Annotated in this window: 57 protein-coding genes and 1 pseudogene (1 of these 58 only partly in view); 42 read left to right on the forward strand and 16 right to left on the reverse strand. The window is 66.8% G+C overall.

The window, feature by feature from the left end; genetic code table 11:
- The 5 genes from C5F44_RS08375 to C5F44_RS08395 all read left to right on the forward strand — a co-directional run.
- On the forward strand, window positions 1-2,030 hold the 3' portion of the coding sequence (locus tag C5F44_RS08375) for a caspase family protein (RefSeq protein WP_181318224.1). The gene continues 1,327 nt to the left of window position 1, outside the view; 2,030 of the gene's 3,357 nt are visible here — the last part of the coding sequence; the start codon falls outside the window, past its left edge; the stop codon is at window positions 2,028-2,030.
- Between the two features lie 72 nt (window positions 2,031-2,102).
- Window positions 2,103-2,774 (forward strand): hypothetical protein, encoded by a 672-nt coding sequence (locus C5F44_RS08380; protein ID WP_107673060.1) that lies wholly within the window; start codon window positions 2,103-2,105, stop codon window positions 2,772-2,774.
- Window positions 2,775-2,824: 50 nt separating this feature from the next.
- The gene (locus tag C5F44_RS08385; protein ID WP_107673061.1) at window positions 2,825-4,210 is read left to right on the forward strand and encodes an outer membrane protein assembly factor BamB family protein; all 1,386 of its coding nucleotides are present in this window, start codon (window positions 2,825-2,827) and stop codon (window positions 4,208-4,210) included.
- Window positions 4,211-4,253: 43 nt separating this feature from the next.
- Window positions 4,254-5,729, forward strand: coding sequence for a ribosome biogenesis GTPase Der (gene der, locus C5F44_RS08390; RefSeq protein ID WP_107673062.1), 1,476 nt, complete (start codon window positions 4,254-4,256; stop codon window positions 5,727-5,729).
- A gap of 15 nt (window positions 5,730-5,744) precedes the next feature.
- Window positions 5,745-6,719 (forward strand): glycosyltransferase family 8 protein, encoded by a 975-nt coding sequence (locus C5F44_RS08395; RefSeq protein ID WP_107673063.1) that lies wholly within the window; start codon window positions 5,745-5,747, stop codon window positions 6,717-6,719.
- Between the two features lie 8 nt (window positions 6,720-6,727).
- Here C5F44_RS08395 and C5F44_RS08400 read toward each other — a convergent pair whose 3' ends face one another.
- Together C5F44_RS08400 and serS are read right to left on the reverse strand one after the other, a co-directional pair.
- A complete protein-coding gene (locus C5F44_RS08400) occupies window positions 6,728-7,477 on the reverse strand; it encodes a glycosyltransferase family 25 protein (protein ID WP_181318225.1) in 750 nt (249 codons plus the stop codon).
- Between the two features lie 66 nt (window positions 7,478-7,543).
- Window positions 7,544-8,833: a serine--tRNA ligase gene (gene serS, locus C5F44_RS08405; RefSeq protein WP_107673065.1), complete on the reverse strand. Its 1,290-nt coding sequence runs from the start codon at window positions 8,831-8,833 to the stop codon at window positions 7,544-7,546.
- A 259-nt stretch (window positions 8,834-9,092) separates the two neighbouring features.
- On the opposite strand from serS, the gene yajC reads away from it, so the two are divergent.
- From yajC to C5F44_RS08425, 4 genes are read left to right on the forward strand one after another with little or no spacing between them, the layout of a single operon-like run.
- Window positions 9,093-9,422: a preprotein translocase subunit YajC gene (gene yajC, locus C5F44_RS08410; protein WP_107673066.1), complete on the forward strand. Its 330-nt coding sequence runs from the start codon at window positions 9,093-9,095 to the stop codon at window positions 9,420-9,422.
- A gap of 10 nt (window positions 9,423-9,432) precedes the next feature.
- Window positions 9,433-11,100, forward strand: coding sequence for a protein translocase subunit SecD (secD, locus tag C5F44_RS08415; RefSeq protein WP_107673067.1), 1,668 nt, complete (start codon window positions 9,433-9,435; stop codon window positions 11,098-11,100).
- Window positions 11,101-11,113: 13 nt separating this feature from the next.
- Complete coding sequence (gene secF / locus C5F44_RS08420; protein WP_107673068.1) at window positions 11,114-12,085, forward strand: protein translocase subunit SecF; 972 nt, start codon at window positions 11,114-11,116, stop codon at window positions 12,083-12,085.
- 34 nt (window positions 12,086-12,119) lie between these two features.
- Window positions 12,120-12,476, forward strand: coding sequence for an Mth938-like domain-containing protein (locus C5F44_RS08425; protein ID WP_107673131.1), 357 nt, complete (start codon window positions 12,120-12,122; stop codon window positions 12,474-12,476).
- A 75-nt stretch (window positions 12,477-12,551) separates the two neighbouring features.
- Here C5F44_RS08425 and C5F44_RS08430 read toward each other — a convergent pair whose 3' ends face one another.
- Entirely contained in the window at window positions 12,552-13,538 is a 987-nt protein-coding gene (locus C5F44_RS08430) for an aldo/keto reductase (protein WP_107673069.1), read from the reverse strand.
- Between the two features lie 109 nt (window positions 13,539-13,647).
- On the opposite strand from C5F44_RS08430, the gene ccmA reads away from it, so the two are divergent.
- The 5 genes from ccmA to C5F44_RS08455 are packed head-to-tail and all read left to right on the forward strand — an operon-like array spanning window position 13,648 to window position 16,404.
- Window positions 13,648-14,280, forward strand: coding sequence for a heme ABC exporter ATP-binding protein CcmA (gene ccmA / locus C5F44_RS08435; RefSeq protein ID WP_107673070.1), 633 nt, complete (start codon window positions 13,648-13,650; stop codon window positions 14,278-14,280).
- On the forward strand, window positions 14,277-14,933 hold the full coding sequence (gene ccmB / locus C5F44_RS08440; RefSeq protein WP_107673071.1) for a heme exporter protein CcmB: 657 nt from the start codon (window positions 14,277-14,279) through the stop codon (window positions 14,931-14,933). Before ccmA ends, ccmB begins: the two co-directional genes overlap by 4 nt.
- Window positions 14,934-14,988: 55 nt before the next feature.
- A complete protein-coding gene (locus C5F44_RS08445; RefSeq protein WP_107673072.1) occupies window positions 14,989-15,720 on the forward strand; it encodes a heme ABC transporter permease in 732 nt (243 codons plus the stop codon).
- Window positions 15,720-15,881, forward strand: coding sequence for a heme exporter protein CcmD (gene ccmD / locus C5F44_RS08450; protein ID WP_412917535.1), 162 nt, complete (start codon window positions 15,720-15,722; stop codon window positions 15,879-15,881). The genes C5F44_RS08445 and ccmD overlap by 1 nt, the downstream gene beginning before the upstream one ends.
- The gene (locus C5F44_RS08455) at window positions 15,874-16,404 is read left to right on the forward strand and encodes a DsbE family thiol:disulfide interchange protein (RefSeq protein WP_235822571.1); all 531 of its coding nucleotides are present in this window, start codon (window positions 15,874-15,876) and stop codon (window positions 16,402-16,404) included. Before ccmD ends, C5F44_RS08455 begins: the two co-directional genes overlap by 8 nt.
- Before the next feature lie 90 nt (window positions 16,405-16,494).
- Here C5F44_RS08455 and acnA read toward each other — a convergent pair whose 3' ends face one another.
- Window positions 16,495-19,263 (reverse strand): aconitate hydratase AcnA, encoded by a 2,769-nt coding sequence (gene acnA / locus C5F44_RS08460; protein WP_107673073.1) that lies wholly within the window; start codon window positions 19,261-19,263, stop codon window positions 16,495-16,497.
- A 280-nt stretch (window positions 19,264-19,543) separates the two neighbouring features.
- On the opposite strand from acnA, the pseudogene C5F44_RS08465 reads away from it, so the two are divergent.
- A pseudogene (locus tag C5F44_RS08465) lies at window positions 19,544-20,191 on the forward strand (DUF1223 domain-containing protein); the annotation flags it as partial.
- A gap of 174 nt (window positions 20,192-20,365) precedes the next feature.
- Here C5F44_RS08465 and C5F44_RS08470 read toward each other — a convergent pair.
- From C5F44_RS08470 to C5F44_RS17975, 4 genes are all read right to left on the reverse strand, one after another.
- Window positions 20,366-21,259, reverse strand: coding sequence for a lysophospholipid acyltransferase family protein (locus C5F44_RS08470; RefSeq protein ID WP_107673074.1), 894 nt, complete (start codon window positions 21,257-21,259; stop codon window positions 20,366-20,368).
- Window positions 21,256-22,146, reverse strand: a complete 891-nt coding sequence (locus C5F44_RS08475; RefSeq protein ID WP_107673075.1) for a DMT family transporter — start codon at window positions 22,144-22,146, stop codon at window positions 21,256-21,258. The genes C5F44_RS08470 and C5F44_RS08475 overlap by 4 nt, the downstream gene beginning before the upstream one ends.
- Before the next feature lie 86 nt (window positions 22,147-22,232).
- Window positions 22,233-23,309 (reverse strand): flagellar motor switch protein FliG, encoded by a 1,077-nt coding sequence (locus C5F44_RS08480; protein WP_107673076.1) that lies wholly within the window; start codon window positions 23,307-23,309, stop codon window positions 22,233-22,235.
- Between the two features lie 65 nt (window positions 23,310-23,374).
- The gene (locus C5F44_RS17975; protein WP_181318226.1) at window positions 23,375-23,542 is read right to left on the reverse strand and encodes a hypothetical protein; all 168 of its coding nucleotides are present in this window, start codon (window positions 23,540-23,542) and stop codon (window positions 23,375-23,377) included.
- Window positions 23,543-23,772: 230 nt separating this feature from the next.
- On the opposite strand from C5F44_RS17975, the gene C5F44_RS08485 reads away from it, so the two are divergent.
- The 24 genes from C5F44_RS08485 (at window position 23,773) to C5F44_RS08600 (ending at window position 44,614) form a co-directional block, all read left to right on the forward strand.
- Window positions 23,773-24,720, forward strand: a complete 948-nt coding sequence (locus C5F44_RS08485) for an arginase family protein (RefSeq protein ID WP_107673077.1) — start codon at window positions 23,773-23,775, stop codon at window positions 24,718-24,720.
- Window positions 24,721-24,925: 205 nt separating this feature from the next.
- Window positions 24,926-26,185, forward strand: coding sequence for a beta-ketoacyl-ACP synthase II (gene fabF, locus C5F44_RS08490; protein WP_107673078.1), 1,260 nt, complete (start codon window positions 24,926-24,928; stop codon window positions 26,183-26,185).
- Between the two features lie 3 nt (window positions 26,186-26,188).
- On the forward strand, window positions 26,189-27,370 hold the full coding sequence (gene mltG / locus C5F44_RS08495; RefSeq protein WP_107673079.1) for an endolytic transglycosylase MltG: 1,182 nt from the start codon (window positions 26,189-26,191) through the stop codon (window positions 27,368-27,370).
- A gap of 206 nt (window positions 27,371-27,576) precedes the next feature.
- Complete coding sequence (locus C5F44_RS08500; protein ID WP_107673080.1) at window positions 27,577-27,903, forward strand: hypothetical protein; 327 nt, start codon at window positions 27,577-27,579, stop codon at window positions 27,901-27,903.
- The gene (locus C5F44_RS08505) at window positions 27,854-29,197 is read left to right on the forward strand and encodes a DNA-packaging protein (RefSeq protein WP_181318227.1); all 1,344 of its coding nucleotides are present in this window, start codon (window positions 27,854-27,856) and stop codon (window positions 29,195-29,197) included. Before C5F44_RS08500 ends, C5F44_RS08505 begins: the two co-directional genes overlap by 50 nt.
- A 177-nt stretch (window positions 29,198-29,374) precedes the next feature.
- Window positions 29,375-30,514 (forward strand): phage portal protein, encoded by a 1,140-nt coding sequence (locus tag C5F44_RS08510; RefSeq protein WP_235822575.1) that lies wholly within the window; start codon window positions 29,375-29,377, stop codon window positions 30,512-30,514.
- Window positions 30,511-30,756, forward strand: a complete 246-nt coding sequence (locus tag C5F44_RS08515; protein ID WP_107673082.1) for a GTA head formation protein, RCAP_rcc01685 family — start codon at window positions 30,511-30,513, stop codon at window positions 30,754-30,756. The genes C5F44_RS08510 and C5F44_RS08515 overlap by 4 nt, the downstream gene beginning before the upstream one ends.
- A gap of 4 nt (window positions 30,757-30,760) precedes the next feature.
- Entirely contained in the window at window positions 30,761-31,315 is a 555-nt protein-coding gene (locus tag C5F44_RS08520) for an HK97 family phage prohead protease (RefSeq protein WP_107673083.1), read from the forward strand.
- Window positions 31,316-31,354: 39 nt separating this feature from the next.
- Window positions 31,355-32,551, forward strand: a complete 1,197-nt coding sequence (locus C5F44_RS08525) for a phage major capsid protein (protein ID WP_107673084.1) — start codon at window positions 31,355-31,357, stop codon at window positions 32,549-32,551.
- Between the two features lie 81 nt (window positions 32,552-32,632).
- The gene (locus tag C5F44_RS08530; protein WP_107673085.1) at window positions 32,633-33,235 is read left to right on the forward strand and encodes a head-tail connector protein; all 603 of its coding nucleotides are present in this window, start codon (window positions 32,633-32,635) and stop codon (window positions 33,233-33,235) included.
- Entirely contained in the window at window positions 33,232-33,570 is a 339-nt protein-coding gene (locus C5F44_RS08535; protein WP_107673086.1) for a head-tail adaptor protein, read from the forward strand. The genes C5F44_RS08530 and C5F44_RS08535 overlap by 4 nt, the downstream gene beginning before the upstream one ends.
- Window positions 33,567-33,962 (forward strand): DUF3168 domain-containing protein, encoded by a 396-nt coding sequence (locus C5F44_RS08540; RefSeq protein WP_107673087.1) that lies wholly within the window; start codon window positions 33,567-33,569, stop codon window positions 33,960-33,962. The genes C5F44_RS08535 and C5F44_RS08540 overlap by 4 nt, the downstream gene beginning before the upstream one ends.
- A gap of 40 nt (window positions 33,963-34,002) precedes the next feature.
- On the forward strand, window positions 34,003-34,416 hold the full coding sequence (locus tag C5F44_RS08545; RefSeq protein ID WP_107673136.1) for a phage major tail protein, TP901-1 family: 414 nt from the start codon (window positions 34,003-34,005) through the stop codon (window positions 34,414-34,416).
- On the forward strand, window positions 34,416-34,736 hold the full coding sequence (locus C5F44_RS08550; protein WP_107673088.1) for a gene transfer agent family protein: 321 nt from the start codon (window positions 34,416-34,418) through the stop codon (window positions 34,734-34,736). The genes C5F44_RS08545 and C5F44_RS08550 overlap by 1 nt, the downstream gene beginning before the upstream one ends.
- Window positions 34,736-34,945, forward strand: a complete 210-nt coding sequence (locus C5F44_RS08555; RefSeq protein ID WP_107673137.1) for a rcc01693 family protein — start codon at window positions 34,736-34,738, stop codon at window positions 34,943-34,945. Before C5F44_RS08550 ends, C5F44_RS08555 begins: the two co-directional genes overlap by 1 nt.
- Window positions 34,932-35,585: a phage tail tape measure protein gene (locus C5F44_RS08560; protein ID WP_107673089.1), complete on the forward strand. Its 654-nt coding sequence runs from the start codon at window positions 34,932-34,934 to the stop codon at window positions 35,583-35,585. The genes C5F44_RS08555 and C5F44_RS08560 overlap by 14 nt, the downstream gene beginning before the upstream one ends.
- Before the next feature lie 5 nt (window positions 35,586-35,590).
- A complete protein-coding gene (locus tag C5F44_RS08565) occupies window positions 35,591-36,223 on the forward strand; it encodes a DUF2460 domain-containing protein (RefSeq protein ID WP_107673090.1) in 633 nt (210 codons plus the stop codon).
- A complete protein-coding gene (locus C5F44_RS08570; RefSeq protein WP_107673091.1) occupies window positions 36,220-37,134 on the forward strand; it encodes a DUF2163 domain-containing protein in 915 nt (304 codons plus the stop codon). The genes C5F44_RS08565 and C5F44_RS08570 overlap by 4 nt, the downstream gene beginning before the upstream one ends.
- Entirely contained in the window at window positions 37,131-37,574 is a 444-nt protein-coding gene (locus C5F44_RS08575) for a C40 family peptidase (RefSeq protein ID WP_107673092.1), read from the forward strand. The genes C5F44_RS08570 and C5F44_RS08575 overlap by 4 nt, the downstream gene beginning before the upstream one ends.
- 2 nt (window positions 37,575-37,576) lie before the next feature.
- A complete protein-coding gene (locus C5F44_RS08580; RefSeq protein ID WP_107673093.1) occupies window positions 37,577-41,461 on the forward strand; it encodes a baseplate multidomain protein megatron in 3,885 nt (1,294 codons plus the stop codon).
- 92 nt (window positions 41,462-41,553) lie between these two features.
- Window positions 41,554-42,360 (forward strand): serine O-acetyltransferase, encoded by an 807-nt coding sequence (gene cysE / locus C5F44_RS08585; protein WP_107673094.1) that lies wholly within the window; start codon window positions 41,554-41,556, stop codon window positions 42,358-42,360.
- Window positions 42,361-42,369: 9 nt separating this feature from the next.
- Complete coding sequence (locus C5F44_RS08590) at window positions 42,370-43,032, forward strand: lysophospholipid acyltransferase family protein (protein ID WP_107673095.1); 663 nt, start codon at window positions 42,370-42,372, stop codon at window positions 43,030-43,032.
- Between the two features lie 74 nt (window positions 43,033-43,106).
- Window positions 43,107-43,988 (forward strand): phosphatidate cytidylyltransferase, encoded by an 882-nt coding sequence (locus C5F44_RS08595; RefSeq protein ID WP_107673138.1) that lies wholly within the window; start codon window positions 43,107-43,109, stop codon window positions 43,986-43,988.
- Window positions 43,985-44,614 (forward strand): CDP-alcohol phosphatidyltransferase family protein, encoded by a 630-nt coding sequence (locus C5F44_RS08600; protein ID WP_181318228.1) that lies wholly within the window; start codon window positions 43,985-43,987, stop codon window positions 44,612-44,614. The genes C5F44_RS08595 and C5F44_RS08600 overlap by 4 nt, the downstream gene beginning before the upstream one ends.
- Before the next feature lie 87 nt (window positions 44,615-44,701).
- On the opposite strand, the gene C5F44_RS08605 is transcribed toward C5F44_RS08600, so the two are convergent.
- From C5F44_RS08605 to C5F44_RS08630, 6 genes are all read right to left on the reverse strand, one after another.
- A complete protein-coding gene (locus C5F44_RS08605; RefSeq protein WP_107673097.1) occupies window positions 44,702-46,006 on the reverse strand; it encodes a pyruvate dehydrogenase complex dihydrolipoamide acetyltransferase in 1,305 nt (434 codons plus the stop codon).
- A 13-nt stretch (window positions 46,007-46,019) separates the two neighbouring features.
- A complete protein-coding gene (locus C5F44_RS08610) occupies window positions 46,020-47,396 on the reverse strand; it encodes a pyruvate dehydrogenase complex E1 component subunit beta (protein WP_107673098.1) in 1,377 nt (458 codons plus the stop codon).
- Window positions 47,397-47,410: 14 nt separating this feature from the next.
- On the reverse strand, window positions 47,411-48,397 hold the full coding sequence (gene pdhA / locus C5F44_RS08615) for a pyruvate dehydrogenase (acetyl-transferring) E1 component subunit alpha (RefSeq protein WP_107673099.1): 987 nt from the start codon (window positions 48,395-48,397) through the stop codon (window positions 47,411-47,413).
- Between the two features lie 183 nt (window positions 48,398-48,580).
- Window positions 48,581-48,883 carry an FtsB family cell division protein gene (locus tag C5F44_RS08620; RefSeq protein WP_107673100.1) on the reverse strand — a complete coding sequence of 101 codons (303 nt, stop codon included), beginning with the start codon at window positions 48,881-48,883 and terminating at the stop codon, window positions 48,581-48,583.
- A gap of 111 nt (window positions 48,884-48,994) precedes the next feature.
- Complete coding sequence (locus tag C5F44_RS08625) at window positions 48,995-49,888, reverse strand: fructose bisphosphate aldolase (protein WP_107673101.1); 894 nt, start codon at window positions 49,886-49,888, stop codon at window positions 48,995-48,997.
- Between the two features lie 142 nt (window positions 49,889-50,030).
- Window positions 50,031-51,221, reverse strand: coding sequence for a phosphoglycerate kinase (locus tag C5F44_RS08630; RefSeq protein ID WP_107673102.1), 1,191 nt, complete (start codon window positions 51,219-51,221; stop codon window positions 50,031-50,033).
- 136 nt (window positions 51,222-51,357) lie between these two features.
- Between C5F44_RS08630 and C5F44_RS08635 the strand changes: the two genes are divergently transcribed.
- Together C5F44_RS08635 and C5F44_RS08640 are read left to right on the forward strand one after the other, a co-directional pair.
- Window positions 51,358-51,867, forward strand: a complete 510-nt coding sequence (locus tag C5F44_RS08635) for a peptidylprolyl isomerase (RefSeq protein ID WP_107673103.1) — start codon at window positions 51,358-51,360, stop codon at window positions 51,865-51,867.
- Entirely contained in the window at window positions 51,857-52,414 is a 558-nt protein-coding gene (locus C5F44_RS08640; protein ID WP_107673104.1) for a peptidylprolyl isomerase, read from the forward strand. Before C5F44_RS08635 ends, C5F44_RS08640 begins: the two co-directional genes overlap by 11 nt.
- 28 nt (window positions 52,415-52,442) lie before the next feature.
- On the opposite strand, the gene C5F44_RS08645 is transcribed toward C5F44_RS08640, so the two are convergent.
- Entirely contained in the window at window positions 52,443-52,949 is a 507-nt protein-coding gene (locus tag C5F44_RS08645) for a hypothetical protein (RefSeq protein WP_107673105.1), read from the reverse strand.
- 2 nt (window positions 52,950-52,951) lie between these two features.
- Window positions 52,952-54,205, reverse strand: coding sequence for a tyrosine--tRNA ligase (tyrS, locus tag C5F44_RS08650; RefSeq protein ID WP_107673106.1), 1,254 nt, complete (start codon window positions 54,203-54,205; stop codon window positions 52,952-52,954).
- A 57-nt stretch (window positions 54,206-54,262) separates the two neighbouring features.
- Between tyrS and C5F44_RS08655 the strand changes: the two genes are divergently transcribed.
- Window positions 54,263-54,839, forward strand: a 577-nt coding sequence (locus C5F44_RS08655) for an anhydro-N-acetylmuramic acid kinase (protein WP_181318229.1), incomplete at its 3' end; no start/stop codon positions are given.

A 54,839-nucleotide genomic window follows, 5' to 3' on the forward strand; every position in this document is an offset into this window, starting at 1 on the left:
TGCTGGCGCTGCAGGATCTGGGCGATCTTTACATGATTGCCGGCAACAGCTTCGGGGCGCTGGGCGCGCAGATGACGCGGTCTGAATTCGCGCAAAGTCAGGCCAAGGCCGATCCGCTGGATCTGGGCTGGACGCGCGAGGTGATCTTTTCGCTGAATGCGGTCGGCACGGTGCTGCAACAGCAGGGCTATCTGCGCGAGGCGGAAGAGGCCATCGTGCGCGGGCTGGAACTGACCCGGCTGCAAACCGACCGCAACCCCGACGACGTGGACCTGATGCGCGACCTTGAGGTGATGCGCAACAAGCTGGGCGAGGTGCGCTATGCGCTGGCCGATTACCCCGGCGCGCTGGAAGCCTATACCGAGGCGCTGGCGATTGCGGAGCGGCTGCTGGAGACCGATCCGACGCTGATCCTGTACATGCGCGATGTGAGCTTCACGCAGGAGCGCATCGGTGATGTCTATTCCGCGCTGGGCGACAATGCCCGCGCCCGCGATGCCTTTGACGTGTCGATGCGGATTTCGCAGCAGCTTGCCAACGAATTTCCCGACGACACGGATTTCGCCTTCAGCCTGTCGGTCGGCTATGAGCGGCTGGGCGACATGATGTCGGCCGAGGGGGATTACGATTCGGCGCTGGCGATCTTTTTCGAATCGCTGAAGATCCGCGAGGATCTGGCGCAGAAAGACCCCAACAACCTGATGCGGCAGCGCGATATGTCCGTGACCTATGAACGGATCGGCGACATTCATGCCGCGATGGGCGATGTGGGATCGGCGCTGATGTCACATCAGCAGGCGCTGGACACCCGCGAGCGGCTTTATGCCATCGACCCGTCGAACAGCGGCTGGGCGCGCGACCTGTCGGTGGCCTATATCCGCGTGGGCGAGTTGCACCAGCGCGAGGGCGACATCGACGGCGCGCTGCAATCCTATGAGAAGGCGCGCGATCTGCGGGCGTCGATCGTGGCGCTGGACCCGTCGAACCTGCCGCGGCAAAGCGATCTGGCCTATGGGATCGAGAAATCGGCGCTGGCGCTGTGGGCCAAGGCCGATGGCCCCGGGGCGCTGGCGCTGCTGGGCGAAACGCTGGACCTGCGGCGCCGGATCAGCGCGGCCGATCCTTCGGTGCTGCAATACCGCCGTGATCTGGGGCTGACGCTGCTGAACATCTCGGACATCCAGTTCGCGCAGGGCGATCCCGAGGCGGCGCATGGGGTGCTGACCGAGGCGGTGCAGATCGCCGAGGCGCTGGTGGCCGAGGCGCCCGAGGACATTGCCTTCCTGCGCGACCTGACGATTGCGGAAAACCAGTTGGTCAGCGCGCTGCTGAAACTGGGGCGGGCCCCCGAAGCGGTGCCGGTGGCGCAGGCGTCGCTGGCGGTGACCGACCGGCTGCTGGCGATGCGGCCCGATGATACGCTTTTCCTGCGTGACAGGCTGGTCGCGGCGAACCGGCTGGGCGATGCCTTCGTGGCGGTCAATGACCAGGCCTCGGCGGTTGAGGCGTTCCGGGCGATGGCGGATGTGGGCTATCGGCTGACCAAGGCGGACCCCTACAACACCGGCTATGCCAATGATTACGCGCTCGCGCTGGAACGGTCGGGCGAGGCCAAGACCGCCTTGCAGGACCATGCCGGCGCCCGACCCGATTTCGAGGCGGCGGTGGCGCTGCGGCAATGGCTGGCCGGGCAGGCGCCGGGATCGGTCATCGACCAGCGGGCGCTGGGCTATGCGTTGCAGAAGCTGGCCGACAGCTATTACTACCAGAACGCGCTGGACTCTGGCCGCCCCTATGAGGAACAGGCGCTGGCGATCCTGGCCTGGGTCCGCGATGCCGAGACCGGCAATGTCTGGAATGTGATCGACCTGGCCACCGCACATGCCCGCCTGTCGGGCTATCAGGCCGACCCCAAGCCGCAGATCGCCGAGGCGCTGGCGCTGCTGGAAGGCCTGCAGGCGCAGGGCCAGTTGCCCGAAGGCTATGAGGAAACCATCCAGTCTTACCGCGATGCGCTGGCCCAGCCCTAAGCGCGGGGCGGGGCTTGGCAACCTTGGGCCTTTGCCTGTAAGACGAGGGTCAAAGACGACAAGAGGCCCGCGTTGAGCAATAACGATAGCTTCATTGATGAAGTGACCGAAGAGGTCCGGCGGGACCGTCTGTTCCGGGTCTACAAACGCTATGGCTGGATCGGCGGCGTGCTGATCCTGGTGGTTGTCGTCGGTTCGGGCGTGATCGAGTGGCGCAAGTCGCAGGCCGAATCCTCGGCCCGGGGCTTTGGCGATGGCGTGATCGACGCGCTGGACATGAGCAGCCCCGAGGAACGCCGCGCCGCCCTGGCCGGCCTTTCGGTCAGCGCCGATCAGGCGCGGCTGCGCGATCTGATCCTGGCTTCGGACCCCACGGAAGACAAGGCGGGCGCCTTGGCGGCGCTGGATGCGGTGATCGCGGATGGCAAGACGCCGGCGGTCTGGCGCGATCTGGCGGTGTTGCGCCGGGTGGCCGTGGCGGGGGCCGATCAGCCGCTGGCCGAGCGGCGCAGCGCGCTGGAGGCGATTGCCGCGCCGGGGCGGCCCTATCGGGCGCTGGCGGCCGAACAACTGGCCCATCTTCTGATCGAAGAGGGCAAGGCGGATGAGGCCATCGCGGCGCTGAACACGCTGGCACAGGATCAGGATTCGTCGGGGGCCCTGCGGGCCCGCGCGGCACAGGTGGTGACGGCCCTGGGCGGAACGCCCGTGGCCGCAGGGAACGCCGCCCCGGCGGGCGGCTGAAGTCGGCCCGCAAGGGTGGCAGTAAAAACAGAAGGGGCGCGGGCGTGATCATGCGTCGGAACAGCTTGAACTCCACCGTCGCCCCCAAGGCGCGTGCCGCGGCCCTGGTGGCAACCGCGATGGCCCTTGTGCTGACCGGCTGCGCCCCGCGTGAGGTGATCCTTTCGGGGGAACGCTTCCCGGTCCGCGCGCCGCTGGAGGACAGCATCCCGGTGCAGGGCCAGCCGGCCCCGCGGGCACCGTCGTCGCAGCCCGCTTCGGTGAGCAAGCCGATTTCGCTGCCGAAGGTGCAGGTCAATGGCGATTGGGCGCAGCGCGGCGGCAATTCCCGCCATGCCGCCCCCCATGCGGCGCTGTCGGCCAGCCCGGTGCTGACCTTTGCGGTGAACATCGGCCAGGGGTCCAGCAAGCGGTCGCGGATTTCGGCGGCGCCGGTCGTGTCGGGCGGGCGTGTGTTCACCATGGATGCAGGTTCGGTCGTGTCGGCGGTGTCCACGGGCGGCGGTCTGCTGTGGCAGGCTGACCTTGCGGCGGCCTTCGACCGCGGCGCCGGGGTGTCCGGCGGCGGGCTGGCCGCGGCGGGCAACCGGCTGTTCGTGACCACCGCCTATGGCGAGGTTGTCGCGCTGGACAGCGCCAGCGGCGGTGTGGTCTGGCGCCAGCGCGTCGATGCGCCGGTGATCGGCGCCCCGGCGGTCGAGGATGGCACGGTCTATGTCTCGGGCCGCGACGGCAGCGCCTGGGCGATTGCGGCGGACAGCGGCAAGGTGGTCTGGCAGGTGTTCGGCACCCCGGGCAAGACCGGCTATCTGGGCAGCGCGGCCCCCACGGTGGGCGACCGTTCGGTGATCTTCCCGCAGGCCTCGGGCGAGTTGCTGGCGGTTCTCAAGGTGGGCGGTGGCACGCGGGTCTGGCAGGCCTCGGTCGCGGGCAAGCGGATCGGCCGCGCCTTCGCCATCACGCCCGATGTGACCGGCGACGGTGTGCTGGTCGGCGGCACGCTTTATGCGGGCACCGGATCGGGTCGGACGGTGGCGATTGACGCGGGCAATGGCGAAACGCTGTGGTCGGCGGGTGAGGGGGCCATGGGCCCGCTGGTCGTGGCGGGCGGGTCGGTCTTCCTGGTGAATGACGAGGCGCGCCTGGTGCGGCTGGATGCGGCCACCGGCGACAGCATCTGGTCGGTCGAGATGCCCTATTTCGACACCGACAAGGTGAAGAAGCGCAAGGCCATCTATGCCCATTACGGGCCGGTTCTGGCGGGCGGGCGGCTTTGGGTCGCCTCGTCCGACGGTATCCTGCGCGGCTTCAGCCCGACCGACGGCCAGCTTGTGGCCAGCGCGCAGATTCCCGGCGGGGCAGCCACCCAGCCGGCCGTTGCGGGCGGCACGCTGTACGTTGTTTCGGGCAGCGGGCAACTTCTGGCTTTCCGCTGACGCGGCCACGGTGTAAGGGGGCGGCTTTCAAAGGGCGCATCCCATGAGCTTCACGCTTGCCATCGTCGGGCGGCCCAATGTGGGCAAGTCCACCCTGTTCAACCGGCTGGTCGGCCGCAAGCTGGCGCTGGTCGATGACCAGCCGGGCGTCACGCGCGATCTGCGCGAAGGTGACGCGCGGCTGTTCGATCTGCGCTTCACCGTGATCGACACGGCGGGGCTTGAGGAAATCACCGACGACAGCCTGCAGGGCCGGATGCGCCGCCTGACCGAGCGCGCGGTGGAAATGGCCGATGTCTGCCTGTTCCTGATCGACGGGCGGGTGGGGGTGACCCCCAGCGACGAGACCTTTGCCGACATCCTGCGCAAGAAGAACGCCCGCGTTCTGGTGGGGGTGAACAAGTCCGAGGGCAAGGCCGGGGATTCCGGCGCGCTGGAGGCCTGGTCGCTGGGTCTGGGCGATCCGATCCGCCTGTCCGCCGAACATGGCGAGGGGATGGACGATCTTTATCACGCGCTGCGCCCCTTCGAGGCGGAATTCGCCCCGCGCGAGGCCGAGATCCTGCCCGAGACCGAGGTGGACATCTCGGAGGAGGAGGCGGAGCTGGAGGTGGACGAATTCGCCCACCGGCCCACGCTGAAGAAGCCGTTGCAGATTGCCGTCATCGGCCGCCCGAACGCGGGCAAGTCCACGCTGGTCAACCGCATCCTGGGCGAGGACCGCATGCTGACCGGCCCCGAGGCCGGCATCACCCGCGACGCCATTTCCATCCGCAGCGACTGGATGGGAACGCCGGTGCGGATCTGGGATACGGCGGGGATGCGCAAGAAGGCCCGCATCACCGAAAAGCTGGAAAAGCTGTCGGTGGCCGATGGCCTGCGCGCCGTGCGCTTTGCCGAGGTGGTGGTTGTCCTGCTGGACAACGAGATTCCCTTCGAGACGCAGGATCTGCGCATTGCCGATTTCGCGGAGACCGAGGGCCGCGCCGTGGTGGTGGCGGTGAACAAATGGGATCTGGAGACCGAGCGGCAGGAAAAGCTGGCCGATCTGAAAGAGATGTTCGAACGGCTGCTGCCGCAGCTTCGCGGGGCGCCGCTGGTCACCATCAGCGGCAAGACCGGGCGCGGCATGGACCGCCTGCACGAGGCCATTCTCAAGGCGCATGACACCTGGAACCGCCGCATCCCGACCAACCGGCTGAACACCTGGCTGGGCGCCATGACCGAGGCGCATCCGCCGCCCGCGCCGGGCGGGCACCGGATCAAGCTGCGCTACATCACCCAGGCCAAGACCCGGCCGCCGGGCTTTGTCATCAAGTGTTCGCGCCCCGATGAGCTGCCCGAAAGCTACAAGCGCTATCTGGTGAACGGGTTGCGCGACCATTTCGACATGCCGGGCACGCCGATCCGGCTGTATTTCCGCAGCCAGGGCGACGCGAACCCGTGGAAGGAACGCAAGTTCCATACCCCCAGCCGGTTGCGCAAGCATACCGACAAACCCAAGCTTGACAGGAAGTAGCAGACAGGCAGGCACATGCATATTGTGACCGGAAGTGACGAGAATTACGTCACGGGTGTCGCGGTTCTGATTGCCTCGGTGGCGCGTTTCGATCCCGGCACCGAATTTACCGTTCTAGATCATGGAATCTCGCCACGCGGGCGCGACATGCTTCAGGCCGTGGCCCGGCGCATCGGCTGCCCGGTCACGGTTCTGCCGGTTGATCCGGCGCGGCTGAGCGGGCTGTCGCGACCTGACGGCACGCATGTGACGCCCGCGGGATACCTGCGCCTGCTGATCCCCGAGATGCTGCCGCATCTGTCGCGGGTGATCTATATGGATTGCGACATGGTGGCCGTCCGCTCGATCGCCGGGCTTTGGGCGACCGATCTTGAGGGCAGGCCGGTCGGCGCGGTGCGGGATGCGGGGGTTGTGCGGTCCAAGCCCGAAGAGCTGATCGCGATGGACCTGCCGGCGGAGGCCTATTTCAATTCTGGCCTGCTGGTGATGGATCTTGATCTCTGGCGGTCCGAGGGGATTGCGGGCGCCTGTCTGGACTGGGCGCAGCGCCCTGACCGCCAGAGCCATTTTGCCGACCAGAGCGCGCTGAACCATGTGCTGCGGGGCCGGGTGACCTGGCTGGACGACCACTGGAACGTGCTGGCGCAGACGATTGAGCACGACATGTTCGACGGACAGGACTTGCCCGAGGATCTGGTGCCGGGGGTGCTGCATTACTGCGGCAAGCTGAAACCCTGGCGGGCGCCGGTGTTCCTGGGCAAGATCTGGCAGGCCCATGCCGCGCCGCTGGCGGACCTGATCCCGCCTGACACCTTGCCCCGGCTGACGCTGCGCGACAGGCTGCATCTGCTGGAGCGCCGCCGCCGCCGGCTGTTCGGCCTTGCGTTGCGGCGCCGCAAATATGTGAAGCTGCGGCAGATCGAACGCAGGGTCGAGGCGCGGATCGTTCGCCCCGCGCTGGACAGATTGGCGCAAGCCGCCCCGTTCTGAGCGGCCGCTCAGGACACCCGGCGCATCATCCGCTTGCGGGCCCACCGCCGCCAGTAGGCCGCGCTGAGGAACCGCTTTGCGGGCGGGCGGCGGGTGGCTCTGGGGGTGGCGGCCTGCTCTGCCTCGATCACCGTTCCGGCCCGTTCGGCCTCAAGCTGAGAGCCCTGGACCTGCGGTGAGGTGACCAGCATCGGCAGCGTGACCGCCGCGCCCAGCACCGCCACGTCGCAGGGCCAGTCGGCAACGCCGGCCAGCGGTGTGGATTCGCGCAGGACATGGGCGGCGGCGTCGCGGCTGATGCTGTAGGCCGAGGTCATGCAGGCATTGTGGCAAAGCAGCGCCAGCCGGACCCCGGGCAGATCGGGGTGCAAAAGGCGCGGGCGGGGCCAGCGCCAGACATCGGCGAACAGGTGTTCAAGCTGGATGATCGGGGCCGCGTCGTGGCAGCGGTTGCGCAGGAAGGCGGCAAAACCCGGGGTCAGGGTCGCGTCATCTTCCAGCACCACGGCGCCGGGCAGGCCTTCGGCGATGATCCGGCGATAGATCGCCTGATGCGACAGGGCGCAGGCGAATTCGCCATCGGTCATGCGCCGCCCCATGCGCAGGCGGGCGGCGGCGCGGTCGATCTGCGGCTCGTGTTCGGGCGGCAGGCCGCGGCGACCGTCGATCCCGTCATGGAAACGGAACGCCAGCCCCAGTGCCGCAAGCTGCGCCGAAATCCGGTGCCGCCGGTCGGTGGCATCGGGCAGGGAGAGCACGAAGATCGGCCAGGGCGATCTGTCCGGGGCAGGCGACCAAGGGGGGCTGGCACGCATACCGGGGTGTCAGATCAGCTCGCCGCTGGCCGAGATGCGGGTCTTGCCGCCCAGATAGGGGTGCAGCACCGTCGGCAGATCGACCGAGCCGTCGGCCTGCTGGCCGTTTTCCAGCACGGCAATCAGGCAACGCCCGACCGCCAGACCCGAGCCGTTCAGCGTGGCCACGAAATCCGGCTTGCCGCCGGCGGGACGGAAGCGCGCATTCATCCGCCGCGCCTGGAAGGTGCCGCAGGTGGAGACGCTGGAGATTTCGCGGAACCGATTCTGTCCCGGCAGCCAGGCTTCAAGATCATGGGTCTTCTGTGCGCCGAACCCCATGTCGCCAGTGCAGAGCACGATGGTGCGATAGGGGATGCCCAGCTTTTCCAGAATGGCCTCGGCGCAGCGCGTCATGCGGTCATGTTCGGCCAGCGCGGTGTCGGGGGTGCAGATCGTCACCATCTCGACCTTTTCGAACTGGTGCTGGCGCAACATCCCCGTGGTATCCTTGCCGGCGCTGCCGGCTTCCGAGCGGAAGCACTGGGTATGGGCGGTCATGCGGATCGGCAGACGGGCTTCGTCCAGAATGTCGCCCGCGACCGAGTTGGTCAGCGTCACCTCGGCGGTGGGGATCAGCCACCAGCCGTTGGTGGTCTGGTAGCTGTCTTCGGCGAATTTGGGCAGTTGGTTGGTGCCATACATCGCCTCGTCCTTGACCAGGACGGGGGTCCAGGTCTCTTGCAGGTCGTGGTCTTCGATATGGGTGTCCAGCATGAACTGGGCCAGCGCGCGGTGGACGCGGATCACCGCGCCCTTCAGCACCACGAAGCGCGCGCCCGACAGTTTCGCCGCCGTCTCGAAATCCATTCCCGGTTTCACGCCCGGAATTTCGAAATGTTCCAAGGGCTTGAAGTCGAAGCTGCGCGGGGTGCCCCAGCGGCGGATTTCCACGTTGTCGTCTTCATCGGCGCCATCGGGCACCTCGTCCAGCGGCAGGTTGGGCAGGCGCATCAAGAGGTCGCGCAGGCGCGCGTCTTCCTCGGCCGCCTCGGCGGTGAGGCGGGAGATTTCGGCCTTCTTCTCGGCCACCAGGGCGCGCAGGCGTTCGAATTCGGCATCATCGCCGCGCGCCTTGGCGGCGCCCACCTCTTTCGAGGCGCGGTTCTGATCCGCCGTTGCAGTTTCGGCGGCCAGAATTTTGGCGCGGCGGTCGGCATCCAGCGCCAGCAGTTCGGGCGAGGCGGGGGGCAGGCCGCGGCGGGCAAGGGCCGCATCGAAGGCGGCGGGGTTTTCGCGGATCTGGCGGATGTCGTGCATGGCGTTGGTCTTTCGGCCCGATGGGATCGGGGCGGGTTATGCCAGAAGGGCCGGGTCTGGGAAAGGGCGGTTGTCCGGGGCCGGCGTGGCGCGGCGGGGCTGCGTTCACGCGCTGTTCAGGGGGCGGCGGGCCGGGGCAGGGGGCTTGCACGGCCCTGCCTCTGGCATCGGGCGCGAAAACACCTTACATGGGCGCAAACCGACCCGGCCCGCAGCCCTGCCAAGGGGGAGGCGCCCGTGTCCGCCAGAGAGGTGATCCATGTTCGCAACCCCCGCCTTCGCCCAGGCCGCCGGCGCCCCCGGTGCCGCTTCCGCCCTGACCAGCTTCATGCCGCTGATCCTGATCTTCGGGATCATGTATTTCCTGCTGATCCGTCCGCAGCAAAAGAAGCTGAAAGAGCACAAGGCCATGGTCGATGCGCTGCGCCGGGGCGACCAGATCGTCACCCAGGGCGGTATCCTGGGCAAGGTGGTGAAGGTGCAGGAAGACGGCATCGTCGAGGTGGAAATCGCCGATGGCGTGAAGGTCAAGGTGATGCGCCACACCATCGCGACCGTGCTGAACAAGACCGAACCCGCCGCAAGCTGAGGCACGCACCATGACCCCGACCGCGCTGTGGAAGCGCCTTCTGATCCTTGCGGTCTGCCTTTGGGGCGCGATTGCCGCAATGCCCAATGCCTTCTACGGCCGGGTCGAAACGCATAATGACGCCGCCGCCGCCATCGAAAAGGCCGGCGGCGTGGCGACGCCCGAGCAGAACGCTGCGCTGGCCGAATGGCCTTCGTTCCTGCCGTCCTCGCTGATGCCGCTGGGGCTGGACCTGCGGGGCGGGGCGCACCTGCTGGCGCGGGTCGAGGTGCAGGATGTCTACAAGGCGCGGATCGACGGGCTGTGGCCCGAGGCCCGCGATGCGCTGCGCAATCTGCGCGACCAGGTCGGCGCCGTGCGCCGCGCGCCGTCGCCTGAGGACGAGCTGCGCATCACGATTTCCAACCCGGCCGGGATGGAGGCCGCGCTGGCCGCCGTGAAGGCGCTGGCGACGCCGGTCTATACGCTGACCGGCGTGGGCGCGAACGACATCGACGTGACGGCGGAAGGCAGCGACATTCTGGTGAAGCTGTCCGAGGCCGAACGGACCGCCTCGGACGACCGCACGGTGCAGCAAAGCCTTGAGATCATCCGCAACCGGGTGGACGAGGTGGGCACGCGCGAACCGACGATCCTGCGTCAGGGCAGCGACCGCATCCTGATTCAGGTGCCGGGCATCGGATCGGCGGCCGAGCTGAAAAGCCTGATCGGCACCACGGCCAAGCTGACCTTCAACCCGGTGATCCGCACCACCACGGATGCCGGTGCCGACCCCGGCCCGCGCAACCTGCTGCTGCCGGCGCGCGAACAGCCCGGGCTTTACTACATTGTCGAGGAAACGCCGGTGGTGACCGGCGAGCAGCTTGTCGATGCCCAGCCGTCGTTCGACCAGAACGGCCGCCCGGCGGTCAGCTTCCGGTTTGACGGGGCAGGCGCGCGCAAGTTCGGCGACTATACCGCCGCAAATATCGGCGCGCCTTTCGCCATTGTGCTGGACCAGCAGGTCATTTCGGCCCCGGTGATCCAGAGCCACATTCCCGGCGGCAACGGCATCATCACCGGGAATTTCAATGTCGAGGAATCGACCGAACTGGCGGTGCTGCTGCGCGCGGGCGCCCTGCCGGCCAGCCTGACCTTCCTGGAAGAACGCACCATCGGCCCGGAACTGGGCGCCGATTCGGTGGCCGCCGGCAAGACCGCCGCGATCATCGGCATGGTGGCGGTGGTGGCCTATATGGTGGCCTCCTATGGCCTGTTCGGCTGGTTCGCCAATGTGGCGCTGGCGGTGAACGTGTTGCTTCTGGTGGCGATCCTGTCGTCGATCGGGGCCACGCTGACGCTGCCCGGCATCGCCGGCATCGTGCTGACCATGGGCATGGCGGTTGACGCCAACGTGCTGATCTTCGAGCGCGTGCGCGAGGAACTGCGCGCCGGGCTGAGCCCGCCACGGGCCATTCAGGCCGGGTTCGAACGGGCCTTCTCGGCCATCATGGACGCCAACCTGACGGGGCTGCTGATCGGGGGCATCATGTTCTGGATCGGATCGGGCCCGGTGCGCGGCTTTGCCGTGACCATGACGCTGGGGATCATCACCTCGATGTTCACCGCCGTCTATGTGACCCGGCTGGTGATCGAGATCTATATCAACCGCAAGCGTCCGAAGACGATTGTGGTCTGAGGGAGAAAAGCACATGGCCTGGCGTCTGAAACTTGTTCCCGAAAAGACCAGCATCGACTTTTTCCGCTGGCAGTGGCTGACCTTCGGCCTGTCGATCTTCCTGATGGTGGCCTCGCTGGGCATCGTCGCGGTGAAGGGGCTGAACTTTGGCGTCGATTTCCTGGGCGGCACCACGATCCGCACGGAATCGACCACGCCGGTGGATGTCGGCGCCTATCGGACGGCGCTGGCGGCGCTGGATGTGGGCGATGTCACCATCACCGAGGTGACCGACCCCAGCTTCCGCGATGACCAGCATGTTGCCCAGGTGCGCCTTGGCGCGCGCGAGGGTGAAGAGGCGGTCACGCCGGAAGTGATTTCCGAGGTTGAGGCCGCGCTGAAGGCGCATGATCCGAACGTGATCTTCGCGTCCGTGGAATCGGTTGGCCCCAAGGTCAGCCAGGAGCTGATCTGGAAGGCGCTGCTTGCCGTGGCGGCCGGGTCTTTTGGCATCATGCTTTATGTCTGGATGCGGTTCGAATGGCAGTTCGCCGTGGGCACCGTGGCATCGCTTCTGCATGACGTGGTGGTGACGGTCGGGATCTTCTCGCTGTTCCAGCTCAAGTTCGACCTGTCCATCGTGGCGGCGCTGCTGACCATTCTTGGCTATTCGGTCAACGATACCGTGGTGATCTTCGACCGGCTGCGCGAGAATCTGGCCAAGTACAAGACCATGCCGCTGCGCGAGATGATGAACCTGACGGCCAACGAAACGCTGAGCCGGACGATCATGACCTCGACCACGACGCTGATCGCGCTGATCGTGCTGCTGATCTTTGGTGGCGACGTGATCCGGGGCTTTGTCTTCGCCATGGTTCTGGGGGTGTTCCTGGGCACCTATTCCACGCTCTACATGGCCAAGAACATCGTGCTGATGCTGGGTGTCGATCGCGGCGACAAGCCGAAGAAGAAAGACAACAGCGAATTCGCCAACGTCGATGCCTGAAGTTGGGCCTGAACCGGGGCCTGAACCGGGGGGCCTGCGCCTGACCGAGGTCAGCTATGGCTCGGCCCTGCCCATCGAGGGGTACGGGCCGGGCTTTTTCCGGGTTGGGCCGCATGTGCTGCGCGGGGCCTGCCTGATTACGCCCTGGGATGCCGGGCCGTGGGCGGGGCTTGAGGATACCGCCACGCCGCTGGCGCTGGCGGGGCGGATCGACGTGCTGTTGCTGGGCATGGGCGCGCAGATCGCCCACCCGCCGCGCGCCTTCCGAGAGGCGCTGGAGGCGGCGGACATCGGGGTTGAGGTCATGGCCTCACCCGCCGCGTGCCGCACCTACAACGTGCTGCTGGGCGAAGGCCGCCGCATCGCCGCCGCGCTGCTGCCGGTGGGGTGAACGCCCGGAGGTTTCAAGAACTCCGGCCCGGACCCATGGAAGGGTCCGGGCCGATTTCCTTGAAGAAACCGGATCTTACCACAGGTGGTGGACGTGCGGTGCCACCAGCCGGTCATAGACCGCGCGTGCGGCTTGCAGGGTTTCGGCCGGCAGGGGGGCCAGCGCATCGGCCGCCGCATTTGCCTGGGCCTGCGCGGCGGATTTCGCGCCCGGAATGACCACGGTCACCGCCTGTTCCATCAGAATCCAGCGCAGCGCGAAGGCGGCCATGCTGGCGCCCTGCGGCACCAGCGGGCGCAGTTCCTCGACCGCTTCCAGCGCTACGTCGAAGGGCACGCCCGAGAAGGTTTCGCCCTTGTCGAAGGCCTGACCGTCGCGGTTGAAGCTGCGGTGGTCATCGGCGGCGAAGGTGCTGGCCGCGGTCATCTTGCCGGTCAGCAGCCCCGAGGCCAGCGGCACCCGCGCGATGACGGCCACGTTCGCGGCCTGCGCCTCGCGGAAGAACACCTCGGCGGGGCGGGGGCGGAACAGGTTGTAGATGATCTGCACCGACACCACGCCGGGGTGGTGCAGGGCCTGACGTGCCTCGTCCACGGTTTCGACCGAGACGCCGTAATCGGCGATCCAGCCGCGCGATTTCAACTCATCCAGCGCATCGAAGGCGCGGGACGAGAAATAGACCGGCGTCGGCGGGCAATGCAGTTGCACCAGATCCAGCCGGTCCATTTGCAGGTTGTGGCGCGAGCGGTCCACGAAGGCGGCCAGATGGTCCAGATCGTAGCCTTCGGCCACATGCGGCGACAGCCGGCGCCCGGCCTTGGTGGCCACGAAGGGCCGTGCGCCACCGCGTTCGGCCAGCACCTTGGCGATGATCCGTTCCGACCGGCCGTCGCCATAGACATCGGCGGTGTCGATGAAGGTCATGCCCGCATCAAGCGCGGCATGGAGCGCGGCGCGCGCCGCATCCGGCGACACTTCGCCCCAGGTGCCGCCGATGGCCCAGGCGCCAAAGCCGATGCGGGTGACGGTCCGCCCCGTGCGGCCAAAGGAATTGCTGTGCATCGCGGGTCTCCTCACGTTCCTGCTGGCGGCAGAGATAGCGGTAACGGGCGGGGCTTTCCATGGGGCAGGGGGTTTTGTGCCGGGCCGCTTTGCGATACGGCTGTGCCCCATGGATTTCGTGGTTTCCGATCTGGCGGTGGCGCGCGGCGGGCTGGTCGTGCTGCAGGGCGTGGGCTTCCGGTTGCAGCCGGGGCGGGCGCTGGTGCTGCGGGGGCCGAACGGCGTGGGCAAGACCACGCTGCTGCGCACGCTGGCGGGGCTGCAACCCGCCGTGGCGGGCACGATTTCGGCGCCGCCGGAAAGCCTGGCCTATGCCAGCCATGCCGACGGGTTGAAGGCCGTGCTGACGGTTGCGGAGAACCTGGCCTTCTGGGCGGCGGTCTATGGCACCGGCGCGGCGGCGGTGGCGCAGGCCTTGCAGCGGATGAACCTTGCCGCGCTGGCCGACCGCCGCGCCGCCAACCTGTCGGCAGGGCAGAAGCGCCGGCTGGGCCTTGCGCGGCTTCTGGTGACGGGCCGCCCGATCTGGGTGCTGGATGAGCCGACCGTTTCGCTGGATGCGGCCTCGGTCGCGCTGTTTGCCGATGTGATCCGCGCGCATCTGGCCGGTGGCGGGGCGGCGCTGATGGCCACCCATATCGACCTTGGCCTGCCCGAGGCCGAGGTGCTGGACCTGTCGCCGTTCCGGTCGGACGGCGCGGCGCCCGCCGTGGCCGGCGGCTTTGACGAGGCTTTCGCATGATCGCGCTGCTGGTCCGCGATCTGCGCCTTGCCTTCCGTGCCGGGGGTGGCTTTGGCCTTGGGCTGGCCTTCTTCCTGCTGGTCGCGGTGCTGGTGCCGCTGGGGGTGGGGCCGGAGGGCGGCACGCTGGCCACCATTGCCCCCGGCATCCTGTGGGTGGGGGCGCTGCTGGCCTGCCTGCTGAGCCTTGACCGCATCTTCGCGCTGGATTTCGAGGATGGGTCGCTGGACCTGCTGGCCACCGCGCCGCTGCCGCTGGAAGGGGCGGTGGCCGTGAAGGCCGCGGCGCATTGGCTGGTGACGGGCCTGCCGCTGACGCTGGTTTCGCCGGTGCTGGGGCTGCTGCTGTTCCTGCCGGCCGATGGCTATTTCTGGCTGGTCGTCTCGCTGGGGCTGGGCACGCCGGCGCTGAGCATCATCGGCGCCTTCGGGGCCGCGCTGACCGTGGGGCTGAAGCGCGGCGGGCTGCTTCTCAGCCTGCTGGTGCTGCCGCTTTATGTGCCGACGCTGATCTTCGGGGCCGAGGTGGTGAAGCGCGGCGCGATGGGCATGGACCCTGGCACCCCGCTGGCGCTGCTGGCCGCGATCACCGCCGGATCGGCCGCCTTGCTGCCCTTTGCCGCAGCCGCGGCGATCCGCGTCAATTTGCGGTAGCCCGCGCACATGTTATTGAGTTGAGCCCGCCCCTTTCGCCAAGTAACGGAACATCATGTCGATCTGGGAATACGCCAACCCGAAGAAGTTCATGCAGACCTCGGCCTGGGCCTTGCCCTGGGTGACGGGGCTGACCGTGCTGTGCCTGGGCGTCGGGCTGGTCTGGGGCTTTTTCTTCACGCCGGACGATTACAAGCAGGGATCAACCGTCAAGATCATGTTCCTGCATGTGCCCGCCGCGATGATGGCGATCAATGCCTGGGTGATGATGCTGGTGACCAGCCTGATCTGGGTGATCCGCCGCCACCATGTCAGCGCGCTGGCGGCCAAGGCGGCGGCGCCGGTGGGCCTGACCTTCACGCTGATCGCGCTGGCGACCGGCGCGCTGTGGGGCCAGCCGATGTGGGGCACCTGGTGGGCCTGGGACCCGCGGCTGACCAGCTTCCTGATTCTTGCGCTGTTCTATCTGGGCTATATCGCGCTGTGGAACGCGGTCGAGAACCCCGATACCGCCGCCGACCTGACCTCGGTCCTGTGCGTTGTGGGATCGGTCTTCGCGCTGTTGTCGCGCTATGCGGTCAAGTTCTGGAACCAGGGGCTGCATCAGGATTCGACCATCCTCAAGGTGGGCGAGAAAGACCCGCTGGACCCGGCCTTCTATCAGCCGCTGGTGGTCTGCATCTTCGGCTTCATCTTCCTGTTCCTGGCGCTGGTGCTGCTGCGCACCCGCACCGAAATTCGCGCCCGCCGCCTGTCGGCGCTGGTGTCGCGGGAAAGGCTGGCCTGATGCCCGAGCTTGGGAAATACGCCTTCGCGGTGCTGACCTCTTACGGGGTGACGATCGCGCTGCTGGCTGGGGTGGTGCTGCTGTCGCTGTGGCAGGGCGCCCGGATGCGGCGTGCCCTGGCCGAGGTTGAGGCGCGGGCGTCGGAGGCTGTCGATGGCTAGGTGGATGATGGCGCTGCCGCCGGTGATCTTTGCCGGGCTGGCAGCCATGTTCTATGTGGGGATGCAGCGTGAAAACCCCGGCGAGCTGCACAGCGTCTTTATCGGCAAGCCCGCCCCGGTGCTGCCGGGGACCGGCCTGCCGGGGGTGACGCAATTGACCGATGCCGATCTGCGCAAGGGCGAGGTGACGGTTGTCAATTTCTGGGCCTCGTGGTGCCCGCCCTGCCGGGCCGAGCATCCGGTGCTGAAGGCGATGGCCGAAAAGGGCATCCGCGTCGCGGGCGTGAACATGATGGACAAGGAGGCCGACGCCACGGCCTATCTGGCCGAGGAGGGCAATCCGTTCTTCGCGCTGGCCACCGATCCGAACGGGCGCAACCGGGTGGAATGGGGTGTGACCAACCCGCCGGAGACCTTCATCGTCGATGGCGACGGGACGATCCTGTTCAAGTTCGTGGGCCCGCTGGTTGGCACCGATTACGAAAAGCGGTTCGTTCCCGCGCTGGAAGACGCGCTGAAATAGCCGCCGTTCCGCGCTACGGGCAGGGCAAGAGAAAAGGCCGGGGTTTCCCCCGGCCTTTCGTTTTCGTCCGCGCCTTGGCGGGGCAGCCTCTTACGAGGCCGCCAGATCGCGCAGCACATAATGCAGCACGCCGCCGTTTTCGACGTATTCGATCTCGATCGCGGTATCTATGCGGCACTTGATCTGGATGGTCTTGGTGGTGCCATCGGCATAGCGGATGGTGCAGGGCACCAGGCTGAGCGGTTTCAGATCGCCGTCCAGACCTTCGATGCTGATCACCTCGTCGCCCTTCAGGCCAAGGCTCTTGCGGGTCATGCCTTCGGTGAATTCGAAGGGGATGACGCCCATGCCGACGAGGTTGGAGCGGTGAATTCGTTCGAACGACTCGGCGATCACGGCCTTGACGCCCAGAAGGGCCGTGCCCTTGGCCGCCCAGTCGCGCGAGGAGCCGGCGCCGTATTCGATGCCGCCGAAGATCACCAGCGGAGTGCCGGCTGCCTGATAGGCCATCGAGGCATCGTAGATCGAGGTCTGCTGCCCGTCCGGCCCAAGGGTGTAGCCGCCTTCGACGCCATCCAGCATCTCGTTCTTGATGCGGATATTGGCGAAGGTGCCGCGCATCATCACCTCATGGTTGCCGCGACGCGAACCGTAGGAGTTGAACTCGCTGACGGGCACCTGACGTTCGGTCAGGTATTTGCCGGCCGGCGTGGTGGGCTTGAACGACCCGGCCGGGCTGATGTGGTCGGTGGTGATCATGTCGCCCAGAAGCGCCAGAACGCGGGCGCCTTCGATGTTCCTGATAACGCCCGGCGTCTTGGACATGCCGCGGAAATAGGGCGGGTTCTGGATGTAGGTCGAGGAGGCCGGCCAGTCATAGGTTTCCGAGTCGGTCACCTTGACGCCCTGCCACTTGGCATCGCCCTTGAACACGTCGGCGTATTTCTTCTGGAACGCCTCGCGCGTGACCACCGCATGAACGATGTCGGCGATTTCCTTGTTCGTGGGCCAGATGTCGCGCAGATAGACCGGCTTGCCATCCTTGCCGGTGCCAAGCGGGTCTTTCGTCAGGTCGATGTTCATGTCGCCGGCCAGGGCATAGGCCACCACCAGCGGCGGGCTGGCCAGATAGTTGGCGCGCACGTCGGGGCTGATGCGGCCTTCGAAGTTGCGGTTGCCCGACAGGACGGCGGCGGCGACCAGATCGCCTTCGTTGATCGCCTTGGAAATCTCGGGCTGGAGGGGGCCCGAGTTGCCGATGCAGGTGGTGCAGCCGTAACCCACCAGGTTGAAGCCCACGGCATCCAAGTCTTCCTGAAGGCCGGCGGCTTCAAGATATTCGGACACGACCTGCGATCCGGGCGCCAGCGAGGTTTTCACCCAGGGCTTGCGGTCCAGCCCGAGAGCGCGCGCCTTGCGCGCCACAAGGCCCGCGCCGACCAGCACATAGGGGTTCGATGTGTTGGTGCAGGAGGTGATCGAGGCGATCACGACCGATCCGTCGCGCAGCTTGTAATCCTGGCCTTCGACGGCGGCCGAGGACAGGCCGAAGTGATCGCCGGGCAGATCGGCCGGGGCAGGGTGGCCGCCTTCGGACACCATTTCGGCCTTTTCCAGCTTGGGCGCTTCGGGGGCCTTGCGGATACCGCGGATATAGTCACCGAAGGCGGACGCGGCGCCGGAGAGCGGCAGGTAATCCTGCGGGCGCTTCGGACCCGAGATCGCCGGAACGATGCTGCCCATGTCGAGATGCAGGGTGCTGGTGTAGATCGGTTCGTAATCCGCGCCGCGCCACATGCCGTTGGCCTTGGCATAGGCCTCGACCAGAGCGATCCGCGATTCGTCGCGGCCCGTCATGTGCAGGTAGCGCAGGGTTTCATCGTCGATCGGGAAGAAGCCGCAGGTGGCGCCGTATTCCGGGGCCATGTTGGCGATGGTTGCCCGGTCGGCCAGCGGCAGGCGGTCAAGGCCGTCGCCGTAGAATTCGACGAACTTGTTGACCACGCCATGCTTGCGCAGCATCTGCACGACCTTGAGCACCAGGTCGGTGGCGGTGGTGCCTTCCACCATCTGGCCGGTCAGCTTGAAGCCGACGACTTCGGGGATCAGCATGGAAACAGGCTGCCCCAGCATCGCCGCCTCGGCCTCGATCCCGCCGACGCCCCAGCCCAGGACGGCCAGGCCGTTGACCATGGTCGTATGCGAGTCGGTGCCGACCAGCGTGTCGGGGTAGGCCACCAGGTTGCCGTCCTGGTCGGTGTCGGTCCAGACCGTCTGCGCCAGGTATTCCAGGTTGACCTGGTGGCAGATGCCGGTGCCTGGGGGCACCACGCGGAAGTTGTTGAAGGCGTTCTGGCCCCATTTCAGGAACACGTAGCGTTCCATGTTCCGCTCATACTCGCGGTCGACGTTCATCTGGAAGGCGCGGGGGTGGCCGAATTCGTCGATCATCACCGAATGGTCGATGACCAGATCGACCGGGTTCAGCGGGTTGATCTTCTGCGCATTGCCGCCCAGGGCCTTGATGCCATCGCGCATCGCGGCCAGGTCGACCACCGCGGGGACGCCGGTGAAATCCTGCATCAGCACGCGGGCGGGGCGATAGGCGATCTCGATCGGGTTCTGGCCGCCCTTCTTGCCCCAGTCGGAGAAGGCCTTGATGTCGTCCACGGTGACGGTCTTGCCGTCTTCGAAGCGCAGCATGTTTTCCAGCACCACCTTGAGGCTGGCCGGCAGCCGGGAAAACTCGCCCAGACCGGCGGCTTCGGCGGCGGGGATCGAGTAATAGGAAACAGTCTGTCCGCCTGCGGTCAGCGTCTTGCGGGTTTTCTTGCTGTCGTGTCCGACGGTGACGGTCATCTATCTGGCTCCGTGGCTGGGGGCGTCTGGAATATTCGCTGCGTTTCCGGGGTGATCCGGTCGAGTCCCGATCATTGTATACAAATGTATGCCAAAAATCCAGACCCGATTCAATGCCCGCTGCGGGCCGATTCGCAGCAGGACGTGATGTCTTCACGCCTAACACTCGCAAAACCTTGATTGGAAGGGCAGGCTGGCCTTTCCTATAAGCAATCAACTGGATCAGGGGACCGGTAAGACTATGATGCGACAATTGGTCAGCGCCGCCTGCGGCCTGTGGATGGCTGCGGCTGCCACGGCACAAGCGGAAAATGTCGTCATCGTCGAGCTTTACACCTCGCAAGGGTGCTCGTCCTGTCCGCCTGCCGATGATTTCGTGGCAGAGCTTGCCGCCCAGCCCGGCGTTCTGCCGCTGTCGCTGCATGTCGATTACTGGGATTACATCGGCTGGGAAGACAAGTTCGCCCAGCCGCGCTTTACCGACCGGCAGAAGGCCTATGCCCGGGCCGTGGGGTCGCGCACCATCTATACGCCGCAGTTCATTGTCGGCGGGCTGGACCGGGTGGAAGGCTATGACCCGGACGAGACGGTGGAACGTCTGGGGCGGCACAGGGCGCTGGTCAGCCCGGTGACGCTGCATGTGGAACGGCAGGGGGAGCGGCTGGTGATCCGGGCCGAGGCCAGCCCGGCGCTGACCACCCCGGTGCGGGTGCAACTGGTGCGCTACATGCCGGAAGAGACGGTGACGATCGAACGCGGTGAAAACGCCGGCCGCACCATCACCTATCGCAATGTGGTGACCAGTTGGGAACTGCTGGGCGAATGGGCGGGGACCGGCCCGCTGGATGTGATGGCCGATGCGCCGGGCAGCGAACCGGCGGTGGTGATCCTGCAAAGCGAAGGCCCGTCGCTGATTCTGGCCGCCGCGCGGCCGGACCCGGTGCAGAAATCCGAAAGCGACGCCGCCACCAAGGCGATTGTCAGTGCGAAGGATGCCCCACCCAGCATGGAGGCGGGCTTTGTCGGGGCGCCGGACCGTGCCCCCGAGGCGGATCTTTCGACATCGGGCGGCGCTGCCCCGTCCGAGTAAGCCCGGCGGCTGTCAGCCGGTCGGGGCGCCTTTCCAGCGCTTGTGAATCCAGAACCATTGCCCCGGGTGGGCCCGCACGCGCTGTTCAAGCGAGGCCGTGATCGCCTGTGTCATGGTCAGCGGGTCTGACGGTGGCACGGGGGCATCGAGTTCGATGCGGAAGCTCAGCCCGTCAGGCTGGCGGGTGGCGAAGAAGGGGATCAGGTCCGCCCCCAGCCGCAGCGCCAGTTCGGCCGCCGAAAGGGCGGTGCGGGCGGGGCGTCCGAGGAAGGGGATCAGCTCGCCCGAGGGCACGTCCTGATCGAACAGCAGCACCAGTTGCCCGCCCGCCCGCAGGTGGCGGACGAAGCCCGCCGTGCCGGCCCGGCCCTGCGGGAAGACCGGGCCCCCGAAGGCCTGCATGGTGCGGACGTAATGTTCGTTGAAATAGGGGTTCGACAGGTTGCGGTAGAGGCCGCCGATCTGGAACCCGCGCGCCACCAGCGCGGCCCGGGCGGCTTCGTAATTGCCGAAATGGCCCGAGACCAGGATCGCGGGGCGCCCCGCCGCGCGGGCGGCTTCAAGTGCGGCGAAACCGGGGCCTTCGGGCACCAGCTTGGCGGCGCGGGCGGTGAATTCGGCGGTGGAGTAGTTCTCGATCACCGTGCGCCCGGCATTGTCGAGCGACTGGTCGGCCAGGGCGCGGCGTTCGGCTTCGGGCAGGTCGGGCCAGATGGCGGCCAGATTGTCCAGCGCCCGCGCGCGGTAGCCCGCCAGCGGCCCGATCACCCGCCGCATCAGCCAGCCCAGAAACCACACCCGCAACCGATAGGGAAACAGCAGCGCCAGCCGGATCAGCCCGCGCACCGCAAGGTTGGTAAGGTAATGGTCGGGCCGGAACGGCCGGGGCTCTTCGGTCTGGCTCATCTGCGGTCCTGGGCCGCACGCTCCTGTCGGGCGGCGTTGGTTTCGCGGTGCCAGACATAAAGACCCGCCCCCACGATCACAAGCGCCCCGATCACCGTCCACTGGTCGGGCAGTTCGCCATAGAAGAGGCCGCCCCAGAAGGTGGCGAAGACGATTCCCAGATAGGCGAAGGGCGCCACGACGCCTGCCTCGGCAATCGAGAAGCTGCGGATCAGGCACAGTTGCGCCGCGGTGCCCAGCATCCCGATCAGCGCGAAGATCGCCAGATCCGCCGGGGCGACCGGCGTCCAGACGAAGGGCAGGGCCAGGGCCGCGACAAGGGTTCCGAAGCCCGCCGCCCAGATCATCGAGGTCCAGGGCGATTCCGACGGCCCCAGCCGCCGCGTCAGGATGGCGTTGCCGGTATAGGACAGCGCCGCCCCCAGCGGCAGCAGCGCCCAGGGCGTGAAGACACCGGCACCGGGGCGGATGATGATCATCGCGCCCACCAGCGCCGCCACCACCCCGGCAATCCGCCGGGGCCCCAGCTTTTCGCCCAGGAACAGCGCCGCGCCCAGCGTGATCAGCACCGGGTTCAGGTCGGTCAGCGCGGTGGCCTCGGCCAGGCCGATATGCGTCAGCGACAGGAAGAAGAAGGCGGTCGCGCCCATCTGGAACAGGCAGCGCCACAGGTGCAGCACTGGATGGCGCGTGCGCACCAGCACCGGCACGCGCCGGTTCAGAACCAGCGCCACGATCAGGAACTGCCCGGCAAACCGCGCCCAGACCACCTGCGGCGCCGGATAACGCTGGATCAGCCCTTTCGCTGCAGCATCCATCGCGGTGAACAGAAGGATCGCCAGGATCATCAGGGCGATCCCGCGGGCAGGGTTCTGGGCATGTGTCATGGGGGCGGACCCTAGGCCGCAGCGCCGCCGGCGGCAAGGGCTGGGGGGGGCGGCGCCAGCGGAAAGGGTTTTCACCCGCTGGCGGATCAGTCCTCTTCGGGCTGGATCATCACCACCTCGCCCGAGGCTTCCAGCGTGCGGATCGCGCCAATGATCGCGTTCATCGCCTCTTCGCCGTCCTTTTCCTTGATGCGGCCGCGCGTGGCGACCTCTTCCCGGATGCCTTGCGCCATGCGTTGCGAGATGTTGGTCAGGATGAATTCCCCCGTCGCCTCGAACTCGGGCCGCCCTTGGGCGAAGGCGATGGCGGTCACCAGTTGCGCCTGATCGACGATGCGGATGATCTTGGGGATGTCGCGCGGCGAAATCCGCGCCGGGACATGCGGCCAGGTGAAGATGGCCCGCCGCACCTGTTCGGCAAAGCCGGCATCCGCATCCTCAAGCCCCTGCAAGACCGCCTCGCGCGTGGCGGCGGCCGAGATGTTGAGAATCGCCCCCACCCGTTCCACCGGGTCGCGGTCAAAGGCGCGGGGCGGCTGGCTGTCCATCTGGCCCAGCACGGCAAGGCCGATGCGGCGCACGGTTTCCGGGTCTGTGTTGCCGGTCAGCGAGACGGCATAGGCGATGCGCCGCGCCTTTTCGCCCGGCAGCCGCCCCAGGATTTCGGCCGCGCGCGGCACCGGCAGCTTGGACAGGATCACCGCCGCCACCTCGACCGCCTCATCCTCGATCACGGGGACCAGCTTTTCGGCCGGCAGGCCGACCAGCCGTTCCCAGGGGTCGCCCTTGGCCGAAACGCCCGCCTTGCGGCGCAGCCGGCTGGCCGCGGTCTGCGAGATATGCCCGTCCATCACCGACAGGGCGCCTTCCAGCCCGCCGGGGAAGGCCAGCCCCACCTGATCGAGTTCGGCCATGAAATCCTGCACCACCTGATCCAGCGTCTGCCGGTCCACCAGCCGCATGGCGCCCATCTGTTCGGCCAAGGCGGCCTGCATCGGATCTGGCAACTGGGTCAGCGGCAGGGCGGTGCCTTCGCCCAGCAGATAGCGCACGATGACCGCCGCCTTTTCGCGCGGTGTCAGCATCCGGCGCGGACCATCGTCCAGCGTCACGGCCCGCTGGGCGGGCGTGATGCGGGCAAGCGGCAACCCGTTCGCGGCCATTCCATCCTCCGATTCCGTTCGGTCCGGGGGCAGGATGGCGCAGGGCGGTTAATGTGGGCTTTCCGTCAGCTTGTGGGCTGCTGGACGCAGGTGCCCTGGACGCCATCCCAGACCATGCCTTCGGCACAGCTTGAGGCGGTCACTTCCTTCATGCCGCCATGGCAGCCTTCTGCGGCGGCCCAGGTCGGCAGCAAGGCCAGCGCGATCGCGGCGAGGGTCGTCCTTGTGGTCATCGGTCGTCCTCCTTGTCGGTTCGGTGTGGCGGGAAGGGCGGCCATGTTTGCCTGCCCCAAGGGAAAGGTAGCACGAAATCTGCACTGTCAAATGCAGCTTTTCGCCCGCAGCTTTTCGCCCAAGGGCGGGCTGCAAGGGCAAGGCCCCGCCTGCACCTTCGCCGCCTGCTTGCCAGCGCCGGGGGCCTCGCGCATCCTGCCCGCAAGGGTTGCAGGAATGGGGCAGGGCAATGACGGGCAACAAGACCTTGGGCGCGATGTTCGGCACCGGCACGGTGGATACGTTCATGGGCCTGCCGCGCTGTCGCGACCTGTCGCGCCTGCCGGCGAAAATCGCGCTGATCGGGGCAGATGGCTGCACGCCTTATCCTTCGGTCGGGTTCTATTGCGCGGGCGGGCCGGCGGCGATCCGGGCGGCGGCGGCGCCTTACGCGGCCAATCTGGCGCATATGAACTTTGACCTTGGCGGTCCGGTGTTCCCGGCCGGGGTGGATGCCGTCGATGCCGGGGATCTGCCGCAGGATGAGGCCGACCCGGTGGGCAACCGGGCGCGGATCTTCGGGGCGGTGTCCTCGGTGCTGGATCGCGGCGGGGTGCCTTTCCTGATCGGGGGCGACGATTCGCTGCCGATCCCGATGATCGAGGCCTTTGGCGCGCGGGGGCAGACCTACTGGATCTTGCAGATCGACGCCCATATCGATTGGCGCGATGAGGTGGGCGGCGAGCGTTACGGCCTGTCTTCCACCATGCGCCGCGCGTCCGAGATGGCGCATGTCGAGGGCATCGTGCAGGTGGGCAGCCGGGGCATCGGGTCGGCCCGGCTGTCGGATGTGCAGGAGGCCACCGACTGGGGCGTTGCCTTCGTGCCGGCGGGGCAGGTGGCGCGGGCGGGCGTGGGGCCGGCCATCGACCTGATCCCCGACGGGGCGAATGTCATCGTCTGTTTCGATGTCGATGCGCTGGACCCGGCGATCATGCCTGCGGTGATCGGCCGGACGGCGGGCGGTCTGTCCTACTGGCAGGTGCTGGAGCTGGTGGCGGGCGTGTCGGAAAAGGCGCGGATCGTCGGCTTCGACATGGTGGAATTCATGCCCGACCGGGATGTGGACGGGATGGGCGCCATGCTGGCGGCGCAGCTTCTGGCCGCCGTGATGGGCATCGTGGCGCGGCAGGGCTGAGGGGCGCCCAAGGGGCAAACGGGGGCGACTTCGGGCGGCGTTCCCGTAACGCCTTGAAATGCCTTGCATCGCGCCGTGCAGCCGGACGAGGCCGCCGTTTTGCGGCCCCCGGCGGGAACCGGCCCCGGTTCCGCAGGGTCGGTTGCGCGGGAAAAGGGGGGCGTGTATCACCCCGCAAGGACAGGTCTTGCTTCGGAGGAATTGGATGCGCCGGGTTGTCGTCACGGGTCTGGGCATGGTCACACCGCTGGCCTGCGGGGTGGAAGAGACCTGGAAGCGCCTTGTCGCCGGCCAGTCCGGGGCGGGGCCGATCACGCGGTTCGATGCCTCGAACGTGGTGACGCAATATGCCTGCGAAATTCCCTATGGCGATGGCAGCGACGGCACCTTCAACCCCGATGACTGGATGGAGCCGAAGGACCGCCGCAAGGTGGATGATTTCATTCTGTACGGCCTTGCCGCCGCCACGCAGGCGGTCCGCGATGCCGGCTGGCAGCCCGAGGATGAAGAGGGCCGTCTGCGGACCGGGGTGATGATCGGGTCGGGCATCGGCGGGCTGACGACGATTGCCGAGACGGCGATCCTTATCAAGGAGAAGGGCCCGAAGCGGGTGTCGCCCTTCTTCATTCCGGGCAGCCTGATCAACCTGGTCTCGGGGCAGGTGTCCATCCGCTTCGGCTTCAAGGGGCCGAACCATGCGGTGGTGACGGCCTGTTCGACCGGCGCCCATGCCATTGGCGATGCGGCGCGGCTGATCATGCTGGGGGATGCCGATGTGATGGTGGCCGGGGGCGCCGAGGCGCCGATCAGCGAGATCGGCATCGCGGGCTTCAACGCCTGCAAGGCGCTGTCCACCAAGCGCGCGCATGAGCCGGAAAAGGCCAGCCGCCCCTATGACGCCGACCGTGACGGGTTCGTCATGGGCGAAGGGGCGGGCATCGTGGTGCTGGAGGAATACGAACACGCCAAGGCGCGCGGTGCGAAGATTTATGCCGAGGTGCTGGGCTATGGCCTGTCGGGCGATGCCTATCACATCACCGCCCCGTCCGAGGACGGCGACGGCGGCTATCGCAGTATGCAGGCCGCGCTGGCGCGGGCCGGGTTGCAGCCGTCGGACATCGACTACATCAACGCCCATGGCACCAGCACCATGGCCGACACCATCGAACTGGGCGCGGTCGAGCGGCTGATGGGCGAGGCGGCGGCCAAGGCCACCATGTCTTCGACCAAATCCAGCATCGGCCACCTTCTGGGTGCGGCGGGCGCGGTCGAGGCGATCTTCTGCATCCTGGCGATCCGCGACCAGATCGCCCCGCCGACGATCAACCTGGACAACCCTGCCGTCACGCCCAGGCTGGACCTGGCGCCGAACAAGGCGGTCAAGCGCAAGATCGACGTGGCCCTGTCCAACAGCTTCGGCTTTGGCGGCACCAATGCCAGCGTGATCCTGGGCAAGGTTCGCTGAGGGATGTGGCGCTCCATCGCCTCGAACGCGCTGACGCTGTTCTTCGTGCTGCTGATTGCAGCGGCGGCGCTGGTGGCCTGGGGCCGCAACGAATTTGTGACGCCGGGGCCACTGGCCGATGCGATCTGCGTTCAGGTGGAGCGCGGGGCCTCGCTGGCGGCGGTCAGCCGCAACCTTGAAGAACGCGGCGCGGTCAGCGATGCGCGGATCTTCCGCATCGGGGCGGAATATGCCGAAAAGTCGAAAGACCTGAAGTTCGGGTCGTATCTGATCAAGCCCGGCGCTTCGATGTCCGAGGTGCTGGCGGCGATCACCGCGGGCGGGCAATCGACCTGCGGGCAGGAGATCAACTTCCGCATCGGGGTGACCACGGCGGATGTGATCCTGCGCGAGCTGGACCCGGCGACCAATGCCTTTGTCGAGGTGGTGAAGTTCAGCCCCGGCGCCGGGGAGGTGCCGGCGGAATATGCCAAGGCGCTGGAAAGCCCGGACATGCGCTATCGCGTCACCCTGGCCGAAGGCGTGACAAGCTGGCAGGTGGTGCAGGAGCTGAAGCAGGCCGATTTCCTGACCGGCGACATTGGCGATGTGCCGGCCGAGGGTTCGCTGGCGCCTGATTCCTATGATGTGGACAAGGGTGCTGACCGCACGGCACTGATCGCGCGGATGACCGAGGCGCAAAGCCGGTTGCTGACGCAGCTTTGGCCGAACCGTTCGGCGGACCTTCCCTATGACACGGTGGAAGAGGCGCTGATCATGGCCTCGATCGTGGAGAAGGAAACCGGCATCGCGGCCGAGCGCCGGACGGTGGCCAGCGTCTTCATCAACCGGCTGGAGCAGGGGATGCGGCTGCAGACCGACCCGACGGTGATCTATGGCGTGACCGGAGGCAAGGGCGCCCTTGGCCGGGGGCTGCGCCAAAGCGAGTTGCGGCGCGCGACGCCCTACAACACCTATGTCATCGACGGGCTGCCGCCGACCCCGATTGCCAACCCGGGGCGGGCCTCGATCGAGGCGGCGCTGAACCCCGAGAAGACGGAGTATCTGTTCTTCGTGGCCGATGGCACGGGCGGGCATGTCTTCGCCAAGACGCTGGAAGAGCACAACCGCAACGTCGAGAAGTGGCGCAAGATCGAGGCCGAGCGCGCGGCGCAGGGCCAGCCCGAGAGCGGGGGCAGCGACTGAGGCCGGGGCGAGGTTAACGAAAGGTTAACGCACAGATCGCCCAAGCATCTGATATTGCTGTGTTTTCATCTTGACTTGGCGTGCGGTCCGATGTAGACCTTGCGGCATGATGGTAGAGGTGTCGGAAGCGGCCGGGGGCAACCCCGTGCCGCTTTTTCGTTGCGATCATGCAGGGGGCGGCATGGGAAAGGCGGGCGGGATAACCGATGACGATCAGGTTCAGCGACGGCGAGGCGGAACCGGACGAGGGCCTGCGGCTGACGGAAGAGCTGTTCCGCATCGCGGTGGGCGATCTGAATGCGGCGCTGACGGCGATCCGCGACGGCCAGTTCGAGGCGGCGAAGGCCGGCAAGGCCGCGGTCCGCGATCTGGTGGACATGAGCAAACAGGTCCTGGAGGGACGCAGGAATGTCGAGAAACTCCGCAAGCAGATCGCCGGGGATGTCGGAGCCCGGGGCGAGCTGGACCTCGACGCCGCACGCGATGAAATCGGGCGCCGTCTGGCTTGCCTCCGCGACGCAAGAGGAGATTGACGGCTTTCTGGCGGGGCTGAGCGAGAACGCCCTGCTGGCGCTGCCCTGGATCTTTGAATTCTGGGCGCTGCCGCATCAGGTGCCGCCGGCCGGGGCCTGGAAGACCTGGGTCGTCATGGGCGGGCGCGGGGCGGGCAAGACGCGGGCCGGATCGGAATGGGTGCGGTCGATGGTCGAAGGCGGCACGCCGCTGGCGGCGGGGCGGGCGTCGCGGCTGGCGCTGGTGGCCGAGACGGTGGACCAGGCGCGCGAGGTGATGGTGATGGGCGACAGCGGCATCCTGGCCTGTTCGCCGCCCGACCGGCGGCCCGAGTGGGTGGCGGGGCGCAAGACGCTGGTCTGGCCGAATGGGGCGGAGGCGCAGGTGTTTTCGGCGCATGACCCTGAATCCTTGCGCGGCCCGCAATTCGATGCGGCCTGGGCGGATGAGCTGGCGAAATGGTCGAAGGGGCGCGAGGCCTGGGACCAGCTTCAGTTCGCCTTGCGGCTGGGCCGCAACCCGCAGCAGGTGGTGACGACCACGCCGCGCAATGTCGATGTGCTGAAGGCGATCCTGAAGAACCCGTCCACCGTGATCACCCATGCCCCGACCGAGGCGAACCGCGCCTGGCTGGCCGAGAGTTTCCTGGCCGAGGTGCAGGCGCGCTATGCCGGCACCAGCCTGGGCCGGCAGGAGCTGGAGGGGGTGCTGGTGGAAGAGGCCGAGGGGGCGCTGTGGACGCCGGCGATGATCGCGGCGGCGCAGGCGGCGCCGGAGGTGCGGCCAAGCCGGGTTGTGGTGGCGGTGGACCCGCCGGTAACCGCGACCAAGGCCAGCGACGAATGTGGCATCGTGGTGGTCGGCGCCGATCTGCGCGGGCCGCCGGCCGCATGGCGGGCGGTGGTGCTGGCCGACCGCAGCGTCAAGGGCGCCTCGCCGGATGGCTGGGCGCGGGCCGCGCTGGCCGCGCTGGAGGAGTTCGGGGCCGAGCGGCTGGTGGTCGAGGTCAACCAGGGGGGCGATCTGGTGGCGCAGGTGGTGCGGCAGAGCGATCCGCTGGCGCCGATCCGCGAGGTGCGGGCGATGCGGGGCAAGATGCTGCGCGCCGAGCCGGTGGCGGCGCTGTATGAGCAGGGCCGGGTGGCGCATGTCCGGGGCCTGCAGGCGCTGGAGGCGCAGATGATGAAGATGGCGCGGACGGGGTGGGAGGGCTCTGGCAGCCCTGACCGGCTGGATGCGCTGGTCTGGGCGCTGACCGAGCTGATGGTCGATCCGACTGGCCGGATCGGCCGGCCGGCGGTGCGGACGATCTGAGCGCCGGGGCCTTTGGCGGCCCCCGGGGCGCTGCCCCGGACCCCGGGATATTTCTGGACAGATGAAATGGCAGGTTCGTCGGCCCCGGCGGGGCGGCGGGGGCGCTGTCATGCGACGAAAGGAGCGACCGAGGTGTTCGATTTCCTGAAACGGGCCGGGCAGGCGGGGCCTGCCGCGATGCCGGAGAAGAAGGCCAGCGCCACCGGGCGGGTGATCGCCTGGGCCGGGTCGGGCCGTGTGGCCTGGAGCCCGCGCGATGCGGTGTCGCTGGCGAAGGCGGGGTTTCAGGGCAATCCCATCGGGTTCCGCGCCGTGCGGCTGATTGCCGAGGCGGCGGCGGCCTTGCCGGTGCTGTGCCAGGATGCCGAACGTCGGTTCGACCAGCATCCGCTGCTGGCGCTGCTGGCGCGCCCGAATGGCGGGCAGGGGCGGGCCGAGCTGATGGAGGCGGTGTTCGGGCATCTGCTCTTGTCGGGCAATGCCTATGTCGAGGCGGTGCCGGGGCCGGGGGCGATGCCGGGCGAGCTGCATGTGTTGCGCAGCGACCGGATGGCGCTGGTGCCGGGGCCGGATGGCTGGCCGGTGGCCTATGATTATGCCGTGGGGGGCAGGACGCACCGCTTTGCGGTGAGCGAGGGGCAGAGCCCGATCTGCCACATCCGCAGCTTTCACCCGCAGGATGACCATTACGGGCTGTCGCCCCTGCAGGCGGCGGCGGTGGCGATCGACGTGCACAACAGCGCCAGCGCCTGGTCAAAGGCGCTGCTGGACAATGCCGCGCGGCCTTCGGGGGCGATTGTCTACAAGGGTACGGATGGCGGGTCTGTGCTGACACCGGACCAGTATGACCGGCTGGTCAGCGAGATGGAGGCGCATCACCAGGGCGCGCGCAATGCCGGGCGGCCGATGCTGCTGGAAGGGGGGCTGGACTGGAAGCCGATGGGGTTCAGCCCCAGCGACATGGAGTTTCACGAGACCAAGCAGGCGGCGGCGCGGGAAATTGCCATCGCCTTCGGCGTGCCGCCGATGCTGATGGGGATTCCGGGCGACGCCACCTATGCCAATTATCAGGAGGCGAACCGCGCCTTCTATCGGCTGACCGTGCTGCCGCTGGCGCAGCGGGTGCTGGCGGCGCTGTCGCACTGGCTGGCCGGGTTCACCGGCGAGACGGTGGAGCTGCGGCCGGATCTGGACCAGATCCCGGCGCTGGCCATCGAGCGTGACCAGCAATGGACCCGCGTGGGGGCGGCCGATTTCCTGACCGTGGCCGAGAAGCGGGCCCTGCTGGGGCTGCCGCGATTGCCGGAGGCGGAATGAACCTGCGCAAGGAAGGCGCGGGGTCGCGCTTCCTGTTCGACAGTTTCGATGCGGCGCAGGCCCGGATCGAGGCCAATGAACGGGTGATGGAGGAGCGGTGGTCGGCGCTGGATTACCGGCTGGCGCAGATCGACGCCGCGCTGGAACGGCTGGAGCGGCGCATCTGGCTGGGGGTTTACGGGGTCGCGGCCTTTCTGCTGACGCAGGGGGCCGAGGCGCTGATCAGGGCAGCAATGAGGTGAGGCGATGAACGGCGGATATGGCGCCCCGGAGCGGAAATTCCACCGTCCCGAGGCGGGATTGACAGTGACGGAGGGGCATGTCGTGACGGGCTATGCCTCGATTTTCGGCCTGCGCGACCAGGGCGGGGATGTGGTGGCGCAGGGGGCTTATGCCGCGTCGCTGAAACGGCTGGGGGCTGCGGGCGGACGGGTCAAGATGCTGTGGCAGCATGATCCGGGACAGCCCATCGGCGTCTGGGACGAGGTGCGGGAGGATGCCACCGGCCTGCGGGTCAAGGGGCGCCTGCTGACCGAGATCGGCAAGGGCCGCGAAGTTGCGGCCCTGCTGGCGGCGGGGGCGATCGACGGGCTTTCGATCGGCTATCGCACCGTCCGGGCGGAACGCGACGGCAAGGGACAGCGCCTGTTGCAGGAGCTGGACCTGTGGGAAGTGTCGCTGGTGACCTTTCCGATGCTGCCGCAGGCGCGGGTGGCGGCGAAATCCGACGATCTGTCGGGCCTTTTCCACGAGTTGGCCGGTGTCTTTGACGAGGCGCGCCGGAGCCTGGCCGGGCGCTGAGCGCGCCCGGAACTGAACCTGAACAGAAGGGATCGAAGGATGACCGAGAGAGAGTCTCGGGCCGGGGAAGCCATGCCCCAGGCCCATTCGCCGGCCGCGGAGGTGAAAACCGCGATGTCCGGTTTCCTGAAGGAATTCAACAGCTTTCAGGGTGACGTGAAGAAAGCGCTGCAACATCAGGAAGAGCGACTGACCATGCTGGATCGGAAAACCATGACCTACGGACGCCCGGCCCTTTCGACCGCGGTGGAGCTGGACGTTCCGCACAGACAGGCGTTCAACGCCTATCTGCGGACCGGCGACGATGACGGGCTGCGCGGCCTGGTGCTGGATGGCAAGGCCATGTCCGGCGCGGTGGCTGCGGATGGCGGCTATCTGGTCGATCCGCAGACGGCGGACAGCATCCGGTCGATGCTGGTGTCCACCTCGTCGCTGCGGGCGGTGGCCAATGTCGTGCAGGTCGAGGCGACCTCGTTCGATGTGCTGATCGACCGCAGCGAAGTGGGGTCGGGCTGGGCGACCGAAAGCGGCGCGGCGGCGGAAACGGCGACGCCGACCATCGAGCGCATCTCGATCCGGCTGCATGAGCTGAGCGCGATGCCGAAGGCCAGCCAGCGCCTGCTGGATGACAGCGCCTTTGACGTGGAAGGCTGGCTGGCCGGCAAGATCGCCACGCGCTTTATCCGCGCCGAGGCGGCGGCCTTCATCAGCGGCGATGGCGTGGACAAGCCGAAGGGGATTCTGCTGCCGGGCAAGGTGGCGAATGCAAGCTGGGCCTGGGGCAGCCTGGGCTATGTGCCCACCGGGGCGGCGGCGGATTTCGCCACCACCAATGCCAGCGACTGCATCGTGAACCTGGTCTATGCCCTGGGCGCGGATTATCGCGCGAACGGCACCTTCCTGATGAATTCCAAGACCGCCGGCGCGGTGCGGAAGATGAAGGATGCCGATGGCCGCTTCATGTGGGGCGACAGCCTGCAGGCGGGCGAACCCGCGCGGCTGATGGGCTATCCGGTGCTGATCTGCGAGGACATGCCGGATGTCGCGGCGAACAGCTATCCGATTGCCTTCGGCGATTTTGCCGCCGGCTATACGGTGGCCGAGCGCCCCGACCTGCGCATCCTGCGCGATCCGTTCAGCGCCAAGCCGCATGTGCTGTTCTATGCCAGCAAGCGCGTGGGGGGCGATGTCACCGACTATGCCGCGATCAAGCTGCTGAAAGTGGCCGTTTCGTAAGGCGGCGGCCCGGCGCGGGGCGCGCGCAGGGTCGCGCGCCCCGCGCCGGTTTCAGTTCATCGGCGGGATCGGGGGAAAGACATGATGTTGACCGAAGTGACGGCGGTGCCGGGGGCGGCCCTGCCGGTCGAGGCCTTGAAGGAGCATCTGCGGCTGGGCAGCGGGTTTGCGCTGGCGCCGGCGCAGGACGGGCTTCTGGAAAGCCATCTTCGCGCCGCGATCTCGGTCATCGAGGGGCGGACGGCCAAGGCGCTGCTGGAACGGCGCTTCGAATGGGCCTTGGCCGGGTGGCGCGATCCGGTTGAGCAGGCGCTCCCGCTGGGGCCGGTGGCGCGGATCGCGGCGGTGACGCTGGTTGCGGCGGACGGCGGGCAGACGGTGGTTTCGCCGGACAGCTATCGGCTGGAGGTCGATCTGCACCGGCCCCGGCTGGTTGCCGCCGGAATGGCGCTGCCGTTGATCCCGTCCGGGGGGCGGGTGGTGATCGCCTTTGATGCCGGGTTCGGCCTTGGCTGGACTGATGTTCCGGCCGATCTGCGGCAGGCGGTGCTGCTGCTGGCGGCCGAGTTCTACGAGCATCGCCATGATGACGGCAGCGGGCAGGCGGGGCTGCCGTTCGCCGTTGCCACGCTGATCGAACGCTGGCGGGCGGTCAGACTCCTGGGCGGAAGGGGGCGGAGATGAAGGTGCCGCATCTGAACCGCGCGCTGGTTCTGGAGGGCGCCGAGCGCGTGGCCGACGGGGCGGGCGGCTTTGCCACGGTCTGGCAGCCGGTGGCCACGCTTTGGGCCGAGGTGGTGGCCGGGGCGGGGCGCGATCCAGCTGGCGAAGAGGTGGTGCTGAGTTCGGTTGCCTGCCGCATCACGGTGCGGGCGGCCTTGCCCGGCGCGCCGAACCGGCCGCGCCCGGACCAGAGGTTCCGCGAAGGCAGCCGGATCTTCACCATCCTGGCGGTGGCCGAGCGTGATCCGGCCGGGCGCTGGCTGACCTGTCATTGCCGGGAGGAGGCCCCGAAATGAGCTATGGCGCAGCGGCCGCCTTGCAGGCGGCGGTATTTCAGGCGCTGGCCGATGCCACGACTTTGGCCGGGGTGGCGATCCATGACGCGGTGCCGCCGTCCCCGGCGGGCACTTTCGTGCTGCTTGGCCCGGAAGACGTGCGCGATGCCAGCGACAAGACCGGGGCCGGGGCCGAGCATGTTGTGGCAATCAGCGTGATCAGTGATGGCACCGGCTTTCTGGCGGCAAAGACGATTGCCGGGGCGATCACGGACACTTTGTCGGGAGCTGCGCTGGCGTTGACGAGGGGGCGGCTGGTGAGCCTGACGTTTCAGCGTGCCACGGCCCGGCGGATTGACGAAGGCGAGGTGCGCCGGATCGACCTGAGCTTCCGCGCCAGGGTCGAACTTTGACGGCGCAAGCCAAGACGACAACCTTTTCAAGGAGATGACCATGGCTGTTCAGGCCGGCAAGGATTTGCTGATCAAGATCGACCAGACGGGAGACGGACATTTCGAAACCGTCGCCGGCCTGCGCGCAACGCGACTGAGTTTCAATGCCGAGACGGTCGATGTGACCAGTCTGGAATCGCAGGGTGGCTGGCGCGAACTGCTGGCCGGCGCGGGGGTGAAATCGGCGGGAATCTCCGGGTCCGGGGTGTTTCGCGATGCGAATACCGACGAGCGCGCGCGGCAGGTGTTCTTTTCCGGCGAGATTCCGGCGTTTCAGGTGATCATCCCCGGTTTCGGCATTGTCGAGGGGCCGTTCCAGATTACCGCGCTGGAATATGCCGGCAGCCACAATGGCGAGGCGACCTATGAGGTCGCGCTTGCCTCGGCCGGCGTGCTGACGTTCACGGCGCTCTGATGGCGAACCCCTGGGCGGGAGAGGTCGAGATCCTTCTCGACGGCAAGCCGCATGTGGCGCGGCTGACGCTGGGCGCGCTGGCAGAACTGGAGGCCGGATTGGCGGCGGGATCGCTGCTGGATCTGGTCGAGCGGTTCGAGGGCGGGCGGTTTTCGTCGCGCGACGTGCTGGCGCTGGTGGTGGCGGGGCTGCGGGGCGGGGGGTGGCCCGGTACCGCGGCTGATCTGATGACAGCCGAGATCGGCGGGGGGCCGGTCGCGGCGGCGCGGGCTGCGGCGGAACTGCTGGCGCGCGCCTTTGCCTTGCCCGAGGCGGGATGATGCCCGGTCTGGACTGGCCCGGCCTGATGCGGGCGGGGTTGAACGGGCTGGGGCTTGAGCCCGCGGTGTTCTGGCGTCTGACGCCGGTGGAACTGCGGATCATGCTGGGCATCGAGCAGGGCGCGGCCCCGCTGACACGGGCGCGGCTGGCCGAACTGGCCGCCGCCTTTCCGGACGTGACCAAGGGAGCAGGGAATGGAGCGGATTGATCTGCTGACCGAGCAACTGGCGGCGCTGGATGCCCAGCTTGGCAGTTCGGCGGCGGTGGTGGCCGTCTTTGACGGTGAGTTGGCGCGAATGCGGGAAACGGCGGTCTTTACCAATCGCGAGGTCAGCACGTTGTCATCTGGCCTGTCAGGTGGATTGCGCCGGGCGTTCGACGGGCTGGTGTTTGACGGGATGAAACTGTCGGACGCCTTGCAAAACGTGGCGAAGACCATGGTCGACACGATCTACGCCATCGCGATGAAGCCGGTCACCAACGCCTTTGGCGGGGCGCTGGCGCAAGGGGTCAGCGCGGTGATGGGCGGGCTGATGCCCTTTGAAAAGGGCGGCAGCTTTTCGCAGGGCCGCGTGATGCCGTTTGCCCAAGGCGGGATCGTCGCCTCGCCCGTCAGCTTTGCCATGCGGGGCGGGCGCGGGCTGATGGGCGAGGCCGGGCCCGAGGCGATCATGCCGCTGACGCGCGGCGCGGACGGGCGGCTTGGCGTGCAGGCGTCCGGCGGGGCGCGCCCGGTCAACGTGGTGATGAACATCACCACGCCAGACGTGCGCGGCTTTGAGCGCAGCCAATCCCAGGTCGCGGCGCAGGTGGGCCGCGCGCTGGCCCGCGGTCAACGCAACAGGTGAGAAGAATGGCATTCCACGAAATCCGTTTCCCGGCCAACCTGAGCTTCGGTTCGGTCGGTGGCCCCGAGCGGCGCACCGAGATCGTGACGCTGCAGAACGGGCACGAAGAGCGCAACACGCCCTGGGCCCACAGCCGCCGCCGCTATGACGCGGGTCTGGGGCTGCGGTCGCTGGATGATGTCGAGACGCTGATCGCCTTTTTCGAGGCAAGGTCCGGGCAGTTGCACGGCTTTCGTTGGAGGGACTGGGCGGATTACCGGTCTGGCCCGGCAACACGGGCGGTCAGCTTCGACGATCAGGTGATCGGCGTCGGCGACGGGCTGGCGGCGGTGTTCCAACTGGTCAAGACCTATCGGTCGGGGGCGGAAAGCTATGCCCGCCCGGTTCGCAAGCCGGTTGCGGGATCGGTTCTGGTGGCGGTCGCGGGCGACCCCAAGGTCGAGGGGCTGGAGTTCACGGTTGATCCTGCCATGGGCGAGATCCGCTTTGCCACCGCGCCGCCGCTTGGCGCCCGGATCACCGCCGGGTTCGAGTTTGACGTGCCGGTGCGCTTCGACACCGACCGCATCCAGGTTTCGGTGGCGTCGTTTCAGGCGGGGGATGTGCCCAGCGTTCCCGTGGTGGAGGTCCGGCAATGACGGCGGCGGCGTTTGATCTGCATCTGCAGGGCGGCACGACCACGGTTTGCCGTGCCTGGGTGCTGCTGCGGCGGGACGGGACGGTGCTGGGGTTCACCGACCACGATCAGCCGCTGACGATCGACGGGATCGTCTGCAAGGCCGACACCGGGCTGAATGCGCTGGCCTTGCAGCAGGCGACCGGCCTGTCGGTCGACAACAGCGAGGCGGTGGGCGCGTTGTCGGATGACGCGATCTGCGAGGCCGATCTGTCGGCGGGGCGTTTCGACGGGGCGGAGGTGCGGGTCTGGCTGGTCAACTGGGCCCGGCCAGAGGAGCGGGCCGAACTGTTCCGGGGCACCCTGGGCGAAGTTGTGCGCAAGGGCGCAGAGTTCCGGGCCGAGTTGCGGGGGCTGACCGAGCCGCTGAACCAGATCACGGGTCTGGCCTATACCCGGACCTGCAACGCCGTTCTGGGAGACGGGCGCTGCGGCTTTGATCTGTCGCAGCCGGGGTATTTCGCGGAATGGGAGGTGGGCGCGCTGGACCGGGACCAGCGGGTGCTGGAGTTTCCGGGCGCGGCCGGCTTTGATCCGCGGTGGTTCGAGGGGGGGCGGCTGGATGTCCTGACGGGACAGGCGGCGGGGCTTTGGGTGATGATCCGGGGCGACCGCCAGAATGGCAGCGCGCGGCAGATCGAGCTGTGGCAGTCGATCCGCGCGCCACTGATTGCGGGGGATCGGGTCCGGCTGACCGCAGGCTGTGACAAGCGGGCGGCCACCTGCCGCGCCAAGTTTGCCAATTTTCTGAACTTTCGCGGCTTTCCGCACATTCCCGGCGAGGACTGGCTGACCGCCTATCCGCGCGCCGGCCAGCCGGCCGACGGTGGCAGCCGGAGTTTGCATGATCTGCTGGGCGGGATCGTGGAATGACAGTTGGTGAGCGGGCCGTTGCCGAGGCCAGGCTGTGGCTTGGCACGCCCTATGTCCATCAGGCCAGCACGCGCGGTGCAGGATCGGATTGCCTTGGCCTGATCCGTGGCATCTGGCGGGCGCTTTACGGGGCCGAACCGTGCCTTGTGCCGGCCTACAAGCCCGATTGGGCCGAAGCCGACCGCCGCGAAACCTTGCTGGCTGCGGCGCGGGTCTGGCTGGTGGAAAAGGACGGTGCAAGCGCCGCCATGGGCGATGTCCTGCTGTTCCGGGTTTGCGACCGGGGGCCGGCCAGGCATCTGGGCGTGCAGTCGGCGCTTGGGCCGGTGCCACGGTTCATTCACGCCTACAGCGGACATGATGTGACCGAAAGTGCGTTGAGCGCACCCTGGGCGCGCCGGATCGCGGCCCGCTTTGCCTTTCCCGAAGGAGACAACTGACCATGGCGACGCTTCTCCTTTCGGCGGCGGGCGCGGCGATCGGGGCCGGCTTTGGCGGAACGATCCTTGGCCTTTCAGGCGCAGTGATCGGGCGGGCCATCGGCGCAACCCTCGGCCGCGCCATCGACCAGCGTATTCTGGGCGGCGGCTCGGACCCGGTTGAGGTTGGCCGGATCGACCGGCTGCGATTGACCGGGGCAAGCGAGGGGGCGCCCGTCGCACGCATCTGGGGCCGGATGCGGGTTGCGGGGCAGGCGATCTGGTCTTCGCAGTTCGTGGAACATGCCAACAGCAGCCGCGGCGGCAAGGGTGGCAGACCTTCGGTCACGCAGTACAGCTATTCCGTCAGCCTGGCGATTGGCCTGTGCGAAGGGGAAATCCTCAAGGTCGGGCGGATCTGGGCGGATGGGGCTGAGGTTGACCTCTCGACGCTGTCCTACCGGGTCTACAGGGGGACCGAGGACCAGTTGCCGGATTCCAAGATCGAGGCCATCGAAGGGGCAGGGCAGGCACCGGCCTATCGGGGGCTGGCCTATGTGGTGTTCGAGGATCTTGACCTGACACCTTATGGCAGCCGGATTCCCCAGTTCACCTTTGAGGTGGTTCGCGCCGCGCAAGGGGGCGAGCCGACCCTTGCCGATGTGATCAGGGCGGTGGCGCTGATTCCGGGCACGGGGGAATATGCGCTGGCGACTTCCGAGGTGCATTATGCGTACGGTCCGGGCCGGAACCGGACGGCCAATGTCAATTCGGCCTCGGGGCGCAGCGACTTTCTGACCAGCTTCGACCATCTGACGTCCGAGTTGCCGAATGTTGGTTCGGTTTCACTTGTGGCATCGTGGTTCGGCAGTGATCTGCGCTGCGGGGTCTGCAAGATTCGGCCCAAGGTCGAACAGGTGGCACATGACGGTGTGCGGATGCCCTGGCGATCCGGCGGTATCCGGCGGGCAGAGGCGCTTGAAGTGCCGCGGATCGAGGGGCGGTCGATCTATGGGGGCACGCCGGCGGATGCGGCGGTGATCGAAGCGATCCGCGCCGTCAGGGCTGCGGGGCGCGAGGTGATGTTCTACCCGTTCATCCTGATGGATCAGGTGTCCGGCAATGGCCTTGCGGACCCGTGGTCCGGGGCGGCAAGCCAGCCCGCCTTGCCCTGGCGAGGACGGATCACCTGTTCCACGGCCCCGGGACGGGCGGGGTCGCCGGATGCAAGCGCGGCTGTTGCGGCAGAGGTCGACGCCTTCTTCGGAACGGCAAAGCCGGCGGATTTTGTCATTTCAGGCCGCGATGTTCTTTATCATGGCCCTGACGAATGGTCGTTCCGCCGCTTCGTTTTGCACTATGCCATGCTGTGCAAGGCGGCGGGCGGGGTGGATGCCTTCTGCATCGGGTCCGAGCTTCCTGGGATGACGCGGCTTCGGGACGGGGCCGGCGGCTTTCCGGCGGTTGCGGCCCTGCGGCAGCTTGCGGCGGATGTGCGGCAGGTTCTGGGGGCAGGCTGCAAGCTGACCTATGCGGCGGACTGGACCGAATACGGCAGCTATGTCGTTGGAGACGGTGTCCATTTCCCGCTTGATCCGCTTTGGTCCGATCCGGCGATCGACTTTGTGGGCATCGACAACTACCTGCCGATGTCGGATTGGCGCGACGGGACCGATCATGCGGATGCCGGCTGGGGGGCGATCCATGACCTTGGCTATCTGAAGTCCAACATCGCGGGGGGCGAGGCCTTTGACTGGTATTACGACAGCCCGGCCGGAGAGGCCGCGCAGGTGCGCCTGCCGATCACCGATGGCGCCCATGGCGAGCCCTGGGTGTTCCGGGCCAAGGATCTGAAGGGCTGGTGGGAAAACGATCATTATCCGCGGGTCGCAGGTGTCCGGGCTGCCGTGCCGACAGGCTGGGTGCCCGGATCGAAACCGATCCGGTTTACCGAATACGGCTGCGCGGCCATCGACAAGGCGACCAACCAGCCCAACCGATTTCTGGACATCCATTCGTCTGAATCCGCGCTGCCGAGGGCCTCGCTTGGGTTTCGCGACGATGTGATCCAGATGCAATATTACCGCGCCATGGCCGAGTTCTGGGCCGACCCGGCCAACAACCCTGCGGCATCGGCCTATGAGGGGCGGATGGTTGATCTTGCCCGTTGCCATGCCTGGGCCTGGGACAGCCGTCCGTTTCCCGCCTTTCCGTCCCGCAGCGACCTGTGGAGCGACGGGGCGGCCTATGGGCGGGGGCATTGGCTGAACGGCCGGGCGACGAACCAGCCGCTGGCCGCCGTTGTTCAGGAGATCTGCGCCAGGAGCGGGGGTGTTGCGGTCGATACCAAGGCCCTTTTCGGGGTGGTGCGCGGCTATGCCCATGCCGAAAACCAGACGGCCCGGGCAACCTTGCAGCCCCTGGCCGCGGCCTTCGCCTTTGATGCGGTCGAGCGTGACGGAGCCTTGCGCTTTCTGCCCCGTCGACCGGGCGTTGATCACCAGATCACGGCCGGCACTCTGGCGATGTCCGATGATCTGGACGGCGTGGTTGAGCATCTGCGTGCCTCGGAACCGGAAATGGCCGGGTTCGTACGCCTTGGGCATGTCGAAAGCGACGGGGATTACGAGATCCGCGCTGCTGAGGCGCGTATTCCTGACGAGACCCGGCCTTCGGTGATGGCGTCCGATATGCAACTGGTTCTGACCGCGGGCGAGGCATCCGAGATTGTGCTGCGCTGGCTGTCCGAGTCGCGGGTTGCCCGCGATGCGGTGCGGCTGGCGCTGCCGCAATCGTCGCGCCAACTGGGGGCGGGGGACCGGATCGAATTGCCGGATGGCAGCACCTATCGGGTGGATCGCATCGACCATGGCGATGTGCGGCTGATTGAGGCCGTGCGCGTGGAGGGCAGTCTTTACGAGCGCCGACCGGGTCTTGAGGATACGCCTTCGGCACGGGCGTTCGTCGCGCCGGTTCCGGTCTTTCCGGTCTTCCTTGATCTGCCGATCCTTACCGGCGAGGAAAAGCCCCACGCGCCTTATGTCGCGGTGGCGGCCGATCCCTGGCCGGGCAGTGTGGCCGTCTGGTCCTCGGCCAGCGACAGCGGGTTCGAGCTGAACCGTCTTGTCGCGGCACCGTCGATTGTCGGGGTGACCGAGTCGGAGCTGCCCGCCTTTCCGGCCGGTCTTTGGGATCGGGGCCCGGCGCTGCGGGTGAAGGTCGTGGGGGGCAGGCTCTCGGCGGCCTCGGCGCTGGATGTCCTCAACGGCGCGAATGCGATGGCGATCGGGGATGGCGGGGCTTCCGGCTGGGAGATCTTCCAGTTCGCCTCTGCAACACTGGTGGCTGAGGATACCTATGACCTCAGCCTGCGCCTGAGGGGCCAACTTGGCACCGGCGAGGCCATGTTGCGGCCGTGGCCGGCTGGCAGCACCGTGGTGCTTCTTGACCGGAGCCTGTCGCAGATCGACCTGCCGGTCAGCGCCCTTGGTCTGGCCCGGCATTATCGCATCGGCGCCGCGCTGCGCGGGTATGACGATCCGAACATCGTCGAGGCCACGCTTGCCTTTGATGGCGTTGGGCTTCGGCCCTATTCCGTGGCCCATCTGCGCGCGACCGGACGATCGGGGACACCCGTCACCGCAAGGTGGGTCCGGCGGACCCGGCTTGATGGCGATGGCTGGAACGCCGGCGACGTGCCGTTGGGCGAGGAGACGGAGACCTATCTTGTCCGCGTCATGGTGGGGGCGGCCATCCGCGCGGAATACACATCTACGACGTGCTTGTTTGAATACCCCGCATCCGCCCAGGCCAGCGACGGGGTGTCATCGGGCTTCAGCCTGGCTGTGGCCCAGGTCTCGTCCCGTTTCGGGCCTGGGCCATTCCGGCAGGTTTTCGTTCCGGCCTGAGCCCGCAATCCAGAGGTTTGCCGATTGTGGCCGGGCGGGACTTGACCCATACTTGGCGCATCGGCTGGAGCCGGGTGCCTAAGGGGGCAGGAATGGCGGAAACGAGACAGCGTGTTGCGACGGTAGATCCGGTCTGGACCCGGATTTGCGATGAAGCCGAGGATGCCATCCGGTCCGAGCCTTTGCTGGGTGCCCTGATCCATTCCGGTCTGCTGCACCATGCCAGCTTTGAACGCGCGCTGGCCTATCGCTTCTCGCTGAAACTCGCCTCGGGGGAAATGAGCGAACAGATCCTGCGCGAGATCGCGGATGAGGCCTATGCCGATGATGCCGCGCTTGGCGCTGCCGCCCGGGCGGACCTTATGGCCGTTTATGAGCGCGACCCGGCCTGCCACCGCTTCCTGCAGCCGGTGTTGTTCTTCAAGGGCTATCAGGCGGTGCAGGCCTATCGCGTTGGCCACTGGCTGTGGCAGCGCGGCCGGATCGACATGGCCTATTTCGTTCAGATGCGGGTATCCGAGGCGTTCGGTGTGGATATTCACCCCGCGGCGGTGATCGGGCGCGGCATCATGATCGACCACGCTCATTCCATTGTCATCGGGGAAACCGCCGTTGTCGGTGACAATGTGTCCATGCTCCACTCGGTCACGCTGGGCGGGACCGGCAAGGAAGATGGCGACCGCCACCCCAAGATCGGCAATGGCGTGCTGATCGGGGCAGGGGCCAAGGTGCTTGGCAATATCCGGGTCGGTCATTGCTCACGCATTGCGGCAGGGTCGGTGGTGCTGGAGGAGGTTCCTCCGAACAGCACCGTCGCGGGGGTGCCTGCCCGGGTTGTTGGCAAGGCCGGCTGCGATCAGCCGGCGCTGACCATGGATCAGTTGATCCTGCCGGGCTGATCGCACCTGATGACGTTCGCAGAACGGGTAAAGGCGATTGCACTGGCTACTCTGGCCAGATGGGCGGGCGGGGCGATTTCGCTTTTCGCCCGCTTCGTGACGGCACCGCGCGCCATATGGTCGGGGTCGCTGCCCGCAGCCGGCCCAAGGGTCTATTTCGCCAATCACACATCGAATGCGGATTTCGTCCTGATCTGGACGGTCCTGCCGCCAGCGCTGCGGCGGCGCACCCGGCCGGTGGCGGCGCTGGATTACTGGCTGACATCGCCACTTCGGGCTTTTGCGGGCCGGGACGTGTTCCGCGCGGTGCTGATCGACCGCCGGCCCGAGGCACGGACGACCGACCCGGTGGAACAGATGGTCACGGCGCTGGATGAGGGTTCTGCCCTGATCCTGTTCCCTGAGGGCAAGAGGAACACCTCGGATGACCCCTTGCTTCCCTTCAAGTCGGGTCTTTACCACCTTGCCCGCCAGCGCCCCGACATTGATCTTGTTCCGGTCTGGATGTCGAACCTCAACCACGTCATGCCCAAGGGCGAGATCGTGCCGGTTCCGCTGATCTGCACCGTGACCTTCGGCCCCGCGATCCGCATCGCGCCGGATGAGCCGAAAGACGCCTTCCTTGCCCGCGCTGCGACCGCGCTCCTTGATCTGAAGGAGCCCAGATCGTGACCCCTTCCGCCACCGCTGGCCCGGATCTTGCCATCCTGCTTCTGGGCGTCGGCGTGCTTCTGCTGATTGCCACCATGATTGGCCAGGTTCTGCGCGAAACCCTTGCGCCGGACGGATCAAATCCGGTGATCGAGAACCTGAATGCCCGCATCGCGGCTTGGTGGGCGATGGTGTTTCTCATGTCCGTCGCCTTCATCGCCGGCCGTGTCGGGGTGGTGGTCCTTTTCGCGATGCTCTCCTTTTCGGCCTTGCGGGAGTTCCTGTCGCTCACCACAAAATCGGTGGCCGATCACTGGTCGCTTGCCGCCGCCTTCTTCCTGATCCTGCCGGTGCAGTTCGGCCTGGTCGCGATGGACTGGTACGGCTTTTATTCCATCTTTGTCCCGGTCTATGTCTTCCTGCTGTTGCCCGTTGTTTCGGCCCTGCGGGGCAAGCCGGACCGTTTCCTTGACCGGGTCGCGGAAACGCAATGGGCGCTGATGATCTGCATCTATTGCATCAGCCATGTGCCGGCGCTGCTGTCGCTGCAGATTCCGGGCTTCGAAGGCCGCGACGTGTTGCTGATCGCCTTCCTGATCTTCGTCGTGCAGTTCTCGGATGTGATGCAATATGTCTGGGGCAAACTTCTCGGCCGCCACCCGATCGCACCGGCCCTCTCACCCTCGAAAACCTGGGAGGGGTTTGTCGGCGGCACGGCCTCGGCCGTTCTTGCGGGAACGGGGCTCTGGTGGCTGACGCCCTTTACCCCGATGCAGGCGGCGGGGATGAGCCTTGTCATCACCCTGATGGGCTTCTTCGGCGGGCTGGTGATGTCGGCCATCAAGCGTGACAAGGGCATCAAGGATTGGGGCCATCTGATCGCCGGCCATGGCGGCTTCATTGATCGGCTGGACAGCGTGATCTTCGCCGCGCCGATCTTCTTCCATCTCACCCGCTACTTCTGGTCCACGACGTGACCGGGCCGTCGTCGCGCCGTCCGCTGACCTCGCGCGACACGGCCTGGGCCAAGGGTCTTGCGTCGCGGCTTGCGGCTTCGCGCATCACGCCGAACCAGATTTCTGCCGCTTCCGTCGGGTTTGCTCTGCTTGGCCTGCTGTGCTTCTGTGGCGCTGCGAACAGCGGGCGGCTGCTGGAAGCGCTGCTTCTGCTTCTTGCGGCAGGAACCATTCAGGCCCGCCTCCTGTGCAATCTGATGGATGGCATGGTGGCGATCGAAGGGGGCAGGTCCGGCCCCACCGGACCGTTCTGGAACGAAGCCCCGGATCGCGCTGTGGACATCCTGTTCCTCTGGGGGGCTGGCATTGCGGCCGGTCAGCCCGCGCTTGGCCTTGCTTGCGCCGCGCTGGCCGTGACCACCGCCTATCTGCGCGAGCTTGGCCGGGCAGAGGGCCTGCCGCCTGATTTCTCTGGTCCGATGGCGAAACCGCAGCGCATGGCCGCGCTGACCATCGGTTGCCTTGCCGCGGCCTTTTACGCGCCGGCCTGGACTCTTTCGCTGGCACTCTGGATCATCCTGGCCGGCACCTCCGCGACGATCCTGCGTCGCACGCTTCGCCTGCATCGCAGCCTGAACCGGCGCTGATGCAAAAGGGGGCGCAACCGCCCCCTTTCATCTGTCCCCAAATATCCCACGGGGGTGCGGGGGTGTGAAACCCCCGCCTGTCCCGCCTCAGGCCAGAAGCGAGATCGGGTTTTCCAGCCCCTCGACCACCACCTTGAGGAACTCGGCGCCAAGCGCCCCGTCGATCACCCGGTGATCGACCGACAGGGTCATCGACATCACGGTCGCGACCCCGACCGAGCCGTCCTTCAGCACCACGGGCTTCTTCACCCCGGCCCCCACGGCCAGAATGGCCCCGTGCGGCGGGTTGATGACGGCATCGAAATTCTCGATCCCCATCATCCCCAGGTTCGAGATCGCGAAACTGCCGCCCTGATATTCATGGGGGGCCAGCTTCTTGGTCTTCGCCCGCGTGGCCAGATCCTTCATCTCGGCGGACAGCGTGCTCAGCGTCTTCGCCTCGGCATCGCGCAGCACCGGGGTGAACAGGCCGCCTTCAACCGCAACGGCAACGGCCACATCCGAAGGTTTCAGCTTCAGGATACGGTCCCCCGCCCAGACGGCATTGGCGTCCGGCACCGCCTGCAGCGCCACCGCGCAGGCCTTGATGATGAAGTCGTTGACCGACAGCTTCACGCCGCGCGCTTCCAGCCCCTTGTTGAGCTGTTCACGGAAGGCCATCAGCGCATCCAGCCGCACCTCGCGGCGCAGGTAGAAATGCGGAATGGTCTGCTTGGCTTCGGTCAGGCGGGCCGCGATGGTGCGGCGCATACCGTCCAGCGGCACCTCGGTGAAGGTGCGGTCGGCATACATCTTCAGCACCGTCTCGGTCGCCATGCCGGTCGGCATCGCCGCCTTGACCGCAGCCGGGGCCGGCTCCGCAGCCTGCGCCGGGGCAACGGTCGGAGCCGCTGCCGCCGTGCCGGGCGTCGCGCCTTCGACATCGGCCTTCACGATCCGGCCATGCGGGCCCGATCCCTTGACGGCCGTCAGGTCCAGACCCTTGTCCTTGGCGATCCGCCGCGCCAGCGGCGAGGCAAAGACGCGCGGGCCTCCGGTTGCGACGGGGGCCGGGGCGGCCACAGGGGCCGCGACCGGCGCCGTTGCAACCGCAGCCGGGGCTGCGGCCGCAGTGGCGGCCGGGGCAGGCGCCGCGTCCGAGGCGCTTTCGCCCTCTTCCACCAGCACCGCAATCGGCGTGTTCACCTTCACGCCGGCGGTGCCTTCGGCCACCAGGATCTTGCCGACGGTGCCTTCATCCGCCGTCTCGAACTCCATCGTGGCCTTGTCGGTCTCGATCTCGGCGATGATCTGGCCGGATTTGACCACATCGCCCTCTTTCACCAGCCATTTGGCCAGCGTGCCCTCTTCCATCGTTGGCGAAAGGGCGGGCATCAGGATTTGCGTTGCCATATCTCTTTCCCCCTCAGCGATAGCAGACGGACTTGACCGCCGCGACCACCTCGGCCGGCGTGATCAGCGCCAGACGCTCCAGGTTCGCGGCATAGGGCATCGGCACGTCCTTGCCGGTGCAGGTCACCACGGGCGCGTCCAGGTAATCGAACGCCCGTTGCATGATGCTCGAGGCCAGGTGATCGCCGATGCTGCCCACCGGGAAGCCTTCTTCCACCGTGACGCAGCGGTTGGTCTTCTGCACGCTGGCCAGCACGGTGTCATAGTCGATGGGTCGCAGCGTCCGCAGGTTGATGACCTCGGCGCTGATACCGTCCTTGGCCAGTTCCTCGGCTGCCGCCAGCGCATGGGCCACGCCGATCCCGAAGGAAACCAGCGTCACATCGCTGCCCGACCGCAGGATCGACGCCTTGCCGAAGGGAATGGTGAAATCCCCCTCGGCCGGCACGTCGAAGGACCGTCCGTAAAGGATCTCGTTTTCCAGGAACACCACCGGGTTCGGATCGCGGATCGCCGATTTCAGCAGACCTTTCGCATCCGCCGCCGAATAGGGCATACAGACCTTCAGCCCCGGAATGGCGGCATACCAGGCGGCATAGTCCTGGCTGTGCTGCGCGCCCACCCGTGCCGCCGCCCCGTTCGGACCGCGGAACACCATCGGGCTGCCCATCTGGCCGCCCGACATGTACAGCGTTTTCGCGGCCGAATTCAGGATGTGGTCAATCGCCTGCATTGCGAAGTTGAAGGTCATGAATTCGACGATCGGCTTCAGCCCGCCCCAGCTTGCACCCGTGGCGATGCCGGCAAAGCCCATCTCGGTGATCGGCGTATCGACAACGCGCTTCGCGCCGAACTCATCCAGCAAGCCTTGGGAAATCTTGTAGGCGCCCTGATATTCGCCCACTTCCTCGCCCATCAGGAACACGGTCGGATCGGCGCGCATTTCCTCGGCCATCGCCTCGCGCAGCGCCTCGCGCACGGTCATGGTCTTGGTCGGCACGCCTTCGGGCAGGTCGCTGTGCGGCCAGCCAGAGGCGGCCTGAACCGGCGCCGGGGCAGGGGCTGCCGCCACCGCCGCGACAGGCGCCGCCGCAGCCGCGATAGGCGCGGCCGCTGCCGGGGCAGGTGTCGCGTCCGAGGCGCTTTCGCCCTCCTCGACCAGCACCGCAATCGGCGTGTTCACCTTCACGCCGGCGGTGCCTTCGGCCACCAGGATCTTGCCGACGGTGCCTTCATCCGCCGCCTCGAATTCCATCGTCGCCTTGTCGGTCTCGATCTCGGCGATGATCTGGCCGGATTTGACCACATCGCCTTCCTTCACCAGCCACTTGGCCAGCGTGCCTTCCTCCATGGTCGGAGAAAGCGCGGGCATCAGAACTTGCGTTGCCATCGTCTTCCCCTCCCTTAAACCGTAATATCCGTCCAAAGCTCGCTCAGCGGCGGCTCCGGGCTTTCCTTTGAGAACTCGGCCGCCTCGTTCACCAGCGCCTTGATCTCCTTGTCGATGGCCTTCAGATCCTCATCCGAGGCAAGGCCGCCCTGCGTCAGCAGATCACGGACATGTTCGATGCAATCCTTCTCGGTCTTGATCTTCTCGACCTCTTCCCGCGTGCGATACTTCGCCGGGTCCGACATCGAGTGACCGCGATAGCGATAGGTCATCATTTCAAGGATATAGGGGCCCTTGCCCGCGCGGCAGTGCGCCACGGCCTTTTCGCCCGCCGCCTTGACCGCCACCACGTCCATGCCGTCAACCTGCTCGCCCGGAATCCCGTAGGCGGTGCCGCGTCCGTAAAGCGTGGTGGATTTCGTCGCCCGCTTCATCGAGGTGCCCATGGCATACTGGTTGTTCTCGATGACAAAGATCGCCGGCAGGCTCCACAACTCGGCCATGTTGTAGGTCTCATAGACCTGGCCCTGGTTGGCCGCGCCGTCGCCGAAATAGACGAAGGTCACGTTGTCATTGCCCAGATACTTGTCGGCAAAGGCAAGGCCCGCGCCCAGCGGCACCTGCGCGCCCACGATGCCATGGCCGCCGTAGAAATGCTTTTCCTTGCTGAACATGTGCATCGAGCCGCCTTTCCCCTTGGAATAGCCGCCGATGCGCCCGGTCAGTTCCGCCATCACGCCCTTGGGGTCCATGCCGCAGGCCAGCATGTGACCATGGTCGCGATAGCTGGTGATGCGCTTGTCGCCTTCCTTCGCGGCGGCCTCCAGGCCCACCACCACGGCTTCCTGCCCGATGTACAGGTGGCAGAAGCCGCCGATCAGGCCCATGCCGTAAAGCTGGCCGGCCTTTTCCTCGAACCGCCGGATCAGCAGCATCTCGCGGTAGTATTTCAGCAGATCGTCCTTCGAGACGTTCGGTCTCTTCTCGGGCGTTTTCGCCATCGGGCCCTCCCAGCACGCAACGGAATGGTTCAACGTTAAACCATCCATACAGCATCGGGGATTTACTGGTCAAAGCGTAATTTTTGCCGCGTGCGGATGCAGGCGGCGCATGGCTGGGGCAGGAATTTCCGGGGATGGCGGGCAAGGGCAGGGCGCGCGGGCCGTGCCGCGGGCCGGACCCGATCAGCGAATGGTGATCTCGTCGGCGCGCATGTAACCCAGCACGTCGCGCGCCTGCTGGTCCAGCAGGTCAAGGTCCAGATAGGCATCCGACAGGCGATGCGTCAGGTTCTGCATCTGGGCCAGCTCGCCAACCAGCTTGTCGCGCTCCAGCCGCAATTCCCCCGCTTCGGCAGTGATCTCGACCCGGCGGAACACACCGTAATCGCCCTGCACGGCGGCAAAGGTGAAATAGGCGCCCAGCGAAAAGGCCAGGGCAAAATAGATAAGCCCGCCGATATTGCGCCGTGCGCCTGCCTGAGTCATGCCGATCCGCCTCGAACCGCCCCTCGTTCACGCGGGGGCCTTTCGGAAACCATGGCACAAGACAGACGGCAAGGGAATCCCCCAAAGCGCGGGATTCCCTTATTTTTCGCCTCAGCCCGCGATGGATGCGGCGTGGATCGAATCAACCGCCGACTTCAGCACCGTGTCGAATTCCGCATCCGACTGCTTGGCCGACAGGCCTTCGCTCAGGGCGCGGCTGAAGCTGGCGATGATGCCGCGGTTGCGCGCCAGGATCTTGTTCGCCGCATCGCGGCTGTGGCCACCCGACAGCGCCACCACCTTCAGCACCGCCGGATGATCCACCAGCGGGGCATAGAAATTGTCCACGGTCGGAAGGCTCAGCTTCAGCATCACCTGCTGGCCGGCGGGCAGGGCGTCCAGCCCTTTCAGCAGCGCTTTTTGCAGCAGGTCTTCCGCCTCGGCCTTGTCGGCGATCGAGATCGTGACTTCCGGTTCCAGGATCGGCATCAGCCCGGCCGCGCTCACCTGCGCGCCCACGGCGAACTGCTGGTCCACCACCGCCTGAATTCCCTTGGCATTGGCGGCCGAGATCACGCTGCGTTCCTTGGTGCCGAAGATGCCCGCCTTCACGGCCTTTGCCAGCAGCGCATCCAGCGCGGGCATCGGCTTCATCAACTGGCAGCCGTCAACCTCGGCTTCCAGACCCTTGTCGATCTTCAGGAACGGCACCACCCGGCGCTTGTCCCACAGGTAGGTGGCGGTCGGAATGCCGTCGATGGTGCGGTCCATGGTCTGTTCAAACAGGATGGCCCCCACCACTTTCGATCCGTCGAACGCCGGCGACTTGATGATCCGCGCCCGCATGGCATGGATCAGGTCGAACATCCCCGCTTCATCGGTCCAGGCGCTTTCGTCCACGCCATACAGTTTCAGCGCCTTCGGGGTTGACCCGCCGCTCTGGTCCAGCGCCGCAATGAAGCCCTGTCCATCGCGGATCTGCGCCGTCATCTCTGCCTTGCTCATCAGTCCGGTTCCCTTTTGTCATGCTTTTTCCCCCGCATAACGGCAAGTCTGGAACCTCGCAATTACGGTCGCGCTAACAGGACAGCAGAAAGCGGCCGCCTCTTGCGAAGCGGCCGCCTGTTGCTGTGCCCTTGTGGCGTGATCAGACCGACAGCGCGGCCACGCCCGGCAGAACCTTGCCTTCCATCCATTCCAGGAAGGCCCCGCCTGCGGTCGAGATGAAGGTGAAATCCTCGGCCGCACCCGCCTGGTTCAGCGCGGCCACCGTATCGCCGCCGCCCGCGACCGAAATCAGATGCCCCGCCGCCGTCAGCCGGGCCGCTTCCTTGGCCGTGGCATTGGTGGCGGCATCGAACGGCGTCAGTTCAAAGGCACCCAGCGGGCCGTTCCAGATCAGCGTCGCGCAATGCGCCATGGCCGCCTTGATCCGCGCCACGGTTTCGCTGCCCGCATCCAGAATCATCCCGTCTTCCGGGCAGGCCGTTACCACAACGATGCTGCTTGGGGCATTGGCCTTGAACTCCTTGGCCACCACCACATCGACCGGCAGATAGATCTTGCAACCGGCTTCCTTGGCCTTTTCCAGGATCTCGCGCGCGGTGGCGGCCATGTCGCGCTCGGCCAGCGACTTGCCGACCTCGACGCCCTGCGCCACCAGGAAGGTGTTGGCCATTCCGCCGCCGATCACCAGATGTTCAACCTTGCTGACAAGGTTGCCCAGCAGTTCCAGCTTGGTCGAAACCTTGGCGCCGCCAACCACCGCCATCACCGGCCGCGCCGGGTTGCCAAGGGCGGCATCCAGCGCCTTCAGCTCGGCCTCCATCAGACGGCCCGCTGCCTTGGGCAACAGCCGCGCCAGCCCTTCGGTCGAGGCATGGGCCCGGTGCGCGGCCGAGAAGGCATCGTTCACATAGACATCGCCCAGCTTGGCGAAGTCCGCCGCCAGTGCGGGGTCGTTCTTTTCCTCGCCTGCATGGAAGCGGGTGTTTTCCAGCAGCACCACGTCGCCGGGGGCCGCTGCCGCGATCGCGGCCTTAGCCGGGGCGCCGATGCAATCGGTGCCGAACACCACCTTGCGCTTCAGCGCCGCCTCCAGCGCGGGAACCACCTGCGCCAGGCTCATCTCGGGCACCACCTTGCCCTTGGGCCGGTCGAAGTGTGCCAGAAGAACCACCTTGCCACCGCGGGCAATGATGTCCTCGACGGTGGGCAGGATCTTGTCGATCCGCGTGGTGTCTGTAACCTTGCCGTCTTCCATCGGCACGTTGATATCGACGCGCGTCAGCACGACCTTGCCGGCCAGCGCCACATCATCAAGGGAATTCCAGGCCATCGCGGTTCTCCTGTTGGGTGTTGCCCCCTCTTTCCGTCCAAACATGCCCAAGGTCAACCGATCACACCCTTTTGTCCTTCCCCTTGCGGCGACCGGTCGCTACCTTTCGCCGCGAAATGAAACCCGGAGAATACGGATGGCCCAGATCAAGGACCCCGAAAACACCATCATCCTGACGCTGAAGGACGGCGAAGTGGTGATCGAGCTTCTCAGCGAAGTCGCCCCCAAACATGCCGAGCGGATGAAGCAACTGGCCCGTGACAAGGCCTATGACAACGTGGCCTTCCATCGCGTGATCCAGGGGTTCATGGCCCAGACCGGCGATGTGGAAAACGCCAACATGGAAAACAACTACAATCCGCGCCGCGCGGGCACCGGCGGTTCCAAATACCCCGACCTGCCGGCCGAATTCTCCAAGCTGCCGCATGACCGCGGCACGCTGGGCGCCGCCCGGTCGCAGAACCCGAATTCGGCCAACAGCCAGTTCTTCATCAACTTCGCCGACAACCACTTCCTGAACGGGCAGTACACCGTTTATGGCCGTGTGATCTCGGGCATGGAACATGTCGACAAGATCGCCCGGGGCGAACCGCCGGCTAACCCCGACCGCATGATCACCGTCCGGGTGGCTGCCGATGTTCAGTAAGATCGTCGCCGCCGCCTTCCTGCTGGCCACGCCTGCGCTGGCGCAGGACGTGCCCGATCTGGCAGGCCCCAACCTGGTGATTCAGGTGTCCGGCCAGGCCAAGGGCACCGTCGTCATCGACCTGCTGCCCGATGTGGCGCCCAAGCATGTGGCGCAGATCACGGCGCTTGCCGAACAGGGCGCCTATGACAACGTGGTCTTCCACCGCGTCATCGACGGCTTCATGGCACAGACCGGCGACGTGCAGAATGGCAAGGCGGGCGGCGATCTGGCCTATGCCGGCACCGGCGGGTCAAGCCTGCCCGATCTGCCGGCCGAATTCTCGAACATCTCGTTCCAGCGCGGCATCGTCGGCATGGCCCGCAGCCAGGACCCGAACTCGGCCAACAGCCAGTTCTTCATCATGTTCGGGGACGGCAGCTTCCTTGACGGGCAATATACCGTCGTGGGCCGGGTGATTTCCGGCATGGATGTGGTGGATGCCATCAAGCGGGGCGAGCCGCCCAGCAACCCGGATGTGATGACCAAGGTCACCGTCCAGAAATAACGAAAAGGGGGCCGGTCGGCCCCCTTTGTCATTCCGTGCAGCTTTCCAGATTGAACTGGTCCCACATCGCATCCTGCGGGCCATCCATCACGGCATAGCGCAACTGCCGCCCGACATCCGACAGGATCAGCGCCGGCGGGGCTTCGTCCTGCGGGTAGGGCGTATCCGCGATCCGGCTGCCGGCCAGCGCATAGACCACACCGCTCCAGACCCGGCACTCGGCCATTTCCGCCTCGGTCGGCAACATGCTGTCAGGGCCGGGCCGTTCGCAGCCCAGGAACAGGTTTCCGGTGTCGCGGCTGGTGCCCATGTTTTCGCCGATCACGCCCCACAGCTTGCGGCCGTCGGGCAGGTCAAGATCCATCACATGCTTGGTCATGCCGGCCTGTTCCCAGGATTCGGCCGCCCGAAAATGCAGCTTCGCCCCGGTTTCCGGTTCGACATAGACCGCCCGTTCCATCGGGCAGGCCATGGCCGCCCCGGCCACAGCCACTGCGGCAACAGCCGCCAGACACATCACCTTGCACTGCATCATCTTCAGTCCAACACCACCAGGGCGTGCCGTTTGCGGCCCGCCGTCAACTTCACAGGGTCAGCCAGATCGCCCGCCTTCAGCCGCATCCCGGCATCGGTGACGATCTCGTCATTCAGCTTGGCGCCGCCTTCCAGGATCAGCCGCTTGGCATCCTTGCCGCTGCCGGCCAGCCCCGCGCGCACGAACAGTTGCACGATCCCGACGCCCTCATCCGCCACCTCGGCAGCACTGACGCGGACGGTCGGCAGGTCGTCCCCCACGCCGCCCTTCTCGAACACCTCGCGGGCGGTCTGCTCGGCCGCCTGCGCGGCCTCTTCGCCATGCAGCAGGCCGGTCGCCAGATTGGCCAGCAGGATCTTCGCCTGATTGATCTCCGACCCTTGCAGCGCGCCCAGCCGGTCACATTCGTCAACCGGCAGCTCGGTGAAGATCTTAAGGAACTTGCCCACGTCGGCATCGGTGGTGTTGCGCCAGAACTGCCAGAATTCGTAGGGCGACAGCATCGCGCCGTTCAGCCAGACCGCGCCGCTGGCCGACTTGCCCATCTTGCGCCCGTCGCTGGTGGTCAGAAGCGGCGTGGTCAGCCCGTAGATTTCGGCGTCGATCACCCGGCGGGTCAGGTCGATCCCGTTGACGATATTGCCCCACTGGTCCGACCCGCCCATCTGCAACAGACAGCCATAGCGGCGGTGGATTTCAAGGAAATCATAGGCTTGCAGGATCATGTAGTTGAACTCAAGGAAGCTCAACGATTGTTCCCGGTCCAGCCGCGACTTGACCGATTCAAACGACAGCATCCGGTTCACGCTGAAATGCCGGCCGATGTCGCGCAGGAAATCCAGGTAGTTCAGCCCATCCAGCCATTCGGCATTGTTCAGCATGATCGCGCCATTGGGCGCGTCCGAATAATCCAGATACCGCGCGAAGACCTGCTTCAGCCCGGCGATGTTCTCGTCAATCCTCTCGGGCGTCAGCAGCGGGCGTTCCTCGCTGCGGAAGGACGGGTCGCCCACCTTGGTGGTGCCGCCGCCCATCAGGGTGATCGGCTTGCCGCCGCATTTCTGCAGCCAGCGCAGGACCATGATGTTCATCAGGTGACCCACATGCAGGCTGGCCGCAGTCGCATCATAGCCGATATAGGCCGGCACCACGCCCTTGCGAAACGCCTCGTCCAGCGCCTGATAATCGGTGCAATCGGCCACGAAGCCGCGCTCGAACATCACACGCAGAAAGTCGGATTTCGGATGGTAGGTCATGGGGCACCCGTGCTTAAAGTTGGCAGCGGTATAGCGGGGCAAGGAGCGAAGGGAAAGATGGCGAAGGGCAGGGCGGACCAGACCACCGATCAGGCGCCGGTCTGGGCGCTTGGCGCCATGTCGGGCACCTCGCTGGATGGCGTCGATGCGGCGATGATCCTGACCGATGGCCATCGCGTGCTGGAATTCGGCCCCCACGCCTATCGCCCCTATACGCCCGCCGAACAGGCCACCCTGCGCGCCGCCCTTGGCCGCTGGCCGGGCGATCCCGGCGTGGCCGAGGCGGCAGAGGTGGTAGAAACCGCCCATGCCGAACTGCTGTCACGCTTTGACGGCGCGGCGCTGGTCGGCTTCCACGGCCAGACCCTTGCGCATGATCCGCGCGGGCGCGGCACCCATCAGGCCGGCAACGGCGCCTTGCTGGCGCAGGTGTTGGGTCTGCCTGTCGTGTGGGATTTCCGGTCATCCGACGTGGCGCTTGGCGGGCAGGGCGCCCCATTGGCGCCGTTCTACCACTTCGCGCTGGCCCGCCATATTGGCGCCACCGAACCCGTCGCCTTCCTGAACCTTGGCGGAGTCGGCAATCTGACATGGGTCAACCCCCACGCCCCCGCGCCCGAGGCCGAAGGCGCGC

Source organism: Fuscovulum blasticum DSM 2131, assembly GCF_003034965.1.
In the GTDB taxonomy this organism is placed as follows: domain Bacteria; phylum Pseudomonadota; class Alphaproteobacteria; order Rhodobacterales; family Rhodobacteraceae; genus Pseudogemmobacter; species Pseudogemmobacter blasticus.

Coding starts and splice junctions, on each gene's coding strand:
- C5F44_RS08385 (WP_107673061.1), top strand. CDS start 2,825: ATGCGTCGGAACAGCTTGAACTCCACCGTCGCCCCCAAGGCGCGTGCC.
- der (WP_107673062.1), top strand. CDS start 4,254: ATGAGCTTCACGCTTGCCATCGTCGGGCGGCCCAATGTGGGCAAGTCC.
- C5F44_RS08395 (WP_107673063.1), top strand. CDS start 5,745: ATGCATATTGTGACCGGAAGTGACGAGAATTACGTCACGGGTGTCGCG.
- serS (WP_107673065.1), bottom strand. CDS start 8,833: ATGCACGACATCCGCCAGATCCGCGAAAACCCCGCCGCCTTCGATGCG.
- yajC (WP_107673066.1), top strand. CDS start 9,093: ATGTTCGCAACCCCCGCCTTCGCCCAGGCCGCCGGCGCCCCCGGTGCC.
- secD (WP_107673067.1), top strand. CDS start 9,433: ATGACCCCGACCGCGCTGTGGAAGCGCCTTCTGATCCTTGCGGTCTGC.
- secF (WP_107673068.1), top strand. CDS start 11,114: ATGGCCTGGCGTCTGAAACTTGTTCCCGAAAAGACCAGCATCGACTTT.
- C5F44_RS08430 (WP_107673069.1), bottom strand. CDS start 13,538: ATGCACAGCAATTCCTTTGGCCGCACGGGGCGGACCGTCACCCGCATC.
- ccmA (WP_107673070.1), top strand. CDS start 13,648: ATGGATTTCGTGGTTTCCGATCTGGCGGTGGCGCGCGGCGGGCTGGTC.
- ccmB (WP_107673071.1), top strand. CDS start 14,277: ATGATCGCGCTGCTGGTCCGCGATCTGCGCCTTGCCTTCCGTGCCGGG.
- C5F44_RS08445 (WP_107673072.1), top strand. CDS start 14,989: ATGTCGATCTGGGAATACGCCAACCCGAAGAAGTTCATGCAGACCTCG.
- ccmD (WP_412917535.1), top strand. CDS start 15,720: ATGCCCGAGCTTGGGAAATACGCCTTCGCGGTGCTGACCTCTTACGGG.
- C5F44_RS08455 (WP_235822571.1), top strand. CDS start 15,874: ATGGCTAGGTGGATGATGGCGCTGCCGCCGGTGATCTTTGCCGGGCTG.
- acnA (WP_107673073.1), bottom strand. CDS start 19,263: ATGACCGTCACCGTCGGACACGACAGCAAGAAAACCCGCAAGACGCTG.
- C5F44_RS08470 (WP_107673074.1), bottom strand. CDS start 21,259: ATGAGCCAGACCGAAGAGCCCCGGCCGTTCCGGCCCGACCATTACCTT.
- C5F44_RS08475 (WP_107673075.1), bottom strand. CDS start 22,146: ATGACACATGCCCAGAACCCTGCCCGCGGGATCGCCCTGATGATCCTG.
- C5F44_RS08480 (WP_107673076.1), bottom strand. CDS start 23,309: ATGGCCGCGAACGGGTTGCCGCTTGCCCGCATCACGCCCGCCCAGCGG.
- C5F44_RS17975 (WP_181318226.1), bottom strand. CDS start 23,542: ATGACCACAAGGACGACCCTCGCCGCGATCGCGCTGGCCTTGCTGCCG.
- C5F44_RS08485 (WP_107673077.1), top strand. CDS start 23,773: ATGACGGGCAACAAGACCTTGGGCGCGATGTTCGGCACCGGCACGGTG.
- fabF (WP_107673078.1), top strand. CDS start 24,926: ATGCGCCGGGTTGTCGTCACGGGTCTGGGCATGGTCACACCGCTGGCC.
- mltG (WP_107673079.1), top strand. CDS start 26,189: ATGTGGCGCTCCATCGCCTCGAACGCGCTGACGCTGTTCTTCGTGCTG.
- C5F44_RS08500 (WP_107673080.1), top strand. CDS start 27,577: ATGACGATCAGGTTCAGCGACGGCGAGGCGGAACCGGACGAGGGCCTG.
- C5F44_RS08505 (WP_181318227.1), top strand. CDS start 27,854: ATGAAATCGGGCGCCGTCTGGCTTGCCTCCGCGACGCAAGAGGAGATT.
- C5F44_RS08510 (WP_235822575.1), top strand. CDS start 29,375: ATGCCGGAGAAGAAGGCCAGCGCCACCGGGCGGGTGATCGCCTGGGCC.
- C5F44_RS08515 (WP_107673082.1), top strand. CDS start 30,511: ATGAACCTGCGCAAGGAAGGCGCGGGGTCGCGCTTCCTGTTCGACAGT.
- C5F44_RS08520 (WP_107673083.1), top strand. CDS start 30,761: ATGAACGGCGGATATGGCGCCCCGGAGCGGAAATTCCACCGTCCCGAG.
- C5F44_RS08525 (WP_107673084.1), top strand. CDS start 31,355: ATGACCGAGAGAGAGTCTCGGGCCGGGGAAGCCATGCCCCAGGCCCAT.
- C5F44_RS08530 (WP_107673085.1), top strand. CDS start 32,633: ATGATGTTGACCGAAGTGACGGCGGTGCCGGGGGCGGCCCTGCCGGTC.
- C5F44_RS08535 (WP_107673086.1), top strand. CDS start 33,232: ATGAAGGTGCCGCATCTGAACCGCGCGCTGGTTCTGGAGGGCGCCGAG.
- C5F44_RS08540 (WP_107673087.1), top strand. CDS start 33,567: ATGAGCTATGGCGCAGCGGCCGCCTTGCAGGCGGCGGTATTTCAGGCG.
- C5F44_RS08545 (WP_107673136.1), top strand. CDS start 34,003: ATGGCTGTTCAGGCCGGCAAGGATTTGCTGATCAAGATCGACCAGACG.
- C5F44_RS08550 (WP_107673088.1), top strand. CDS start 34,416: ATGGCGAACCCCTGGGCGGGAGAGGTCGAGATCCTTCTCGACGGCAAG.
- C5F44_RS08555 (WP_107673137.1), top strand. CDS start 34,736: ATGCCCGGTCTGGACTGGCCCGGCCTGATGCGGGCGGGGTTGAACGGG.
- C5F44_RS08560 (WP_107673089.1), top strand. CDS start 34,932: ATGGAGCGGATTGATCTGCTGACCGAGCAACTGGCGGCGCTGGATGCC.
- C5F44_RS08565 (WP_107673090.1), top strand. CDS start 35,591: ATGGCATTCCACGAAATCCGTTTCCCGGCCAACCTGAGCTTCGGTTCG.
- C5F44_RS08570 (WP_107673091.1), top strand. CDS start 36,220: ATGACGGCGGCGGCGTTTGATCTGCATCTGCAGGGCGGCACGACCACG.
- C5F44_RS08575 (WP_107673092.1), top strand. CDS start 37,131: ATGACAGTTGGTGAGCGGGCCGTTGCCGAGGCCAGGCTGTGGCTTGGC.
- C5F44_RS08580 (WP_107673093.1), top strand. CDS start 37,577: ATGGCGACGCTTCTCCTTTCGGCGGCGGGCGCGGCGATCGGGGCCGGC.
- cysE (WP_107673094.1), top strand. CDS start 41,554: ATGGCGGAAACGAGACAGCGTGTTGCGACGGTAGATCCGGTCTGGACC.
- C5F44_RS08590 (WP_107673095.1), top strand. CDS start 42,370: ATGACGTTCGCAGAACGGGTAAAGGCGATTGCACTGGCTACTCTGGCC.
- C5F44_RS08595 (WP_107673138.1), top strand. CDS start 43,107: ATGATTGGCCAGGTTCTGCGCGAAACCCTTGCGCCGGACGGATCAAAT.
- C5F44_RS08605 (WP_107673097.1), bottom strand. CDS start 46,006: ATGGCAACGCAAATCCTGATGCCCGCCCTTTCGCCAACGATGGAAGAG.
- C5F44_RS08610 (WP_107673098.1), bottom strand. CDS start 47,396: ATGGCAACGCAAGTTCTGATGCCCGCGCTTTCTCCGACCATGGAGGAA.
- pdhA (WP_107673099.1), bottom strand. CDS start 48,397: ATGGCGAAAACGCCCGAGAAGAGACCGAACGTCTCGAAGGACGATCTG.
- C5F44_RS08620 (WP_107673100.1), bottom strand. CDS start 48,883: ATGACTCAGGCAGGCGCACGGCGCAATATCGGCGGGCTTATCTATTTT.
- C5F44_RS08625 (WP_107673101.1), bottom strand. CDS start 49,888: ATGAGCAAGGCAGAGATGACGGCGCAGATCCGCGATGGACAGGGCTTC.
- C5F44_RS08630 (WP_107673102.1), bottom strand. CDS start 51,221: ATGGCCTGGAATTCCCTTGATGATGTGGCGCTGGCCGGCAAGGTCGTG.
- C5F44_RS08635 (WP_107673103.1), top strand. CDS start 51,358: ATGGCCCAGATCAAGGACCCCGAAAACACCATCATCCTGACGCTGAAG.
- C5F44_RS08640 (WP_107673104.1), top strand. CDS start 51,857: ATGTTCAGTAAGATCGTCGCCGCCGCCTTCCTGCTGGCCACGCCTGCG.
- C5F44_RS08645 (WP_107673105.1), bottom strand. CDS start 52,949: ATGATGCAGTGCAAGGTGATGTGTCTGGCGGCTGTTGCCGCAGTGGCT.
- tyrS (WP_107673106.1), bottom strand. CDS start 54,205: ATGACCTACCATCCGAAATCCGACTTTCTGCGTGTGATGTTCGAGCGC.